General features: G+C 67.9%; 51 protein-coding genes (2 of these 51 running past the window's edge). 9 read left to right on the top strand and 42 right to left on the bottom strand.

Annotated elements, in window-relative coordinates; all coding sequences use genetic code 11:
* The 3 genes in view from ACH34W_RS32865 to ACH34W_RS32875 are tightly spaced (at most 42 nt apart) and all read left to right on the top strand, a layout consistent with a single transcriptional unit that may run on beyond the window.
* On the top strand, positions 1–662 hold the 3' portion of the coding sequence (locus ACH34W_RS32865) for an ABC transporter ATP-binding protein (protein ID WP_395965033.1). It extends 133 nt beyond the left edge of the window; the window shows 662 of its 795 coding nt (coding positions 134–795); its start codon lies beyond the left edge, outside the window; it ends in the stop codon at positions 660–662.
* Positions 659–1483, top strand: coding sequence for an ABC transporter permease (locus ACH34W_RS32870; protein WP_395965034.1), 825 nt, complete (start codon positions 659–661; stop codon positions 1481–1483). Before ACH34W_RS32865 ends, ACH34W_RS32870 begins: the two co-directional genes overlap by 4 nt.
* A 42-nt stretch (positions 1484–1525) precedes the next feature.
* On the top strand, positions 1526–2455 hold the full coding sequence (locus ACH34W_RS32875; RefSeq protein WP_395965035.1) for a TauD/TfdA dioxygenase family protein: 930 nt from the start codon (positions 1526–1528) through the stop codon (positions 2453–2455).
* 133 nt (positions 2456–2588) lie between these two features.
* Here the strand turns inward: ACH34W_RS32875 and ACH34W_RS32880 are convergent, their stop codons facing one another.
* The 15 genes from ACH34W_RS32880 to ACH34W_RS32950 all read right to left on the bottom strand — a co-directional run bounded on the left by ACH34W_RS32880 (position 2589) and on the right by ACH34W_RS32950 (position 19905).
* Positions 2589–3107, bottom strand: a complete 519-nt coding sequence (locus tag ACH34W_RS32880; RefSeq protein WP_395965036.1) for an ATP-binding cassette domain-containing protein — start codon at positions 3105–3107, stop codon at positions 2589–2591.
* 153 nt (positions 3108–3260) lie between these two features.
* Positions 3261–3692 (bottom strand): SHOCT-like domain-containing protein, encoded by a 432-nt coding sequence (locus ACH34W_RS32885; RefSeq protein WP_395965037.1) that lies wholly within the window; start codon positions 3690–3692, stop codon positions 3261–3263.
* Between the two features lie 19 nt (positions 3693–3711).
* Positions 3712–3972 (bottom strand): hypothetical protein, encoded by a 261-nt coding sequence (locus tag ACH34W_RS32890; protein WP_395965038.1) that lies wholly within the window; start codon positions 3970–3972, stop codon positions 3712–3714.
* The gene (locus tag ACH34W_RS32895) at positions 3969–4331 is read right to left on the bottom strand and encodes a DUF2089 domain-containing protein (RefSeq protein WP_395965039.1); all 363 of its coding nucleotides are present in this window, start codon (positions 4329–4331) and stop codon (positions 3969–3971) included. Before ACH34W_RS32895 ends, ACH34W_RS32890 begins: the two co-directional genes overlap by 4 nt.
* A 288-nt stretch (positions 4332–4619) precedes the next feature.
* Complete coding sequence (locus ACH34W_RS32900) at positions 4620–5297, bottom strand: response regulator (RefSeq protein ID WP_395965040.1); 678 nt, start codon at positions 5295–5297, stop codon at positions 4620–4622.
* Positions 5294–8113 (bottom strand): ATP-binding protein, encoded by a 2820-nt coding sequence (locus ACH34W_RS32905; RefSeq protein ID WP_395965041.1) that lies wholly within the window; start codon positions 8111–8113, stop codon positions 5294–5296. The genes ACH34W_RS32900 and ACH34W_RS32905 overlap by 4 nt, the downstream gene beginning before the upstream one ends.
* Before the next feature lie 54 nt (positions 8114–8167).
* Positions 8168–9085 carry a potassium-transporting ATPase subunit C gene (locus ACH34W_RS32910; protein ID WP_395965042.1) on the bottom strand — a complete coding sequence of 306 codons (918 nt, stop codon included), beginning with the start codon at positions 9083–9085 and terminating at the stop codon, positions 8168–8170.
* 78 nt (positions 9086–9163) lie between these two features.
* The gene (kdpB, locus tag ACH34W_RS32915; protein WP_395965043.1) at positions 9164–11338 is read right to left on the bottom strand and encodes a potassium-transporting ATPase subunit KdpB; all 2175 of its coding nucleotides are present in this window, start codon (positions 11336–11338) and stop codon (positions 9164–9166) included.
* Positions 11338–13005: a potassium-transporting ATPase subunit KdpA gene (gene kdpA, locus ACH34W_RS32920; RefSeq protein WP_395965044.1), complete on the bottom strand. Its 1668-nt coding sequence runs from the start codon at positions 13003–13005 to the stop codon at positions 11338–11340. The genes kdpB and kdpA overlap by 1 nt, the downstream gene beginning before the upstream one ends.
* Complete coding sequence (gene kdpF, locus ACH34W_RS32925; RefSeq protein WP_208262011.1) at positions 13006–13095, bottom strand: K(+)-transporting ATPase subunit F; 90 nt, start codon at positions 13093–13095, stop codon at positions 13006–13008. It abuts the gene before it with no gap.
* Between the two features lie 249 nt (positions 13096–13344).
* The gene (locus tag ACH34W_RS32930) at positions 13345–13668 is read right to left on the bottom strand and encodes a thiamine pyrophosphate-dependent enzyme (protein ID WP_395965045.1); all 324 of its coding nucleotides are present in this window, start codon (positions 13666–13668) and stop codon (positions 13345–13347) included.
* The gene (locus tag ACH34W_RS32935; protein WP_395965046.1) at positions 13632–15029 is read right to left on the bottom strand and encodes a hypothetical protein; all 1398 of its coding nucleotides are present in this window, start codon (positions 15027–15029) and stop codon (positions 13632–13634) included. The genes ACH34W_RS32930 and ACH34W_RS32935 overlap by 37 nt, the downstream gene beginning before the upstream one ends.
* An 11-nt stretch (positions 15030–15040) precedes the next feature.
* On the bottom strand, positions 15041–17974 hold the full coding sequence (locus tag ACH34W_RS32940) for a peroxidase family protein (RefSeq protein WP_395965047.1): 2934 nt from the start codon (positions 17972–17974) through the stop codon (positions 15041–15043).
* A gap of 144 nt (positions 17975–18118) precedes the next feature.
* Complete coding sequence (locus ACH34W_RS32945; protein WP_395965048.1) at positions 18119–19162, bottom strand: lipase family protein; 1044 nt, start codon at positions 19160–19162, stop codon at positions 18119–18121.
* Between the two features lie 278 nt (positions 19163–19440).
* Positions 19441–19905, bottom strand: a complete 465-nt coding sequence (locus tag ACH34W_RS32950) for an Lrp/AsnC family transcriptional regulator (protein ID WP_395965049.1) — start codon at positions 19903–19905, stop codon at positions 19441–19443.
* Positions 19906–20010: 105 nt separating this feature from the next.
* Here ACH34W_RS32950 and ACH34W_RS32955 point away from each other — a divergent pair, with 105 nt between their 5' ends.
* Complete coding sequence (locus ACH34W_RS32955) at positions 20011–20577, top strand: RBBP9/YdeN family alpha/beta hydrolase (protein WP_395965050.1); 567 nt, start codon at positions 20011–20013, stop codon at positions 20575–20577.
* Positions 20578–20621: 44 nt separating this feature from the next.
* Here ACH34W_RS32955 and ACH34W_RS32960 read toward each other — a convergent pair whose 3' ends face one another.
* The 11 genes from ACH34W_RS32960 to ACH34W_RS33010 all read right to left on the bottom strand — a co-directional run bounded on the left by ACH34W_RS32960 (position 20622) and on the right by ACH34W_RS33010 (position 31263).
* Positions 20622–21419 (bottom strand): endonuclease/exonuclease/phosphatase family protein, encoded by a 798-nt coding sequence (locus ACH34W_RS32960; RefSeq protein WP_395965051.1) that lies wholly within the window; start codon positions 21417–21419, stop codon positions 20622–20624.
* 153 nt (positions 21420–21572) lie between these two features.
* Complete coding sequence (locus ACH34W_RS32965) at positions 21573–22610, bottom strand: NlpC/P60 family protein (RefSeq protein ID WP_395965052.1); 1038 nt, start codon at positions 22608–22610, stop codon at positions 21573–21575.
* 148 nt (positions 22611–22758) lie between these two features.
* Complete coding sequence (locus ACH34W_RS32970) at positions 22759–23697, bottom strand: M56 family metallopeptidase (protein WP_395965053.1); 939 nt, start codon at positions 23695–23697, stop codon at positions 22759–22761.
* A gap of 4 nt (positions 23698–23701) precedes the next feature.
* A complete protein-coding gene (locus ACH34W_RS32975) occupies positions 23702–24082 on the bottom strand; it encodes a BlaI/MecI/CopY family transcriptional regulator (RefSeq protein WP_395965054.1) in 381 nt (126 codons plus the stop codon).
* A 77-nt stretch (positions 24083–24159) separates the two neighbouring features.
* Positions 24160–25614, bottom strand: coding sequence for an NADH-quinone oxidoreductase subunit N (locus tag ACH34W_RS32980; protein WP_395965055.1), 1455 nt, complete (start codon positions 25612–25614; stop codon positions 24160–24162).
* Entirely contained in the window at positions 25611–27089 is a 1479-nt protein-coding gene (locus tag ACH34W_RS32985) for a NuoM family protein (RefSeq protein WP_395965056.1), read from the bottom strand. Before ACH34W_RS32985 ends, ACH34W_RS32980 begins: the two co-directional genes overlap by 4 nt.
* 7 nt (positions 27090–27096) lie before the next feature.
* The gene (locus tag ACH34W_RS32990; RefSeq protein ID WP_395965057.1) at positions 27097–28959 is read right to left on the bottom strand and encodes an NADH-quinone oxidoreductase subunit L; all 1863 of its coding nucleotides are present in this window, start codon (positions 28957–28959) and stop codon (positions 27097–27099) included.
* The gene (nuoK, locus tag ACH34W_RS32995; RefSeq protein WP_151562878.1) at positions 28956–29261 is read right to left on the bottom strand and encodes an NADH-quinone oxidoreductase subunit NuoK; all 306 of its coding nucleotides are present in this window, start codon (positions 29259–29261) and stop codon (positions 28956–28958) included. The genes ACH34W_RS32990 and nuoK overlap by 4 nt, the downstream gene beginning before the upstream one ends.
* A complete protein-coding gene (locus ACH34W_RS33000) occupies positions 29258–29815 on the bottom strand; it encodes an NADH-quinone oxidoreductase subunit J (RefSeq protein ID WP_395965058.1) in 558 nt (185 codons plus the stop codon). The genes nuoK and ACH34W_RS33000 overlap by 4 nt, the downstream gene beginning before the upstream one ends.
* Position 29816: 1 nt before the next feature.
* Entirely contained in the window at positions 29817–30749 is a 933-nt protein-coding gene (locus ACH34W_RS33005) for an NADH-quinone oxidoreductase subunit H (protein ID WP_395965059.1), read from the bottom strand.
* A complete protein-coding gene (locus ACH34W_RS33010; protein ID WP_395965060.1) occupies positions 30742–31263 on the bottom strand; it encodes a hypothetical protein in 522 nt (173 codons plus the stop codon). Before ACH34W_RS33010 ends, ACH34W_RS33005 begins: the two co-directional genes overlap by 8 nt.
* Before the next feature lie 27 nt (positions 31264–31290).
* On the opposite strand from ACH34W_RS33010, the gene ACH34W_RS33015 reads away from it, so the two are divergent.
* The gene (locus ACH34W_RS33015; RefSeq protein ID WP_395965061.1) at positions 31291–32031 is read left to right on the top strand and encodes a hypothetical protein; all 741 of its coding nucleotides are present in this window, start codon (positions 31291–31293) and stop codon (positions 32029–32031) included.
* Here ACH34W_RS33015 and ACH34W_RS33020 read toward each other — a convergent pair.
* The 7 genes from ACH34W_RS33020 to ACH34W_RS33050 all read right to left on the bottom strand — a co-directional run bounded on the left by ACH34W_RS33020 (position 31995) and on the right by ACH34W_RS33050 (position 39297).
* Positions 31995–32345 (bottom strand): NADH-quinone oxidoreductase subunit A, encoded by a 351-nt coding sequence (locus ACH34W_RS33020; RefSeq protein ID WP_395965062.1) that lies wholly within the window; start codon positions 32343–32345, stop codon positions 31995–31997. The two genes, ACH34W_RS33015 and ACH34W_RS33020, sit on opposite strands and share 37 nt — an antisense overlap.
* Before the next feature lie 88 nt (positions 32346–32433).
* Positions 32434–32901: a hypothetical protein gene (locus ACH34W_RS33025; protein WP_395965063.1), complete on the bottom strand. Its 468-nt coding sequence runs from the start codon at positions 32899–32901 to the stop codon at positions 32434–32436.
* A gap of 212 nt (positions 32902–33113) precedes the next feature.
* The gene (locus ACH34W_RS33030; protein WP_395965064.1) at positions 33114–33617 is read right to left on the bottom strand and encodes a YbaK/EbsC family protein; all 504 of its coding nucleotides are present in this window, start codon (positions 33615–33617) and stop codon (positions 33114–33116) included.
* Entirely contained in the window at positions 33607–33909 is a 303-nt protein-coding gene (locus ACH34W_RS33035) for an ArsR/SmtB family transcription factor (RefSeq protein ID WP_395965065.1), read from the bottom strand. Before ACH34W_RS33035 ends, ACH34W_RS33030 begins: the two co-directional genes overlap by 11 nt.
* 232 nt (positions 33910–34141) lie before the next feature.
* On the bottom strand, positions 34142–34642 hold the full coding sequence (locus ACH34W_RS33040; protein WP_395965066.1) for a peptidoglycan-binding protein: 501 nt from the start codon (positions 34640–34642) through the stop codon (positions 34142–34144).
* Positions 34643–35228: 586 nt separating this feature from the next.
* Complete coding sequence (locus ACH34W_RS33045) at positions 35229–36968, bottom strand: PA domain-containing protein (RefSeq protein ID WP_395965067.1); 1740 nt, start codon at positions 36966–36968, stop codon at positions 35229–35231.
* Between the two features lie 1081 nt (positions 36969–38049).
* Positions 38050–39297, bottom strand: a complete 1248-nt coding sequence (locus ACH34W_RS33050) for an MFS transporter (protein WP_395965068.1) — start codon at positions 39295–39297, stop codon at positions 38050–38052.
* Between the two features lie 64 nt (positions 39298–39361).
* Here ACH34W_RS33050 and ACH34W_RS33055 point away from each other — a divergent pair, with 64 nt between their 5' ends.
* Positions 39362–39925 carry a CGNR zinc finger domain-containing protein gene (locus tag ACH34W_RS33055; protein ID WP_395965069.1) on the top strand — a complete coding sequence of 188 codons (564 nt, stop codon included), beginning with the start codon at positions 39362–39364 and terminating at the stop codon, positions 39923–39925.
* Positions 39926–40081: 156 nt separating this feature from the next.
* Here the strand turns inward: ACH34W_RS33055 and ACH34W_RS33060 are convergent, their stop codons facing one another.
* Positions 40082–40621: a TetR/AcrR family transcriptional regulator gene (locus ACH34W_RS33060; protein ID WP_395965182.1), complete on the bottom strand. Its 540-nt coding sequence runs from the start codon at positions 40619–40621 to the stop codon at positions 40082–40084.
* Between the two features lie 32 nt (positions 40622–40653).
* Between ACH34W_RS33060 and ACH34W_RS33065 the strand changes: the two genes are divergently transcribed.
* Complete coding sequence (locus ACH34W_RS33065; protein ID WP_395965070.1) at positions 40654–40818, top strand: hypothetical protein; 165 nt, start codon at positions 40654–40656, stop codon at positions 40816–40818.
* Positions 40815–41348: a hypothetical protein gene (locus ACH34W_RS33070; protein ID WP_395965071.1), complete on the top strand. Its 534-nt coding sequence runs from the start codon at positions 40815–40817 to the stop codon at positions 41346–41348. The genes ACH34W_RS33065 and ACH34W_RS33070 overlap by 4 nt, the downstream gene beginning before the upstream one ends.
* A 20-nt stretch (positions 41349–41368) precedes the next feature.
* On the opposite strand, the gene ACH34W_RS33075 is transcribed toward ACH34W_RS33070, so the two are convergent.
* Complete coding sequence (locus ACH34W_RS33075) at positions 41369–42940, bottom strand: MFS transporter (RefSeq protein WP_395965072.1); 1572 nt, start codon at positions 42938–42940, stop codon at positions 41369–41371.
* 102 nt (positions 42941–43042) lie between these two features.
* On the opposite strand from ACH34W_RS33075, the gene ACH34W_RS33080 reads away from it, so the two are divergent.
* Positions 43043–43672: a TetR/AcrR family transcriptional regulator gene (locus ACH34W_RS33080; RefSeq protein ID WP_395965073.1), complete on the top strand. Its 630-nt coding sequence runs from the start codon at positions 43043–43045 to the stop codon at positions 43670–43672.
* Here the strand turns inward: ACH34W_RS33080 and ACH34W_RS33085 are convergent.
* The 7 genes in view from ACH34W_RS33085 to ACH34W_RS33115 are tightly spaced (at most 16 nt apart) and all read right to left on the bottom strand, a layout consistent with a single transcriptional unit that may run on beyond the window.
* Positions 43628–45127 carry an amidase gene (locus ACH34W_RS33085; protein WP_395965074.1) on the bottom strand — a complete coding sequence of 500 codons (1500 nt, stop codon included), beginning with the start codon at positions 45125–45127 and terminating at the stop codon, positions 43628–43630. The genes ACH34W_RS33080 and ACH34W_RS33085 overlap by 45 nt on opposite strands.
* The gene (locus tag ACH34W_RS33090; RefSeq protein ID WP_395965075.1) at positions 45102–48926 is read right to left on the bottom strand and encodes a type I polyketide synthase; all 3825 of its coding nucleotides are present in this window, start codon (positions 48924–48926) and stop codon (positions 45102–45104) included. Before ACH34W_RS33090 ends, ACH34W_RS33085 begins: the two co-directional genes overlap by 26 nt.
* Entirely contained in the window at positions 48923–52873 is a 3951-nt protein-coding gene (locus tag ACH34W_RS33095; RefSeq protein ID WP_395965076.1) for an SDR family NAD(P)-dependent oxidoreductase, read from the bottom strand. The genes ACH34W_RS33090 and ACH34W_RS33095 overlap by 4 nt, the downstream gene beginning before the upstream one ends.
* Positions 52863–53705, bottom strand: coding sequence for an LLM class F420-dependent oxidoreductase (locus ACH34W_RS33100; protein WP_395965077.1), 843 nt, complete (start codon positions 53703–53705; stop codon positions 52863–52865). Before ACH34W_RS33100 ends, ACH34W_RS33095 begins: the two co-directional genes overlap by 11 nt.
* Positions 53706–53721: 16 nt before the next feature.
* Positions 53722–55278: a type I polyketide synthase gene (locus tag ACH34W_RS33105; protein WP_395965078.1), complete on the bottom strand. Its 1557-nt coding sequence runs from the start codon at positions 55276–55278 to the stop codon at positions 53722–53724.
* A gap of 8 nt (positions 55279–55286) precedes the next feature.
* The gene (locus tag ACH34W_RS33110; RefSeq protein ID WP_395965079.1) at positions 55287–56987 is read right to left on the bottom strand and encodes a fatty acyl-AMP ligase; all 1701 of its coding nucleotides are present in this window, start codon (positions 56985–56987) and stop codon (positions 55287–55289) included.
* Positions 56984–57228, bottom strand: partial view of a class I SAM-dependent methyltransferase gene (locus tag ACH34W_RS33115; RefSeq protein WP_395965080.1) — the end only. 415 nt of this gene lie beyond the right edge of the window; only the last 245 of its 660 coding nucleotides appear in the window; the start codon falls outside the window, past its right edge — the gene reads right to left on this strand; its stop codon occupies positions 56984–56986. The genes ACH34W_RS33110 and ACH34W_RS33115 overlap by 4 nt, the downstream gene beginning before the upstream one ends.

Genomic DNA, 57228 nt, shown 5'->3' on the forward strand with positions numbered 1-57228 from the left:
AGCCGGGCGAGTTCCTCTGCCTGCTCGGGCCGTCGGGCTGCGGCAAATCCACGCTGCTCAATATTCTCGCCGGGTTCACCACCGCCGATTCCGGCGAGGTACTGGTCGGCGGGCGTCCGGTCACCGAGCCCGGCCACGAGCGCGGCGTGCTGTTCCAGACCCCGAACCTGTTCCCGTGGCTGACCACCTGGCAGAACGTCCTGTACGGGCCGAAGGCGCGAGGCACCCTCACACCCGAGGTCCGGGACGAGGCCGCCGAGCTGCTGGAGACCGTCGGGCTCGCCGACGCACGCGACGTCTATCCGCACGAGCTGTCCGGCGGCATGCGGCACCGGGCCGCGTTCGCCCGCGTGCTGATCAACCATCCCGGTGTCCTGCTCATGGACGAGCCGTTCGGCGCGCTCGACGCCATCACCCGGGCCGGCATGCAGCGCTTCCTGCTGGAACTGTGGCAGCGGCGGCGCACGACCATCGTGTTCGTCACCCACGACGTCGAGGAGGCGGCGCTGCTCGGCGACCGGGTGTGCGTGCTGTCCGCCCCGCCCGGCGGAACCAAGGACATCCTCGACATCGATCTGCCGCGCCCCCGCTCCTACGACGACACCGAGACGCTCGCGTTCGTGCAGGCCAAGCGCCGGATCAGGGAGGTGCTGGAAAGATGACAGCGACCCAGGCTCCGCTTGCAGGCTTCTCCCCCGCCGTGCCCCGCCGTCGCCGCTCGTACCGCAGGCTCTGGACGGGAGCAGGCGCGCTCACTTTCGCCCTGGTGGTGTGGCAGATCGCGGCACTGGTCATCGGCGACACGGTCACGCTGCCGACCGTCACCGAGACCGCCCGCACCTTCATCGAGTACATCACCAAGCCGTACCCGGAGGTGCAGGGCAAGACGCTGCTGGAGGACGCGCTGATCAGCACCGGCCGCATCCTGGCCGGCTTCCTGCTCGGCACCAGCGCGGGCCTGCTGCTCGGCGCGGCGATGGCCGGCGTCCGGGTGATCCGCGAGCTCGCCGACCCGATCATCGGCGTCATGCGGCCGCTGCCCCCGATCGCGTTCATCCCGCTGCTCGTCGTCTGGTTCGGCATCGGCGAGACCTCGAAGATCGCACTGATCTTCTTCGGGGTGCTGCCGATCGTGACCGTCGCGACGCTGGGGGCACTGGACGCCGTCCCCGCCGATCTGCTCAACGCGAGCCGGAGCCTCGGCGCCTCTTCCGTGCACACGATGCTGCACGTCCGGCTGCGCGCCGCCGTGCCCGCCGTCATCACCGGCATGCGCATCGCGATGGGCGGTGCCTGGACCGCCATCATCGCCGCCGAGATGATCGCCGCCACCGGCGGCGTCGGCTACCTGATCCTGCAGGCCGGCAACTACCTCCAGACCCCACTGATCTTCAGCGGGATCGCCGAGATCGCCGTCCTCGGGTTCGCCTTCGACGGCCTGCTGCGGCTCCTGCTGCGGCTCGCCGACCCGACCGCGCGCTAGCGGCCGCTCCATCCGCAAACCCGCCTCAGAAAGGGAGAAACCATGTCCGAGATCCGCCCGATCGGCGGCCGCTTCGGCGCCGAGTACACCGGCACCGACCCGAACGCCCTGCCTCTCGACGAGGTCAACGTCGCACTGCTGAAGTACCGGGTACTGGTGTTCCGGGACGCCGGCCTGTCCGACGAGGGCCAGCTCCGCTTCGCCTCCCGGTTCGGTCCGCTGACCCGGGCCCATCCCACCGTCCCGTCCGTCGACGGCCAGCCCGACATCCTCCCGGTCGACGGCGAGGAGGGCATCCGCTCCAACACCTGGCACACCGACGTCACCTTCGTCCGCACCCCGCCGAAGCTGAGCACACTGCGCGCCCTGATCGTCCCCCCGCACGGCGGGAACACCTTGATCGCCGACTCCGCCGCCGCCTACCGCGACCTCCCCGACGTGCTGCGCGACTTCGCCGATCGGCTCTGGGCCGTCCACACCAACGACTACGACTACGCGCTGCCCCGCACCAACCGTGGCAAGGCCGCCGAGTACCGCCAGGTGTTCACGTCCCGTCGCTACCAGACCGCCCACCCGGTCGTGCGCGTCCACCCGGAGACCGGCGAGCGCGGCCTGTTCATCGGCGGGTTCGCACAGAAGATCATCGGCCTCTCCGGAACGGAGTCGCGCGACATCCTGCGCCTGCTCCAGGCCTATGTGACCCGCCCGGAGAACATCCTGCGCGTCCAGTGGAACCCGGGGGACCTGGTCCTGTTCGACAACCGCATCACCCAGCACTACGCCCCAGATGATTACGGCGACCAGCCCCGGCGCCTCCACCGCGTCACCGTCGCCGGCGACGTCCCCGTGGGCGTCACCGGCGACGCCAGCTACATCATCGAGGGCGATGAGGCGGCCCACTACACCGAGCTCCCACCGCAGGACGCCACCCTGGAATCCAAGTCCCTGACGCCAGGCGCCCTCGCCGGCTGACCGGCATGGAGACCGCCACAGACGCCCCGCCGCATCCCTCGGTTGCCACCACGACGAACGCGTCCTCAGGAATGTCGGTGGTCAGGTGCTGAAGGCCTTCTTGTAGAGGCGGGTGGACACGTCTTGTGCCCGGTCATGGTGAGATAGACGTCGTCCAGGGTGGGGCGCCGCAACCCGGCGTCTCGCACCTTGACCCCTGCCTCAGCCAGCCGGCCAGGTCGATACGGCGGCCCATGCCGCCGGAGTAGCCCTTGACCGGACGGTCGGCGGCGCCGGTGAGGTCGAAGCGTTCCAGCAGCTCGCGGGCGCGGGCTTTGCTGCGTTTGGCGCCCAGATGGTAAAGCCGCCCGACCATCTCCAGGTTTTCAGCACCGGTGAGATGTTCATCGACGGCGGCGTACTGGCCCGACAGCCCGATGCAGGACCGCAGCCGCCGGGCGTCGCGGACGACGTCGCATCCGGCGACGGTGGCGCGGCCGCCGTCGGGGCGCAACAGCGTGGTCAGCACCCGCACCGTCGTGGTCTTGCCGGCGCCGTTCGGCCCGAGCAGGGCCAGCACCGTCCCTTGCGGGACCGAGAAGCTCAGCTCGTCAAGGGCGGTCACCTCGCCGTATCTCTTGATCAGTCCTTCGGCCGTGATCGCATCGCTCATGGGGGCTCCTTGCCGGTGTTCGGGGGGCAGGACCGGTGGACGTCGATGTCGCCGTAGTCGGTGTGCGGCCACGCTCTCGGCGATGCCGACCTTCAGATCACCGCATGCGGTCCCGCGCACAACCGCGGATTCTCCGGCCCCGCGGTAGCGGTTTCACTCGCAGAAGACCTGCACCTTGGTGTCAGGGTCATCGACATCGATGGTGAGCTCGTCGAGCTGCTCGATGAGCTCCTCGATGTGCTGCGGCTTGAGCTCAGTGAGATCGATCGGTACCCCGGACTTGTCCAGCTCTGCGTTGACCTTGGCGAGCGCCGTCGGTGGGACGAGGCTGGCGAGCCGGACCCCGGCGCGCAGCAGTTGCAGCGGGACCCGGACGTTGATCCGGCCTGACCCGTCGCCGCCGGACTCGTCCGCCCAGCTCACCACCACGCGCAGGTACTTGGGCCGGGGTTTCGGGCCGGACGCGGCTCCCGGCGGCGGCTCGGGCTGTGCTCGTTCGAGGGCGTCGATCAGCCGCTCGGCCTCCTCCGCAGTGATCTTGCCCTCGGCCAGCATCTGCAGGATCTGGCGGCGCTGCTCGTTCATCGCTGCTCTTTCCTCTGACTCATCTGACGCTTACCAGCACGGCCGTCCGGCCCTGGTCGATCTCGATCCGGGTACCGGGCAGCGCCCACAGCACCCGCCCCGTGCCGCGCAGCGCACCCACGGGGTCGACCCGGGTGGCCAGGCATGCGACCAGTCCGGCCAGCACGGCCAGCAGCAGCAACGGCGACAGCACCAGCCCCACCGGCACGACAGGGACATACAGCCGCAGCCAGCGGCCATCGGCCCGGCGATAACCCACGGTCACCAGCTGCGGGATCATCGGGACCGCTCCAGCTCGGCCAGCGCCTCCTGGGCGCTGATCTCTCCCCGCCGCAGGCGGTCGACGACGTCGGCGCCGGTGGGCGCCGGGTCGATGTCGACGAAGTCGAGGTGCTCGGCGATCCGGTTCAGCCGGGCCTTGACCGTCGGGTAGCTCACCCCGAAGATCCGCTCCATCTCCTTGATCGAGCCGTGGGAGCGTACGAACGCGGCAACGAACACCTGGTCGTTGACGCTGAGCTGAGCCAGCTGCGGCGGCTCGAACCGACCCTCGATCGCGACACCGCTGCCGGCGAGGCGGACCCGCTCGACCACGAACGGCTGTCCGTTCGTCAGGTCCGTCAGTTCCTGCCAGTCCACCCTTGGCCCCCTTGCCCTCCGTGACGCACTATGTTCATTTGTATCTTGATTTTTCTGAGATCTCAACGCGCATATCTTAATTTTCCTGATTATCGTCACTAGCGGCGGTCTGGAGGGGCAGCGCGGCTTCTTCAGCCATGACAAGGCCGGCGCGATCGTCGGAGCCGACCTCACGGCCGGTTCTTCAGCCGGGTTCCGACGGCCTCGTCATGAAGGTGGCGCTGCCCTGCGATCAACTGTCGCTGCGTGACTGCGGCGCCTACGGGCGGCGGGATGCCTGCCGGGCGGTCACGGCTCGAATCGGTAGCCCATGCCGGGCTCGGTGATGAGGTGACGAGGCCTGGACGGGTCGTCCTCCAGCTTGCGGCGCAGCGAGGCCAGGTAGACGCGCAGGTAGTTCGTCTCTTTGACGTGGTTGGGGCCCCACACCTCCGCCAGCAGCTGACGCTGGGAGATGAGCTTGCCGGGGTTGCGGAGCAGCAGGTCGAGGATGCCCCACTCGGTCGGGGTGAGGTGCACGTTCTCGCCCTCGCGGCTGGAGACGGTCTTGCTGGCGAAATCCACGACGTGGTGGCCCACCTGAACGGCCGGCGGCGAGTCGTCCACCGGCGCCCGCCGCGTGATCGCCCGGATCCGGGCCAGCAGCTCGTCCACCCCGAACGGCTTGGTGACGTAGTCGTCGGCGCCGGCGTCCAGGGCGTCGACCTTGTCCTTGCTGCCCGTTCTGCCGGACAGAACGATGATCGGGACCTGGCTCCAGCCGCGCAGTCCGCGGATGACGTCCACGCCGTCCAGGTCGGGCAGCCCGAGGTCGAGGATCACCAGGTCGGGATGCCAGTCGGCGGCGCGGGTGAGGGCCTGCCCGCCGTCGGGGGTGACCTGGACGTCATAGCCGCGGGCACGAAGGTTGAGGCGGAGGGCGACCAGGATCTGTGGTGAGTCGTCCACCACCAGCACACGCGTCATGATCGGTCCTCCGGCCGGCGGTGGGTGTCATGGCCGATCTGGTCGCGCCAGGCTGCGACCCGAGCGAGCATCACCGGGTCGGCGCCCTCCTCCCCGGCTTTGCCCTCCCCTGTAGCGCCTGCCCGAGCTTTGCCCTCCGCTGCGCCGCCCTGGCCTGCGTTTTCCTCGAACGTGCCGTCCGGGGACAGCCGCTCACCGTGCCCGCCGGCGGCACCGGCCGGAGTCTCTTCCCGGCCAGGGACGGGTTCGAGATGCTTGGTGGGCATGTCGAGCACCATGGTCAGGCCGCCGCCGGGGGTCTCCTCGATGGTGATGGAGCCGCCCATTGCCTCCGCGAGGCCGCGGGAGAGTGCGAGCCCGAGACCGACACCGGTGTGGTTGTCGCGGTCACCGAGACGCTGGAACGGTTCGAAGACGCGGTCGCGGTCCTCGGCGGGGATGCCCGGCCCGCGGTCGATCACGCGCAGTTCGAGTCTGTCGGCGTGTTCGCTCGCGGTGACGAGAACGGGCTTGACCGGCGGGTTGTGGCGGACGGCGTTGGTGATCAGGTTGACCAGGATCCGTTCCAGAAGGGCCGGGTCGGCGACCATCTCGGGTAGTCCCTGGGGAATCTGGATGTCGACGTCGACATCACCTATGTCGTCAAGTGCTCGTGGCACGGCGTCCTCGGCGGCGACCTTCTGCGGCGACATGCCGAGCGAACCGGCCTGCAGCCGGCTCATGTCGAGGAGGTTGGCGACGAGGCGGTCGAGGCGGTCGAGGGATTCGGCGGCGGTCGCGATCAGCTCGTCCTGGTCCTCCTCGCTCCAGCTCACATCGAGGCTGCCCAGGCTCTCGACGGCGGCCTTGGCCGAGGCGAGCGGGGTGCGCAGGTCGTGGCTGACCGCGTTCAACAGGGCGGTGCGCATCTTGTCGGCGGCGGCAAGGGGAGGGACCTGTTCGGCGGTCTCGGCCAGCCGCTGATGTCTCAGCGCGACGGCCGCCTGGGCGGCGAACGCCTCCAGCACGCGGCGGTCGGAGGCGGGCAGGGCCCGGCCGCGCAACACCAGCGCCAGAGTGTCGTCGTCGATGAGGATGTCGGACTCCCCCGCATCCGGGCTGGTGCAGGGCTCACCACCGGTCGTGCCGACGATGATCCACGCACTGGGGTCTCGCTGGGTCGCGGGGGTGGACGGTGAGTCGGGGTCACGTTCCAGAAGCGTCACGGAGGTGAGCCCGTAGGTTTCCCGCAGCCGCTCCAAAATGCCTGTCAACGCACTGTGGCCCCTGCGTCCCTCGGACGACACCCTGTCCTCATCGCCACGCAGGATGTCCCCTGCCAGTGTGGAGAGCACCTGAGCGTCGGCTCTGGCCTGGGCGGCGTCCCGGCCCTTGCGGGCGGTGATGTCGACGACCGTGCTGACCGTCACCCCCACCACCACGAACACCACGAGCTGAAAGATCACCTCGGGGTCGTGGATGAGGAACGTGCGGAGCGGCTCGGTGAAGTAGAAGTTCAGGAGCGCCGTGCCGACGATGGCGGCGAAGATCGCCGGATAGAGCCCGCCGATCAGCGCGACCCCGACGACCGCCGCTTGGAAGACCAGGATGTTGGTCGTGAGGGAGACCGACTCGCGCAGCTGGTCGAGGATCATCGTGAGCAGCGGCAGCCCGATGGCCGCGGCCGCGAAGCCGGTGTTCCGCCGCTTGGCGGGCACACCCCAGGAAGCGCGGAGGGCCTTCCACCGGCGTCCCTGGTTCACTTCCTCATGGGTGACGAGGTGGACGTCGATCGGGCCGGACCGGGCGGTGGTCGTGACGCCGACGCCGCGTGAGAACAGCTGGGCGAAGTGGCCGCGCCGGGAGGCACCGAGAACGAGCTGGGTGGCGTTGACACCGCGGGCGAAGTCGAGGACCGCGTCCGGCACGTTCGTCCCGACGACCTGGTGGTACGTGCCGCCGAGGCTCTCGACGAGGGCGCGTTGGCGGGTGAGGTTGGCGGGGTTGGCGTCGGTGAGGCCGTCGCTGCGGGTGACGTGGACGGCGAGGAGGTCGGCGCCCTTGGTGCGGTCGGCGATGCGGGCGGCGCGGCGGATCAGGGTGTCGCCCTCGGATCCGCCGGTGAGGGCGACGACGACGCGTTCGCGGGCTTCCCACGTTCCCCGGATGTCATGGTCGGCGCGGTAGCGGTCGAGCTGGTCGTCGACCTTGTCGGCGAGCCAGAGGAGGGCGAGCTCGCGCAGGGCGGTGAGGTTGCCGATGCGGAAGTAGTTGCCGAGGGCGGCGTCGATCTTTTCGGGGGCGTAGATGTTGCCGTGCGCCATCCGCCGCCGCAGTGCCTCCGGTGTCATGTCGACGAGCTCGACCTGGTCGGCGCGGCGCACCATCTCATCGGGGACGGTCTCGCGTTGCGGTACGCCGGTGATCTGCTCGACGACGTCGTTGAGTGATTCCAGGTGCTGGATGTTGACGGTGGAGATGACGTCGATGCCCGCGCCGAGGATCTCCTCGATGTCCTGCCAGCGTTTGTCGTTCCGGCTGCCCGGCACGTTGGTGTGCGCCAGCTCGTCCACCAGCGCCACCCGCGGACGGCGTGCGATGACCGCGTCCACGTCGAGCTCGGTGAACGTCGTCCCCCGGTAGGCCATGGTCTTGCGGGGGACGACCTCCAGCCCGTCGAGAAGCGCGGCGGTCCTGGGGCGGTTGTGGGTCTCCACATATCCGACCACCACGTCGGTGCCGCGTTCCTGCCGCCGTACTCCCTCGGCGAGCATGGCGTAGGTCTTGCCGACCCCCGGCGCGGCCCCGAGGTAGACGCGCAAGCGCCCCCGCCCCATCACACCTCCCGATTGGATCTGTGGATCTGAGTCATCACCGGTCACCTGACACTGCTAGCGACGCGCAGGGAACTGCTTGTCGAGGGCGAGGTTGAGCTTGAGGACGTTGACCGCCGGCTCGCCCATGAACCCGAGTGCCCGGCCGGTCTGTTCAACTTTGATCAGTTTTTCGACCTGGGTGGGCGTGATGCCGCGCGCCTGGGCGACGCGCTTGACCTGGATGGCCGCGTACTCGGGTGAGATGTGCGGGTCCAGGCCGCTGCCGCTCGCGGTGACCGCGTCGGCCGGAACAGCCGGCGTGGTGGGCGCGTTGCCCTTGATCGGCACGACCAGGCCCCTGGCGTATTCCTCACCGAACTTGGCCAGCTCGACCTTAACGCCGTTGTAGGTCGTGATGAAGGGGGCCTTCACCACGCCTTCCTGCTCGTTCAGGCTGACGACGCGGGTGGGATGCGGGACCTTCCCGTCGGCCGTGCGGTCACCGAACACCGCGAGCACCGCGCCCACGCCGCCGCTGGTGCAGAACGGGCGGGAGCCGTCCACGCCGTCGAGCTCGCCGGCGGCCTTGCTCCGCTGGCAGACCTGGGTGAGCAGGCTCTGCTTGGCGTTCTCATCCTCCTTGCCCGCCGCGACCAGCGCGGGATCGGGCAAGGAGTCGACGATGTCCTCGGGTCCCAGGTTGCTCGCCGCGGTGGCGGTCGGGTCGTAGCCGTCGCCGGCGTTGGACGGGCGGCTCTGGAAGTACTGCTTGAGCGGGTTGCCGTCCTTGTCGGTGAACGACTGGCCGATGCTCGCCGAGCCGACGGCCTTTCCGTTCACCGTGATGATGGAGCCGCCGGCCTTGTCCTTCAGGCCGGGGATCTGGGCGACCGCGAAGACCGACAGCGGGTAGATGACGCCGAGCAGCACGGTGAAGACGAGCAGCGCGCGGAGCGCGGCCATGTGCTGCCGGATCCAAGTGGGCAGACGCATGTCAGTACCTTTCTGGGGGACGACCCCCAGACCCCCGAGGGTCATGACGGACGATCCTCGCTTCGCTGCGGTCATCCGTCATGACATCCCCGGAAGGAATTGGACGATGAGGTCGATGATCTTGATGCCGATGAACGGGGCGATGATCCCGCCCAGGCCGTAGACGTAGAGGTTGCGGCTCAGCAGCTTGGACGCGCTGCTGGGGCGGTAGCTCACACCGCGCAGGGCGAGCGGGATCAGCGCGATGATGACCAGCGCGTTGAAGATGACGGCCGACAGGATCGCCGACTGCGGGCTGTGCAGACGCATGATGTTGAGGGCGTCCAGCCCTGGGAACACCGCCACGAACAGCGCGGGAATGATCGCGAAGTACTTGGCGATGTCGTTGGCGATCGAGAAGGTCGTCAGCGCGCCGCGCGTGATGAGCAGCTGCTTGCCGATCTCCACGATCTCGATGAGCTTGGTCGGGTCTGAGTCCAGGTCCACCATGTTCCCGGCCTCCTTGGCGGCCGAGGTTCCGGTGTTCATCGCCACCCCGACGTCGGCCTGCGCCAGCGCGGGGGCGTCGTTGGTGCCGTCACCGGTCATGGCGACCAGGCGGCCGCCGTCCTGCTCGGCCTTGATGAGGGCGAGCTTGTCCTCGGGCTTGGCCTCGGCGAGGAAGTCGTCAACGCCGGCCTCGTCGGCGATGGCCTTGGCGGTCAGCGGGTTGTCGCCGGTGATCATCACGGTCCGGATGCCCATCCTGCGCATCTCGTCGAACCGTTCCCGCATGCCCGCCTTCACCACGTCCTTGAGATGGATGACGCCCAGGACCCGTACGGTCCCGTTCGTCTTCTCACCGACCACCAGCGGCGTGCCGCCCGAGGCGGAGACACCGTCGACGATCTCGCCCAGCTGCGGCGGCACCGTGCCGCCCTGCTCGCGCACCCAGTCGGCCACCGCCCCCGCCGCGCCCTTGCGCAGCCAGCGGTCGGGCTTGCCGTCGCCGAGCTCGTCCAGGTCGACGCCCGACATACGGGTCTGCGCGGTGAACGGCACCCAGTGGGCGTGCGTCAGCTCGCCCGCACTACGTTCCCGCAGGCCATACCGCTGCTTGGCCAACACCACGACGGACCGGCCCTCAGGGGTCTCGTCGGCGAGGCTCGACAGCTGAGCCGCGTCGGCCAGTTCCCCTTCCGTGGATCCGTCCACGGGGAGGAACTCGGCCGCCTGCCGGTTGCCCAGGGTGATGGTGCCGGTCTTGTCCAGCAGCAGGGTGTTGACGTCGCCCGCCGCCTCGACCGCGCGTCCGCTCATGGCGAGCACGTTGCGCTGCACGAGCCGGTCCATGCCGGCGATGCCGATCGCCGACAGCAGCGCTCCGATCGTCGTGGGGATCAGGCAAACCAGCAGCGAGACCAGCACAACGCCGGTGATGCCGTGGCCGTCCAGCGCGAGCGTGTCAGCGACGCCCGGGTTGGTCGCCTTGGCGTAGATCGCCATCGGCTGCAGCGTCGCCACCGCCAGCAGGAAGATGACCGTCAGCGCCGAGAGCAGGATGTTGAGTGCGATCTCGTTCGGCGTCTTCTGCCGGCTCGATCCCTCCACCAGCGCGATCATCCGGTCGATGAACGACTCGCCCGGGCGCTGCGTGATCTTCACGATGATGCGGTCCGACAACACCTTGGTGCCGCCGGTGACCGCCGAACGGTCACCGCCGGACTCCCGGATGACGGGGGCCGACTCGCCGGTGATCGCCGACTCGTCGACGCTGGCGATGCCCTCGACGACGTCACCGTCCCCGGGGATGATCTCCCCGGCCTCGACGATCACGTGGTCGCCCTGCTTCAGCTCGGGTGCGGCCACCTGCTCCTCGGTCACGCCCGTCCGGCCCGGGGCCCAGTCGGCCAGCCGCCGGGCCATCGCGTCGGTCTTGGCCTTGCGCAGCGAGTCGGCCTGCGCCTTGCCACGGCCCTCGGCCACGGCCTCGGCCAGGTTGGCGAAGATCACCGTCAGCCAGAGCCACACCACGATCAGCCAGGCGAACACGCTCGGCCGGGCCACGGCCAGGACGGTGGTCCACAGCGCGCCGATCTCCACGATCAGCATGACCGGGTTGCGCCAGAGGCTGCGCGGGTCGAGCTTGCGGACGGCGTCCGGCAGCGACCGCACCAGCTGTTTTGGATCAAGCAGCCCGCCGGAGATCTTGCCGCCGCCCTTCGGGGCGGGCGTCTTGGACGACGCGGGCGCGGGACTCGTCTGTGTTGCCATCAGTGCATTCCTTCAGCCAGCGGCCCGAGCGCGAGCGCCGGGAGGAAGGTGAGCGCGACCAGGATGAACGCCACCCCGACGACGAGCCCGACGAACTGCGGCTTGTGCGTGGGCAGCGTGCCCTCCGACGCGGGGGTCTGCCCCTGCCGGGCCAGCGAACCCGCCAGTGCGAGCACGAAGATGATCGGCAGAAAGCGCCCGAACACCATGCACAGCCCGAGCGCGGTGTCGTACCAGACGGTGTTGACCGTGACGCCCGCGAACGCCGACCCGTTGTTGTTCGACGCCGAGGTGAACGCGTACAGCACCTCGCTGAAGCCGTGCGCGCCGCTGTTGAGCATGGCCGCCCGGCCGCTCTCGGTCGCCATCGCGACAGCGGTACCCGCCAGCACGAGGATCGGGGTGATGAGGAAGTACATCGCGGCGAACTTGATCTCGCGGCTGCTGATCTTCTTCCCCAGGTACTCCGGGGTCCGCCCGACCATCAGGCCGGCGACGAACACCGTGATCACCGCGAGCACGAGCATGCCGTAGAGCCCGGCGCCCACGCCGCCCGGAGCGACCTCGCCGAGCATCATGTTGAACATGAGGATCATGCCGCCGAGGCTGGTGTAGGAGTCGTGGAACGAGTTCACGGCGCCGGTCGAGGTGAGCGTCGTCGCCCCGGCGAACGTGGCGGAGTCACGCACCCCGAACCGGGTCTCCACCCCCTCCATCGACGCGCCGGCCGCCGTGGGCACCGTGCCGTGGTGCATCAACTGGAAGACGTTCACCAGCACGATGCTGGTGATGGCGATCGTGGCCATCACGGCGGCGATGGCGTAGCCCTGCCGGTTCTGCCCGACCATCCGGCCGAACGTGCGGCACAGCGCGAACGGGATCACCAGGATCAGGAAGATCTCAAACCAGTTGGTCCAGGACGTGCCGTTCTCGAACGGGTGCGCTGAGTTGGCGTTGTAGAAGCCGCCGCCGTTCGTGCCCAGTTCCTTGATGGCCTCCTGGCTGGCCACCGGGCCACCGGTGATCGCCTGATGCCCGCCCGCCACGGTGTTGACCACGTGGTCCTGGGCGTTCCAGAAGTTCTGCACCAGCCCACCGCTGATCAGCACGATGGCGGCGACGAACGCGATCGGCAGCAGGATCCGGACCGATCCACGGGTCAGGTCGACCCAGAAGTTGCCCAGCTGCTCGGTCTTCTTCCTGGCGAAACCCCGCACCAGCGCGATCGCCACACAGATGCCGACTGCCGCCGACACGAAGTTCTGCACCGCGAGGCCGGCCATCTGCACCAGATGCCCCATCGTCGACTCGCCGGAGTAGGACTGCCAGTTGGTGTTGGTCACGAAGCTGACAGCGGTGTTCCAAGCCTGATCCGGCTTGACCGGCGTGAACCCCAGCGACAACAGCAGCCGGTCCTGCACCCGCTGGAACACGTACAAGAACAGGATGCCGACCACCGAGAACGCCAGCACACCGCGCGCGTACACGCCCCAGGTCTGCTCGGCCTCCGGCTCGACGCCGATGACCTTGTAGATCCCGCGCTCAAGGCGCGAGTGCTTCGTACCGCTGTAGACGCGGTACATGTAGTCGCCCAGCGGCTTGTAAGCCACCGCCAGCGCGACCACTAGGGATCCGAGGAAGAGGACCCCCGCGACGGTCGTACTCATCTAGAAGCGCTCCGGGTACAAGAGGGCGGCGATCAGAAAGACGATCAGCCCGGCCGCCAGGATCAGGCCGACCAGGTTCTCGGCGGTCACAGCCTCTCCACGCCCTTCACCAGCAGGCCGAGCAGGACGAATATCGCCACTGTCAGCAGGACGAACGCCACGTCATGCATCGTTGTCGGTTTCCTTTGTCGTCACGGAACGGTGTGATTACCCCGGCGGAGACGGCTCGCCTCCCCGGCCTCGCTTCCAAGGCCCAAACGGAGTAAACCCCCCAAGGGAGCAGGTTTTGGGTCACCTTGACGGGGTCTTAACGCCGACCGGCTGATCTTTGACGGCTCCCTAACAGACAGGCCATGGCCGGCCACGTGGGCGGCCGGGCGAGGGGCTGTAATGAGGGGCGGCCCATCGGGTGATACTGGCGTCGATGATGGTGGGACGCCCCGAGGCCAGAGCGGTGCGGAACGCGTCCTCGAACTCCTCCAGCGTCTCCACGCGGTGGCCATCCGCGCCGCAGGCACGCGCGTACGCGGCGAGGACTGGGTAGGAGTCCGACATCGCGACGGCCAGCCCGGAGAACAGGTTGAACGCCCCAGGCCCGGCCGTGGCGAAGCAGAGCCGGGGTAGCTTTACACCGGGGCCTTGTGGTCGGGTGTGGCGTGCCATTGCGTGGAATGGCGCTCGTGCGTTTCGGTCGTACCGTTCACAAAGAACCGCTCGTAGTAATCCAGCTCGACATGGTGCGTCTGGAGCCATATGCCAGGCACGTGAATGGCGTCGGCGTGTGCGGGGAACCGCCCGTGCGTCGCGTGGATGTAGGCGCAGATGTCCCGCGTGCAGTCGATCACCCGCTGGTCGTACTCGCTCGCGTCGGCCAGATAGCGCTGCCCGTAGTCGCCCTTGTAGATACGGGCGAAGGTCTCCCGATCGGTGTAGATGCCGTCCGGTCCGAACTTCGCCTGAACGACGGCATCGACGGCCTTCTCCATCGACGGGTGGTTGGGCGGGCAGGAGGCCTTGATGAGCTGCTCTCCGTTGGCCCGGAGCCCGACCGGGTGGGAACGCAGATTGGTGTACTTCGGCAGCGGCACGTGCCAGCGCAGGATGTCGGCGGGACGGAAGCGCGGTGTGACGAAGTCGAAGCCGAGCATCCGGCCGTACGCGCCGGAGAACTTCGGGTCGCCCAACATGATCAGCGGGTGCATCGTGGCGTGGATCCAGGAGCCGAGTCCCATGCCGTCCGCGACCAGCATCATGTTCTGCAGAAGCAGGTCGGCCTCAACCTGGGTGCGCATCGGTCCCAGCGCACCGAGCGGCAGCTTGATGTCCTTGTTCAAAAACCCGTTCCTCACCCACTTCCGCACGCCCGCCGGGCGATAGAAGTTGCGGTCGTCGACGATCGTCGGCCTGGCCCCCTCCGGCTGGGTGAGCAGATACATCAGCGCGTTGATGTACTGGTGGGAGATGTCGACGACGGGCAGGAAGACCGTCGTGCCGGGCAGGTTGGACAGGAAACGGTTGGAGTCCAGGTAGGCGGGGAAGTCTCGCATCCCTTCGGGAACGTCGAGACGGTGGTCCAGGACCTGCACCTTGGCCTGGCGTGCCCGTTCGACCAGCGTGTCGGCGTCGAAGGGCAGGTCCGGGGCGGGCGGCAGCTTCCTCAGGAAGTAGGTGCCGCTGTCGTTGATCATGAAGAAGTGGGTGCCCTGCGCGTTGTCGGGGCTGCCCGCCGTCCGCCCGGCCATGTTGACGTTCGGCTTGGCCATGATGGGCTTCCCGTTGCGCGGGTCCTCGAACGGGCGGTCCGGCATGGTCAGGCCGGAGCAGCCGGTGAGCGCGATGAGCACCGCCTCCTCCACCTCCTCCAGCGGCATCGGCCGGTGCGGGGACTCGTAGCTCATCGAACGGGCCGGAACGGAGGCGCCGCGGCTGACCCGGTGGGTACGCCGTCTCCAGATGGTCTCCAGCAATGGCCGGGAGAGAAGATCGTTCAGTCCCTCCTGCCTGACCTTCTGATTCGCGGTCATGCCGGCCTCCCTTAGCCGCGCCGCTTGCCGGACGCGTGTTGGTCGGGTTCGTCGGGCATGGCGGGCCGCCACGGGGCGAACGCGCTGGCGGTCCTCGGCAGGAAGCCGGCCAATTCGGGGCAATGCCGCAGGATGACGCTCTTCATGTCGTTGCGCTCGATCCAGTCCAGCCCCAGCGCGGTGTAGATCTCGGCCCTGAAGTCGACCGTGAGGAAGCGGTCGCTCTGCAGCCGGCGGCTGGCCATGAGGATGAAGATGCGGAAGGCCGTGTCGCTGAAGCCGAATCCCTTGGGCGGATTCTCCGCGTAGAGCCCGACCATCGTGTCGATGTCGTCGACCGTGCGGTAGACGTCCTTGAGCCGCGCCACCGTCTCCGGGTCGGAGGTGAGGTCCTCGAAGCGCCGCAGGCGCGGCTTGTGCAGACCGGCGCGGAAGTCGTTGTAGCGCGGGACACCGCGGCGGCGGGTGCGCATGATGTCGACCACGGACAGGTCGATGATCTCTCCGTCCCGTTCGAACGCCTGGAGCGCGCGCGGGAAGTTGTGGAGGGTGATCGCGCCCGGGTGGGCGATGCCGAGCGAGTAGAGCGAGTTCGGCAGGCCGATCTTGCGGATGAGGGCCTCCGTCGCGGTGCCCTGCACGTCGTTGAAGCCCAGGGTGTCGAGCGTCCGGCCAGACCGGTGGTCGGCGATCTCGTAGTCGTCGGGGATCAGCGGGTGCATCCGGTAGACGGTGACGAAGTCCTCGGTGAGCGAGTAGGGCGCGGAGTGGTGGTCGGGCAGGGTCTTGGGGATGCCGGTCAGCGCGTGCGCGTCGGCCAGCCACAGGCCCAGTTGGGTCAGCCAGTTCTTCGGCGGCCCCGACCAGTTGGCCCGCAGACCGATGTCGATCACATCGGTGGCGAGGATCGCGGGGGTCCACTCCACCGTGTGGATCTTGGCGATGAGGGCGGAGACGACGAGCCTCGCCGTGTGGTGGACGCTGTCCTCGTCCATGCGCGGGTATTCGCTCCGCAGGGCCTCGCACACCGCGTTGTGTTCACGGGCGAAGAGGGTGTGCATCGTGCTGAGACCCAGCCACCAGTTGTCGCGGAAGCCGGTGATCGGAAAGCCGTTCGGGCCGGACGGCAGGTGTCCCTCTTCGAGATGCAGGGCGGCGCCGCCGTCCGGCTCGCGTAGGGATTTCGCGACGGTCTCGTCGCCGCCGTACACCTCCGAGCCGTCCCACCAATGGGAGGCGTTGTTGGCGAACAGGATCGGCGGCTCTGTGCCAGGGCGGGGGTACATGCCCTCGTCGTCGGCGAAGCGCATCACCTTCTCCGGCTTTCCACTCGGGGTGTTGCTCCAGGTCATGCCGGGCGGCAGCGGCACCTCGACACTCTTGGCCCCGGTCGGGTAGCGCTTGTGGCTGACCCAGTCGTGTACCTGGAACTGGATCCACGCGGCGGCGATGATGTTCAGCGAAGGCGCCGGGATGAAGGTGTCGCGGTGGAGCAGTTCCCTGCTGACGACCACGGGATTGGGCACGTTGTGCAGTTCGGGCTGGTAGACGGGTGGGAGATTGCGGCCGAAGGGCGAGCCGAGGGCGCCCATCGCCGGCGCGGACAGGTCGTTGTAGGTGCCGTCGTAACTGCGCCTGACCCGCAGGTGCTCGTCGATCGGCGGGGGCACCGGATGCGCTTTCGGCGCCGCCTCGCGGATCTCGGGGTCGATGAGGTTGCGACGGCGCAGCGCATGCCGGAAGGCCTGGACGTTGAGGAGTCCGGCGTACGTCGGCAGCCTGTGCCAGGGGACGAACCGGTTGACGGCGCGGAATCCCTTCTCCAGCGCTCCTCCGACCACGATGTTGCGCTTCGGCGTCGGTGTGATGAAGCGGTATCCCCGGCGGTGGGCGCTGGATGCCTCGTAGGCGACCTTGCGGGCACGGTTCAGGTTGCCGAGGGGCCGGAACTCCTCCGTGGTGTTCCACGGGTCGAAGGCGAGCTGGTCGACGCGCGACGCGACGGCGCGGGCGTCCGCGGTATCGAGGTTCTGCCTCGGGATCGTCAGCGTCGCCACCGGGACGGCGGGCGCGTCCTCCTCACTCCAGTCGGCCGCGCCGTTCTCGATGGGTGTGCGCCTGAAGTCGGTGAAGCGCTGTACGCACAGTTCGAAGACGATGTCCGACTTGGCCAGCCGCGCGGAGAGCTCATGCCCCAGGTAGTCGGGATCACGCTGTGACGGAGGAGGCGCCGAGGGCGCGGCCGCGGTGGGGCGGAGCCGGTAACGCACCGGCCCGGTGTGCCCCCACAGGATCGCGCCGCGGCTCCAGTACGTCTCGAGCGCGAGGCTGCGCACCTGGTGCCTGGTCCCCGCGGTCACGTTCCGCCGCATGCGCGCGGCGTTGGACCAGCCTACTGACAGGGGAAGCTTGACCAGCAGCGCGATCCCCTTGCGCAGGGTCGAGTCCGCACCGGCCATGGCCTGCGCGAACGCGACGAACTCACGCGCGTTCCGTGCGTGGGAGACCGGATGGTTCGTCATGAGGAGGTCATGGGCCTGATCGGGCCCTACCTGGATCCGCAGTGCCGCACCCCGCAGGTCAGGTGCGAAGTCCGGCTGGCGGACCCCGCTGGCGTTGGACAGCCGGACGACGACCGGGTATTCGGCGCCGGGCTGGGCGAAACCGGCTCGCAGTTCGCCCGGAAGGTCCGGGCGGAACCTCAGCCTGGCGTTCTCGACGCCGAGGATGCCCTTCGCGTGGAAGGTCCGCTCGACACCGGCGGCCCCGGTGCGCTTCTTGATCTTCAACTGGACCCGCATGAGGTCGCGGGCGAGCCGCTCGAAGATCGCCCGTTCGGCCTCGGGAGTACCGCCGGCATAACGCTCGTACCGCTCGGCCTCAGACACTTCGGCTGCCGGCCGGGTCTTCCCGACAATCTGCTCGTGCTGCTTGGCCTCGCGCATGTGGCTCTCCCCTTGTCGGCCGGTTCACTTCGTCGGCATTCCCGTCACACCGTCCCGGTCATCCAGCAGTCGAGAACAAGACAGACAAAGTCTGCACAAGCGAACGAAAATCATCTGCCGACGCGGTGATCATTACCGAGATCGTCAGTCGCCGAACTCGTTCTGCCCGCCGCCTGCGGCAAGGGAAGAGATGTAACGCCGGGGGAAGTGATCCTCGATGGAATATGCGGCGGGCAGTGAGCGGATCAGCTGCAATTTGTCGGCAGCGAACGCCAGACCGGCCAACAGTATCGCTGGCGCGCCCGGAGTCTGGGATGTGGGCCGCGTACTTTCCTCCCACTTTTGCGCGGACGACCGGAAGGAGCGGCCACGTTGTCCCAGCAGACCTGCCAGGGGGTTGCCAAAGCGCGGAGCCCGATACAAAAATTCGCGCCCGAAATGCCGGAACGCCCCCGACGCCGCTGGTGGTAGATGCGGGACCATATCGTTGCCATAAATGTACCGGATGACATTCTCGTGGAGGAATTCATCCCGCTGGCAGGCTTCCGCGAAATCAGGATTGCCGATCATCGGCTGACCGAAGGTGTAGACCGCCCTGAGCCGATGCGCGAACGCCTCCCGGTACTTGCGTTCATGCCTCACCATGACGGCCATGAGCCCTGCCATCGCGCCGCCCAAGCTGTGCCCGGTGATGTAGAGCGCCTCCAGGTCATTACCGTGACCGCCATCGGAAGGCACAACCGACCGGCCTTCGCAGCCGCGCTTCAGCGTGTCCATGACCTCAAAACGCGTCGCCCGCGTGTTGCGGTAGAAGCCGCCGTGCACCGTAGGACGGCGGGCGTCGACCTGGTAGCTGATCCGCTCCGGCTCAAGGTCGAGGTTGACCATCCAGTTGATGAGGCTCAGCGGCTCCGTGCCCCGGTAGCACAGGATGGCGACTCTCCCGCTCTTGCTCTGAACCACGAATGCCGTCGACCGGAGAAGCAGCGGGTCGACGGACAACTGGATCATCCGGCAATGATTGTCCTCAAGCCCCAGCCTCGCCATGATCATGGACACGGTTTCCGGGCCCGAGTAGGCATAGGCAGAACACGTCGCCATGACATGCGCGATTTCGTGATCCGGATGCGTTCTGGCGTGTAGTAACCGCTCCTCCAGATCCTTGTAGACGGGGAATCCCGAAGTCACACGAGCACCGAAGGGACGAAGTTCCTCGTAGGCCGGAGCCCTCGCCTCCCGTGTCCAGAGGTCCCCCGGAACCCTTAATGGCCGCTCTCCCGAAACGATTCGGATGGCCCTCGCAGCGTCCACCCCATACCCCTTCCGGTCATGTGCGGAGATGGCGCCACCAGGGCGGCGTGAAATCCCTGGATCTGCCCGCTTAGTTCAATGTCCTTGGCAGCCTGGGAAGAAACACCTGTGGTCGCAAAGCTCATATCAAGTGCAGAGGAACCGAACCGCCCGACCTAGGTGTTGCGGGTCATGACGTTGTCGGCGTCGGTCAGTGGCTTCTGGGGGTAGGCGCGGAGCACAAGGGATGTGGTGACAGGGCCGTAACGGGCAAGTGCGTCGACAACTTCTTCGAGTCGTCCAGCCTGCGGGCAATAGACGTCGAAGATGAGGCAGTCTTCCCCGGTGACTCTGAGGGTGGAGGCGATTTCGGGGGTCCGGGAGGCGAAGTCCAAGGCGCGTGAGAGCTGGGCGTGCGTGGCGCGGAGCCGGATGACCGCGTGAATGTTCAGCCCGAGGGCTGCCGGGTCGACCACGGCTCGGTAGCCGGTGATGACGCCGTTCTTCTCCAGCCGTTGGATGCGCGCGCTGGCCGCGGGCTGCGAGAGTCCGACGCGGCGCCCTACCTCCGCGCCGGTCAGCCGACCGTCGGCCTGGAGCAGAGCGAGGATGTCTCGGTCTATCCGGTCGAATGATTCCATCGTTGTCCGCACTTCTTTCCTTGAGATCACTTGTGCCACCACCGCTGCCCTGATGCATCCAACAGAATCTGCGCCAGGCGCTCCCAGGATCGCAGGGAGCGACGAGTGAAACGGTGGTGGGCAGTGGTCGCGTACGTCGTCATCCCGGGTATCGACGGCTCGGACGGGCGGCACTGGCAGACCTTGTGGGAGCGGCAGTGGGGCACCTCAGCGGTGAGGATCTCCCCTGCCTCGTGGTCCGCCCCCGATCTGGATGACTGGGTCGACGCTGTCCAGGAGGCGTACGACGACGCTTCCCGGCAGGACAGCCGCGTTGTGTTGGTAGCTCACAGCCTGGGCTGCTGGGCTGCGTCCATCTGGCTGAACAAGAACCCCTCCAGCCCGACAGGCGGCGCATTCCTGGTCGCGCCGCCCGACCCGCACGGGCCGGCCTTCCCACGCCAGGCGGCCGCGACGTTCATGGAGGTGTCGGCACAACCGTTGCCGTGCCCGGCCCTGGTGGTGGGCAGCGGCGACGACCCGTACTGCACCTCCGAGGCGGCCGCCGGCTTCGCGTCGCGGTGGGAGGCGCGATGGCACCTGGCGGGCGCGTACGGACACATCAACTCCGCAAGCGGCCTGGGCTCGTGGCAGCACGGCCGTGAACTCCTGGACTCGCTGACCCAGCAATGATCAACCACTGCACGGGACGGATGGCCACGGCCACAGGACAGGCTCTAGAGGTCGAGTAGCAAGGCGCAGTGGTCGGATACCTCCGGTTCGGTGACGATCTCGAACCGTCGGACAGCGGTGGGCTCGGAGACCAGCAGATAACTGGCATGCCGGAGCGGTTTGGGATAGCGGGAGGTCCGGGTGTCGGCGTCCCGGACCAGATCGACCAGCCCCAGCCCCGCGAGGACCTGGAACGTCTCGCTGTCGGGCAGCAGGTTGAAGTCGCCGCACACCACCGTCAGGTCACCGTCTTCGCGCACGCCGGTGATAAGGTCCGCGAGCCGCTTGGCCTGCGCCCGCCGAGCCGGGGTATCGCCCTTCCCACGTGGGTCTCGCAGGCCGTGGATGTGGACGACGGTGACGAACCGCCGGGCTTGACGGTCGAAAACACGCACGGCCTGAGCGGCGCGGGGGCGGCCATCGGTTGGCCATTGACCTTGGTGTTCGACGTAGTCGCCGTGCACGAACGCCGATCGCATGCCGACGACGGCAAGTGTCTCGGCGACGAAGGCCGCCAGTCCGAAATCCTGCTGATGCCAACTGCCCTCGTGGTCGAGGACCGGGCCGGCGTCGCTGGCGGTGAAGAGCCCGTGGTGACGGGGCAGCAGCGAGCGAATGTCGGCCAGGAGGTCTGCTCGCTGCGGCAGCGACCGCTCAGCGTCGTCGAAGCGTGTCCACCCGCCGACAGCCGCGGTGTGAGTGACCTCCTGGAGACACAGGATGTCGGCGCCGCATGTGCCGAGCCAGCGGGCGAGTTCGTCGAACATCGCGCCGCCCCAGGCGTTGAGAGAGATGATCCGCACGGGTATGAACCTAGGGCGTGTCCCGTAGCGGTGGGCCTCACCGCCGAGCAGGCGGGTGTCCGCAGGTCCGCCAGCAGGCGCGCCACTGGCGGACCCGGTCCGGACATTCCAAAGAACGCGTGCAAGGAGCTCGGGTGGCCGGATGTGGGTGGGTCAGGCTACGCGGACGCCGCCTGCGAAGGGGCGGCCGGAGATGGAGCTGACCTTGACGACATCACAGGTCTGCGGGGCGTGGACCATCTTGCCGCCTCCGATGTACAGACCCATGTGGTGCAGGTCGCTGTAGAAGAAGACCAAATCGCCCGGCTGCAGCTGGCTCTGTGAAACGCGGGTGCCCGCAGTGAACTGGCTGCCGGTGTAGTGCGGCAAGCCGATCCCTACCTGGGCATAGGCGTACAGGGTCAGCCCCGAGCAGTCAAAGCCCTTGATGTTGCGGCCCTGCGCCGTGCCATAGCTCGGCCCGGACGCACTGCCCCCACCCCATGAGTACGGAACGCCGAGCTGGCTGAGGGCGGCGCGCACAGCTCCCATCGCCTTGGTCGAAGCCTTGCCGGGGGCCACGTTCGGGGCCTGCCCTGGCTTGGACGGCGTGATCTTTCCCAGCGCCTTCTGGACCTTTTTGAGCCGGGTCTGCAGCTCGCGCCGTTTGCGTTCGGCCGCGGCGGTGAGGTCGCGTACCTCCTTGGCGCGCACCTCGGCCGACTTGCGGGCGCGTTCGGACGACTGCACGGCTTGAAGCAGAGCCCCGACTTGTGTGCCGTGCTGCTGAGCGAAGAAGTTCAGCGTGGCGGAGCGGTCCAAGATCGCCTGAGGGTCGCCCGAGGAGGCCATGGCCGCCGCCGGGTCGACCGCGCCGTTCTTGTAGGCGTCCGCAGCCACCCGCGCGACCTGGGCACGGACCTTGACCAGGGTCTCGTTCTGCCGCCGCGCGTTGTCCTGGGCGATCTTGGCGGCGCGCTGGGCCTGCTGCAACCGCACCCGCAGCCCGTTGTACTGCTCACTGAGCTGCTCAGCCTGATCGGCCAGCTTCTTCTCCTGAGCGGTCAACTCCCGGCGCGAGGGCTTGGGCTCGGCCACGGCCAGCTCCGCGGGCAGAAGACCCAACGTCGCGGTGATGGCGGCCGTTCCAGCCACGGCGACGGTGAAGCGAGTGAGCCCATGGCTCTTGCCCGTGGCGCCTCGTCGCTGCATCTATGCATCTCTCCTGTCGGTCGCCGACCCAGCGCGTCACCGCACCGCACTCCTACAGGGCATAGGAGCCATGCTCTGACAGAGCGTAGGAGGTTGTGACCACATACGCCACCGAAGTGGGCAAATTGCCTCATTTGCCGCAGGTGTGTCAGCAGACTCCGGCCAGCGAGGAGAGTGTGGCGGCGGCAGTGATCACCGGTATCGCCGCCGTGCCGGCAGCCACCGCCCAAATGAGGGCTCGTCGCGCGTGGTTCGGCGTACCGGTGGACGCGGGGGTCTCAAGCCGGGTGAGGCGCCTCGACAGCATGCCTTCTCCGCCGCCGGCCGCGGCCAGCGCTCCGGCGAGCCCAGGCGTGGATGCGACCTGGCGCAGAGCATCGGCGAGAGTGCGCCGTCCCCATCTGCGCGCCGCCGCGTCGTCGGCAGACATCTCCAGGAGCATCGGCAGAGTTGCCTTGGCGAGCCGGACGGTGGGCAGCCAGGGCAGCAAGGTGTGGGCCAGGTCCAAGAAGAGCAGCAGGGCGTGGTGGCGCTGACGCAGATGGGCCCGCTCATGTGCAAGGACGGCCTGGAGCTGGAGACCGGTGAGCCGGGTCTGCGCGCCTGTGCTCACCACGATCGGACGCCATCGGGACGGGAGGCAGTACGCGACGGGCAAGGGATGATCCAGAAGGAGGACGTCGGTGTTCCGGCGATCCTCTCGCGCGACGAGATGCAGCATCGAGCGGTGTTCACGCCGGCGGCGGACGGCGCGCCGGAGCCGAGGCAACCCCTGTGCCAGCCGGGTGCCGCAGGCGACCATGAGCACGAGGCTGGTCAGGCCGCCCAGGATGAAGGCCACCGGCGAGTGGTGCGGCAGGCAGTTGTGCATCCACTCCAGGAGCCCGTGCCCCGGGGTCGGGGGCACGAGCAGCGCTATCGCGGTCAGGGCGGCCGTCACCGTGACCGTGCCCAGCAGCAGGCCCGCCCAGCAGGCGACAAGAGCACCCGGATGCTCCGCGAGCCGACGCAGCCGAACCAGAAAAGGCCCTGCCAGATAACCCAGCAGGACTGTGGCGGCGACCAGGCCGATCAGCAGCGCGGACATGCGCTCAAGTTACTTGCTTGCCGCTGGTGCGCCGGTGTAGCGCCTCCAGCAGCTGTTGGGCGTCTTCGGGGGCGACGCTCTCGGCGAACCGCGCGAGGATCGCGCCGTGATCGTCGTTTTCGGTCAGCGCTCCCAACATCAGATCGACGGCATAGTCCTCACGCGCCCGCTTCGGCGCATACCTGAACGCCAGGCCGTCAGGAGCGCGCTCGGCCATCCCCTTACCTACAAGGCGTTCCGCCACAGTCTGGACCGTGTTGTAAGCGAGGGATTTGCGCGACCCGTCGTTCAGGGTCTCCAACAGTTCACGGACCCGCAGCGGCCTTGGCGCCGACCACAGCACATCCATCACCGCGCGCTCAAGGGAGCCGCCCAATTCAGCCACAGCGCCACCTCCATTCCCCATTGTGCCGTCGAAAGCCTTCGTGCGGCCCGGGCTTCACGGGGTCGCCCGGTTCCTGATCATCGAACGAGCATTCCGCTCAAGCCGTCAAGCGCTGGTCCGGCAACGATTCCGAGTACGACGGCGGCCACGGCGCAGCCGTAGGCAACGCTTCTGCTCCACGAACCAGCGCGCTCCAGATTGGTCTCCTGGCTGGAAGTCCCCTGGCTGGAAGTCCCCTGGCTGGGAGCCGGGACCTCCCGGGCGAACAGAGGCACCACCCACCGCAGGTAGTAGAAGAGGCTGACGACCGTGTTGATCGCCGCGACGACCATCAGCCAGGCGAAACCCGCGTCGGTGGCTGCCGTGAACACGCTCACTTTGCCGACGAACACCGCCGTCGGCGGCGTTCCCACCAAGCCGAGCAGGCAGACGATCAGGGACAGGGCAAGGCCCCGATTGCGGTGGAAAAGCCCTGTATAGGCGGAGAGCGTCGTGGCCTTTGGGAACTCGGCGACGACGGCGAAGGCACCGAGGTTGGTGATGGCGTACCCGGCGAGGTAGAAGAGCAGCGCCGCAAGCCCGAACGCGTCGTCGCGTCCTGCGGCGACCACCGCGAGAAGCACGTAGCCGACCTGGCTGATGGTCGAGTAGCCGAGCAGGCGGCGCGGGTGGTCCTGGAAGAACGCGGCGAGGTTGCCCAACGTCATGCTGGCCGTGGCGAGCAACGCGATGAGCAGTCTCCAGCGGACATCGGCGGGCTCCAGCGCCTGGTCGAAGAGCCGGTAGACCGCGACCATCCCGCCGATCTTGGGGACGGTGGTGACGAACGCCGCGACCGGGGCGGACGCGCCTTCGGCGACGTCGGGGACCCAGAAGTGCCCGGGAACCGCCCCGATCTTGAACGCGAGCCCGGCGAGCAGGACGACGATGCCCACGGCGACGGCGCCGAAGGGCGCTCCCCCGACCGCCTCCCGGAGCGAGCCATAGCCGGTGGCCCCGGTCGCGCCGTACAGGATGGTGACGCCCGCGAGCATCGCGACGCCCAGGAAGGCTCCCATCAGGTAGTACTTCAGCGCCGCCTCGGTGCCGGGGGCGTCCTTGCCGAAGCCGGTGAGCGCGTACGCGGGGATGCTGGCCAGCAAGTACGCGGCGACCAGCACGAGCAAGTCGCTTACCCCGCCCAGCAGCACCGTGCCCAGCGCGGCGAGCAGCAGAAGCGTCACGAACTCGGTCTCGCGGGGGTGGCCGCGGATCGTGTCACGGGATATCCCGAGCACCAGCAACATCGCGGCCATCACCGTGATCCGCGTGGCGTGCGTTCCGATGTCGATGGCATAGGTGTCGAAGGCCATCTCATCGGGCCCGGTGGCCGCCGCGATGGCGGCGGTGATCCCGGCCACGAGGGCGATGGCGGCGATGACCGAGACCACCCACTGCCGCGCTCGCGGCAGGAACAGGCCCGTGAGCAGGCCGAGGACCGCTCCCCCGAGCAGAATCAGCTCGGGCAGCAACGCGACCGGGTTCTCGTTCACCGTGCGACCAGCTCCACGACCGTGCGCGAGGCGGGTTCGATCACGTCCAGCAGGAATCTCGGGAAGATCCCGATGATCAGCGCCGCGACGAGCAACGGTGCGATCGCGGCCACCTCGGCCACGGTGAGATCAGCGAACGCCGTGTCACCGGGGCCCAGGAAGATCCGCTGGTAGGCGCGCAGGAAAAGGCCAGCCGTGATGAGGATTCCCAGCACGGCGAGCGCGGTCGCGACCGTGGCGGTGGCCAGCCCGCCCGTGAAGATCTGGAATTCGGCGATGAATCCGGAGAAGCCCGGGAGCCCCAGCGAGGCGAACGCGGCCACGGCGGTCAGTCCGCTGAGCCTGGGCGCCTGCCCGGCGAGCCCGCCGTACTCGCCCATCTCGTAGGTGCGGCGCCGGTCGTAGAGGACGCCCGCGATCAGGAAGAGCCCGCCGGTGATGAGCCCGTGGCTGACCATCTGCGTCACCGCGCCGGTGACCGCAAGCTCCCGCGCCTGCGCGTCACCGCGTGCGACTACACCGGCCGCTCCGACGGCGAGCACGATGTAGCCCATGTGGTTGACGGAGGTGTAGGCCACCATCCGTTTGAAGTTCTCCTGGGCCAGTGCCACCAGCGCCCCGTACAGAACGCTGACAAGCCCGACGATGACGATGACCCAGGCGTAACGGCGCCAGGTGTCGGGCAGCATCGGCATGGCGATGCGGACGAAACCGTACGTACCCATCTTCAGCAGCACCCCGGCGAGGATCGCCGAGCCTGCGGCGGGCGCGTCGGTGTGTGCAGGTGGCAGCCACGTGTGGAACGGGACGGTCGGTGTCTTGACGGCCAGTCCGATGCCAAGCGCGAGCAACACCAGTCCGGCGGTCGTTCCTCCCCTGGCCAGCGGGTTCTGCCGGGACAGCTCGACCATGTCGAAGGTGTGCGGGTCGGCGGCGAGGAAGAGCCCGATGAACGCCACGAGCAGGGCGAGCGAGCCGAGGAAGGTGTAAAGGAAGAACTTCAGCGCCGCCCGCCCCCGCTCACCATGCCCCCACACGGCGATCACGAAGTACATGCCGACGATCGACAGGTCGAAGAAGACGAAGAACAGGATCAGGTCCAGCGCCGCGAAAAGCCCAAGGGAGACTGACTCCAGGAAGAGGAAGAGCGCGGCGTACGCGCGGAACCGGCCGCCCTCAGGCGCCGGATAGACGGCGCAGGCCAGGAAGAGCACCGCCGTGAGTGCCAAGAGCGGAAGTGAGAGGCCATCGACGCCCACGTGGTAACCCGAGTCCACCGACGGGATCCATTGCAGGTCGGTCTCGTAACCGATGCCGCCGCCCGCGTCGTAGCCGACCCACAACCAGACCACCAGAACGAGGTCGACCACGGAGACCGTGACCCACGCGATCCGGACTGCTCTGTCGGTCATGCGTGGCACCGCGCCCAGCATCAACGCGGCGGCCAGCGGCAAGAAGATCACCAAGCTGAGCACGGTCACCTCACCTCACCAGCACCAGGATCAACGCGAGGGCGGCGAACAGCGCTGCCGCCTGCGCGTAGTAGGCGTGCAGTTGTCCGGTCTGCGGCCGCCGGGCCAAGCGGCCCAGCCAACGGAAGCCACCGGCGACGCCGCTCACGACCGCGTCGATCGGGTGTTCCAGTCGCAGGTCCGCCAGCCGTGCCACCTTGTGGACGGCCTCGGCGGCGACGTCCACTCCCCTGTCCACGACCCGGTCGTCGAAGCGGGCGAGCGCGTGTGCGAGCGCGAAGGTCGGGCGAACGAGCAGCACATGGGCCGCGCGTTCCAATCCCAGCCAGCCCGCCAACGCGGCCTGGACCGGGATTGGCAACCGCGCACCACGACGGACGACGGCGATCGTGCCGCATACCGCTGCCAACGCGAGCACGGCCGACAGAACCAACTGCCAGCCGGCAGGCTCGGTCGCCGGAGAACCGATCAGTTCGGCGAACTCGTCGGCGACCGCCGGGATCGCATAGACGCCTAGCACGGCGGAGATCACGGCCAGCACCGGGATTGGGCCGGCTCGCCATCCACCCACCGCGTCCGGAGTCTCCTCGGAGTCGCGCGAGATCTCCCCACCATCGCGCGGGCGCTGCCAGATGATCGCGATCGCCTTGGCCGAGTAGAGCGCGCCCAGCAGCGCAGCCACGAGCGCTACCACGTACAAAGCGGAGCTTTCCGCCCAGGCCGCCGTCAGCACGGCATCCTTGGTCGCCCACAGGGAAAGCGGCGCCAACCCGGCGAGCGTCAGCCCTCCTGCGGTGAAGGCGGCACCTACGCGGGGCAGGCGGTGGCCGGCTCCCCGCAGCCTTTCCAGATCCTTGGTCCCGAGTGTGGCGAGCCAGACGCCGGCGACCAGGAACAGCAGGCTCTTGGTGGCGGCGTGGCCGACGAGGTGCGCGACGCCTCCGCCGACCCCGGCCGCCCCTGCGGCGAGGACCATGAACCCGATCTGGGCGCAGGTCGAAGCCGCCAGCAGCTGCTTGAGATCGGGTTGCGCGATGGCGACCGCGCCCAGCACCAGGGCGGTCACGGCCCCGGCCCAGGCGACGAGCGGGCCTGCCCAGTCAGTGGCGGCGAGCAACGGCTGAAGCCGCAGGAGGAGGTACGCGCCCGCCGCGACCATGGTCGCCGAGTGCAGCAATGCCGATACCGGGCTGGGACCCTCCATCGCCCGCGACAACCAGAAGGAGAACGGGAGCTGGGCCGACTTGCCGAGAGCGGCGACGACGACACCGGCGGCGATCACCTGTCGCCAGCCGCTGCTCGCCTGGGGAAGCTGGTCGAGCACCAGGGTGCCGGCACCGGCGAGCGCGGCTCCGGCGGCAATGTAGAGCCCCAGGTCGCCGGCGCGAGTGGTGAGGAACGCGGTGGTGGCGGCGTCCACCCGTCGTGGTTCCCGCCACCAGAAGCCGATGAGCGCGTACGAGGTGGCGCCCATGACCTCCCAGGCCATCAGCAGCAGCGGCAAGGTCGTGGCCGTGACGGTCACCAGCATCGAACCGGCGAACAGCAACATCAGCCCGAAAAAGCGCGCCCGCGCCTCGTCCGGCCCGAACTCTCCGACGGAGTAGACCAGCACCGCGAACGTCACCGCCGTGACCGTCACCACCATGACCGCCGAGAGACCGTCGACGGCCAGTCCGCCCGGGGCGCCCGCGATGAACGGAACCATCGCGGATGGCCGTACGAACGCTGCGGCGATCGCAAGGCCCAGCGACAGCGCGGCCGCGCTCACGCCGGCGGCCGGAGCGGCCCGGTCGCCGCGCCGTCCGGCCGACACCAGGACGGCGCCCGTGACCAGCGGCACGGCGGGCAACAGCCAGACCAGGGCACTCATCCCTTGAGGTCCTCGGCGTCATCGGTGACGTCGACGTCACGGGCCCGGAAGATGGCGGTCGTGGCGGCGAAGCCCATCGCCATCTCCAGCGCCATGACGGTGACCGCGACGAGGACGACCAGCTGCCCGTCAGCGGTGGCCGGGGCGACGAAGTACCAGAACGCGCCGCCCGCCACGAGCACCCCGTTCACCATCAGCTCCAGGCCCATCATGATCATGACGATGGACTGCTGGGTCAGCGCCCCGTAGAGGCCGACCGCGAAGAGCGCCGCGGCGAGGATCAGAAAGGCGTCGAGTGTCACCGGCGGCCTCCCGGGATCGGGTCGTCGGGCCGCCGTCGCTCGAGGCGGTCGCCGTACCGGTCGTACCGCCCCCGGTCGGTCGCCAGCACCACGCTGGCGATCATCGTGGCCAGGATGGCGACCCCGATCACGATCATCAGCAACATCTGCGGACCCATGATCGCCTCACCGACCTGCATGGTCGGGTCCATCGGCCGCGCGCCCCTTCGTTCCGGCCACGGGGTGAGGAGAATCCCGGCGACGAGCGCGGCAAAGGTCACCACCGCGATCACCGCCGCCGCCCGCTGGTTGTGGACCATCGTCATCGGCATGAGCCCGGCCGGATTCATCATGTACATGACCATGAAGACCGCCATGACGACCATCTCCATGGTCATCATCAGCACGATCACCATGCCGAGATAGCCCAGCCCCAGCAACAGCAGCTCGCCCGCCGCGAAGAGGAAGGACGCCAGCAGCAGGAACGTCGCCCGCGCCATCGAGTCGACGCGGAAAACCCCGATGCCGGTCACCACCGCGCCCACGGCCAAGATCCAGAACCCCACGTCGCTCATGTCAACTCCGCACCACCACGACGATGCCGACGACGAGAGCCTGCAGCAGGATCGCGGGGATCAGCACCATCCAGGCGACCTCCATGAACCGATCCATCCGTACGGTGGGCAGCCGCCAGCGCACCCACACCAGCACGCCGATCACGGCCGAGGTCTTGAGCAGCATCCACAGCCAGCCCGGCAGCAGAGGCCCCGCTCCCCCGCCCAGGAACAGCGGCACCGCGAACGCCGCCGTGACCGCGAGCAGCGCGTACCTGCCCGCGAGGAAGACCAGCCGGTCGACACCCGCCAGCTCGCTCACCGCACCGCCCGCCACGTCGTCATCGACAGGCTGCCCGAGCGGCCCCCAGAACGCCATGGCGAGCACCGACAGCAAGTAGATGGCGAACGCCACGGGCATCCACACCACGAACCACAACTCTGACTGGGCCGCAACGATGTCCCCGACACGCAACGACCCGGCACCCAAGGCCGCCGTGATGAGCGCGAACATGTGCGGCAGCTCGTACGCCAAGCCCTGCGCGATGATGCGGTAGCCGCCGACCAGCCCGAAGGTCGCGTTGGAGCCCCAGCCGATGAGCCACAGGGCCGCCCAGACCAGGACCTCCATCGCGTTGAACCAGACCACGCCGATGTCGAGATCCGCGAGAGGTCGCACATCGACCGGGACCACGAGGGCCGCGAGCACGGCGGCCAGAACGATCCCGCCCGTGCCGATCAGCCGCAGAACGGAGTCCGAGGCCGGCACGACGCTGCGCTGCTGGACCAGGAGCCGGGCGGTCTCGCGAACGGGATCGAACATCGCGGCCACCGGACGTGCGTGGCCCATCGCGGCAGCGCCCATGACCGAGTCCAGCATGGCGGTGGCGAGCGCCAGCACGCCCACCGCCACCAAAAGCCCCGCGACAGCCCAGAATCCGATGTCCTCACCCACGAGCGGTCTCCTGGGCGGTGGCTCTCTTGGAGAGCGCGTCGAGATCGGGGTCCAGGCTCGCCACCATGAGCCGTGCCCCGGCCAGCTCCGCACCGTTCACCAGCGAGGGCAACACTGACAGCAGGCCCTCGCTCGGTGCCTTTCCCCCGTCCACGAGACCGCGCGGTCCTTCCGCTGCGTCCGCGGGCGTGCCCGGCTCGCCGGACTCCAGGTCGGCGAGCGCCTCAGCGGTCTCCGCCAGCCAGATCTGCCAGCGCGCCGTGACATCGCCCCCTGCCGTGGCATCGTCCCGTGAGGTGGCCGCGCGCAACGCCGGGCCGGTGATGCCGTGCGCCGTGGCGGCCTCAGCGTCGATCACACCCAGTCCGTCGGTCATCGCCCGCAACAACCGCGAACGGCCCGTCCGGCGAGCGAACCTCGCGAACCTCGGACCGATCACCGCGCGCTCGGCCCCGGCCAGCAGATCGTCTCGCAGGACACGAGAGGACCAAGCGGCGCCCTCCCACCCGGCCACGCCCAGCAACCGACCGAGGCTGTCGAGATGAGCCGCGGCTCTGTGCCGGGCAAGTTCTCCGCGGGTGACCCGTTCGCCTTCTCGAACGCGCTGCCACGGCTCATCCCAGAAAGCGGTGGCACCGGCATGTCGCGTGTAGAACTCGGCCTGCACGTCTTGGATGACATCGCCCTGCAAGGCAACCCGGAGGACCAGGCCCGCCGGCCAGTCGCCGAGCACCGGTCCCAACGCGACGTTCAGGCGGTCCAGCTTGAGCCCGTCGCGGTCCGGAGCACGATCGGCCATCGCCAGGCCACCGGGCATCGCCATCTCCCCGTGATGGTGATGGTCGTGCCCGCCGCTGCTCTGGGACTCCTCGTGGCCATGCCGAGCTTCGGCTTCCGGTGTGGGCTGCGCCAGTCGGCGGGCAGTGGCCTGGGCACGCTGGTCATCGCGATGGGCGAGCGATTCCGCCGCTTCCTCCAAAAGCCCCGCCATCTCGTCCCGAAGACGCACGTCGATGCGTACTCGCGGCGCGGGGATCTGCTCCCACACGCGCCGCGTAGCCGCCTCAAGCTCCTCAACCGGCTCTCCGCAGACAACAAGGAGATTCGCCTGGGCTGGAGTGAGGGCAGGCCGCCAGCCGCGCCGCCGGATCTCCCGTTCCCCGGCCAAGCGCACAGCGGTGTGTCCGGGCACCGGCACGACCAGCGGCCACGGCCGCTGGGCCGCCAGCCGGAACAACGCCTCGCTCAGACCCACCGGAAGGCCCCCTCCCGCCAGGCGTAGACCACGCCCACGAGCAGGAGCCCGAGGAAGATGAACATCTCCACCACAGCCGTGGCCCCCATGTCCGCGACGACCAGCGTCCACGGGTACATGAAGATCATTTCCATGTCGAAGGCCAGGAAGACCATGGTGATCGTGTACCAGCGCACGTGGAACCGGCTGACCGCGTGCTCGGCCGGCGGCTCCCCGCTCAGGAACGGGCCGCCCTCCAGCGGGGATCTCGCCACCGCGGCCAGCGCGCCCAGCGCGTAGACCGCCGCGACCAGCGCCACGACGAGCAGCGCCACGACGAGAGCGGCCTGATAGCCGTTCATGGTCCGGCACCACCCGGATGGATCTCCGACACGCTGTAGGTACTACCCGGATTCGGTGAGGTGATCCACACCTGTTTCGGATCCCTGTTCAGAGCACTTGGACCTTGATGAATCCGGCAAGCAGCACGGTGAAGCCGCCGATCTCGCCCAGGATCAGCGCGCCCATGAAGATGCCGGTGCCGCGGACGGGGTGGCGCAGCTGATTGTCGGTGTCCTGTCGGTGACCGTGGTAGACGTACGTGGCGATCGCGGCCACGAAGAACACGATCACTACGGCTGCCGCGGCCATGTCTACCAGCATCGGCCATGCGCTGAGCTGGACGAAGACCGCGACCAGAAGTGTTGCGAACGAGTAGAGCAGCGCCGCGCGATGTGCCGTGTCGACGTAGGGATGGGCCGTGTGCCCTGGCGAGGTCATCATCTGCCGGTACTTCCACACGCCCAACACCAACGCCACCAGGAAGATCAGCCCGGCCATCAGAAGTACGACTGTGGTGTCCATGGGCACACTGTCGTTGTTCCAGCCGGTCTCGGCGCCCACGACGAGCTCACCCACAAGGTCTCTCTTTCTCGCCGCACCGGCAGCGCGCAGCCTGCTTCGGCTGAGTGGCCACTGCCCGCTGTCGAATGGTTGCACATCAAGTCGAACAGTGCCGTTCGACTTATGAAGTCAACCATACCTTCGGGTGCCGTTAACGCACACGGCAGGCACCACGTAGTTCAGTTGCGCGGTGAGTCCAGGCTGCAGGGAGGCGTTCACAGTGCTCTTCAGTGGATGGCCGTCGGGGTGGGCGAGGTAATGGACGCGACGCGCGGGCCCGCAATGCGGATGTAGTCGTCGGTGGCCAGGGCGATCGAACGGTCCAGCCGGGCGGCGTTGAAGAACAGCTCGGGAACCTTCAGCAGCGCAGGATCGGCGATGACCTCCAAGCTGGGGTGGTAGCTGAAGGGCAGCACGGTGCCACTGAGGCTGCCGGCCAGCTCCTCGGCCCTCTCCCTGCCCGCGAAGGAGGCGTAGGTGCCCTCCAGCAGCGCCTTGACCGCCTGCAGGTCCAGCCGGGCGTCGCCGGGCACCACCGCCAGCACATACCGGGTCACCTTCTTGCCGATCTTGACCATCACGACCAGGCACTTGGCCGCGTGCGCGACATCATGCCCGCGCAGCGCGCTGACCAGCTCGGTACGCCCCTCCGGGGAATGATCGATCAACCGGTAACGCGCCCCGGCCGCGTCCAGATCTTTGATCAGACGCTCGTACAGCTCACCACTCACCGCTCAACAGCTCCTTGACCTCGGCGATCCGGCTCTCATCGCGCTGGTAGAACACCCACTGCTTGATCTTCTTGCCGCGTACCAGCCCGGCCCGGCTCAGCACCTTCAGATGCTCACCACAGGTCGGCTGGCTCACCCCCAGCTTCTGGGCGATGAACAGCGAGCAGACCCCGTCGCGGACCAGGTCACCGTCACGCTGCGGCGCGAAGTGCCGCTCGGGATCGCGCAGCCACTCCAGGATCAGCAGCCGCTTGTCGCTGGCCAGCGCCTTCACCAGCTCTACCTCAAGCATGTAGGCATTATGGCAATTAGCTAATTGCCTGTCTAGCCATCGTGCGGCCGGTACACCGGGCCGCCATCGCGGGCGGGGCTGCCGACTAGCACATACACCCAGCTCAGAGGCACCGGCACGACCATCCGCGCTACGCCGACCCACCAACGCGATCTTTCACGGCTGCTCCGGGCGCGGGGCAGACCGAGGCCCGCCACCGTCGGGTGGCGGGCCTCTTGGTCGGGCACCTTTCTCAGCCGGGAGGCAAGCAGCCGATGAAGGTATTGCCGTTGTATCTCGCCCAGGAGAGCACGGCGCGTGTTTGGGGCCCATAGATGCCGTCGGCCGTGATGCCGTTGGCAGCTTGAATCCAGAGGATGACATCACGAGTCACCGACCCGTAGTCACCGTCGACCACGACCTGCCTGGCGTTGTTGCAGTGGTAGAGCCATTGCTGCAACGCGACGACACCCCAGTTGTTGTAGTCCCCGAGTTGGAGCTTGCAGTCGATCGTGCCGGACGCGCCAACTGAGGGGAACCTGACGGATCCCCCCGCCGGTGACCTGAAGTGAGTACAGGTCGGCAGGTCCGCGGCCCTGAGGTTGTTGCCCTTGGAACCCATCGAGTCCAGCATCTTCTTGCGGTCGTCAGCCGGGCCGGTGTTCGCGGACGCCGGGGCCGGAAGCGCCGCCGTGACAGTGGCGGCAGCGGCGATGGCCATGACGGTCTGCGCGACGCGCATCGTTCTGCGCATGAGCCTTCCTCCTGATCTTGCATGGCACTGGCGGCTGACCGGAGGGATTCCGGGTGCGCCAGGACGCACCTCCTTCTTGCCAGCAAAGAGTGGCACCGTCTTGAACAAATGCGCAGTAACCAGGAATCAGCCAAGATGAAGACCTCACCTGGCCACCGCGGCGAACACACTCCGCAGATCTTCTGGTCGATGTAGGCGTATCAGCCGAGGGCCGTCCCCTGCTTGTAGGTGACCGTGGCGCCGTTCGCCGCCTTGTCGATGTGCTCGCGGGCGACCTCGTAACGGGTGCCGAGGTAGCGGAACGTGGCCGGGTCGAGCACGATGCTCTGGCGCCCCCGCGTGGACGACGATCTCCCTGGTTGGTGCAGGTGAGCTTGGGTTCGGGCTGGTAGACCGTGTGGAATGGTGAAGCTGCTGATCTTTTGCTTGATCCCCAGCGACCGAGCCTGCTCGGTGCTCACCTGACCAGAGCCACTCGGATGGTGAGCCTGCGGGCACCGTCAGCAACTACATACTATTTAAGGTAGTAGATAAGGCGGAGTCCCGTGCCACGCCGGAGGGCGCGGCACGGGACTCGGTCGATGGATCAGCGGCCTGGCCGGAAGATGTAGAGGCCGAAGTCCCGGTCGCTGGCCAGGACGTACTGCTTGCCTCGGATGTTGTGGACCTCCACGCCCCAGAAGTTGTTGCCGCCCTTGTCGATGAAGGCGCCGACTTCCTTGAGGCCCTTGTCGCCGTACTTCAGGATCCGGAAGCCGCCCGCGTAGTAGCTGACGTACACCAGCCTGCGGTCCGGGTTCGGATCGACGGCGACCTCGTGCACGGACAGGTCGCCGAAGCCGGTCGCGTACTTCGGATCTTGGGACTCGGGGATGGCGAAGGTATCGGTCTGCTCGATGGAGCCGGGCGGCGCACCGGCGTCACCACGGATCTTGGTCTTGAAGAGCCGGATGTAGCCCCATCCGTCGAAGATCGCCTCGATGGTGGCCGAGGCCGACGCCGCGCCTGCGGCCGGTGTCGCGGTGTCGCAGGAGTTCTCGGCGGTCACTCCCGGTACCTGAAGGAGCCTGAGCCCGGTGAGACGGTCGACGAAGACGAACGGAAGGTCACCTTCGACCAGCATGTTGACCAGGCCCTGGCAGCTGGGCACGGCTGGCTGGGAGTTGAACACGATCCCCGCCGAGTAGCCGGCGGCCTTGATGGTGTCGAATTTCACCTGGAAGTTGCACCCGCCGCGTTCGATCAGGGCCACGCCGCTGCCGGCGGGAAGCGCCGCGCAGGCGGTGCCGACGAACGCCGGGGTACCGGTGATGCTGGTGTCAGCGTCGACCGGCGGGGTGTCGGAGGCCGACACCGCGGTGAAGCCGGTCCCCTGGTACGGACCGGAGGTGATCGTCGCCGTCACGCGGTAGGGGTTGAAGTCCTCGTCGGTACCGATCAGGAATGTGTTGTCAGGCGACAGCTCCGACTGGTGGCCGTTGCCCTCCGGCGAGATCTTGTGCCCGCGCAGGAGCCGCTGCTCGTCCAGCTGCGCGTAGTCCGACTCAGCGATCAGCTTGACGTTGTCGGGCCGCGGGTCGGTCACGTCCAGCAGCACGTAGCCGCCGTCCCAGTAGTTGACGTTCATCACGTATCGCTCGCCGATCCGCTTCACCACCATGTCGTGGGAGAAGCTGGAGGTGAGGTTCGGCGGCGAGTCCTGGGACACGTTGAACGGCGCGGCGTTGAGGTCGAGCGTGTCATTGACCAGGACCGGGTTCGCCGGGTCGGTGATGTCCAGGATGTCAAGGTCGGTGGTCTCCTCGTCATCCACCAGCACCACGTAGGTACGCCCGTCGAACGTGTTGGTCCAGGCGAACGCGCTGTGGGTCTGGTTGGCCTGGTCGTCGTCTGCGCCCTCGGGGTCGGTGTAGTCGCCCGCGTGCTTGACCAGGAGTTCAGGCTTGGTGGCGTCGCTGACGTCCCAGATGTTGATGCCGCCCCGCGTCCTCGGCTCGGTCGGGGCGGGCGCGCCGGGGCAGGTCTCGTTCTGGTGGATGAACAGGACCCCGTCGAAGTTCTTGTTCTTCACCCGGAGTGTCTGGGAGCCCTCGCCCGCGTAGTTGTTCGGGGTGGTCTCCATGAACGCACTGGTCACCTCGTACGGCTTGGAGGGATTGGCGATGTTCATGACATGCGCCCCTGCGCGTTCGCACGTGGGTTCCCGGAACGCGGTCAGGAAGGCATGGTCGCCGTAGGCCGACACGTCTGCGACCCGGCCCTGGTTCCCGGTACCGGCCGGGTTGGTGACCTTGGCCTTGCCGATGAGATCGACCCCGCGGCTCACCGGCGGCAGGTGTCCGCCCGTACCGCCGTGCTGATCACCGTGGACGACCCCCTCCCCCGGGAAGAGCTCCCGATTGGCGCCTCCATGGTCGGGATGGGCACTGGCGACGGGTCCAATCCAAAACGTCGCCGATATCGCAGCGAGTGACAAAAGGGCACGTTTGACCATCCAGGCCTCCAGGTTTGAAATGCCCCGATTGTGAGCTAGAGACTGGCCCCTTGGACATGAATTGTCCAGATCTTGCCCCGCCCTCCATCCTTACTGACCAGCCTTGGCCATACAGGAGACCGGGACATGGACGCGGTACCGACAACGCAAGAGATGCTTTTCCGTTGTGTTACATCGGAAAAGCCGAAGTATCATGATATGGCCAGGTCAACGATGCCACAAGACGCTGAACAGCACAGGTCCAACGGAACCGACGATGGGCAAAGACATCCCTTGGCGCGCAGTTCTCCACGCGAGCTGAGATTCATCATCAGGCGTCAGCTGAAGCCTGTTCACGCAGTCGAAGCGCGCGCTTTTATACCTCCCAACTCACCCAGGCGAATAAGACGTCCGTGCACGGCCAAGGCCTTGAATTGGTAGTCCGCCAACAGCAGAAGCTCGTTGACTTAGAGGGCCAGCGTCATTCCTGCGGCGGAGACCCGGGTCCTGCTGGGCCACGGCGGGCCTCAACGCGGCTCAGCCTCGTGGCACCTCCTGAGTCTGGGGATTCAGGTGGTGCCGGGTCCGGGCCTTCAGCGGCCTCCCGTGGTCGTTGGTCACCCTGAAGACGTCCAAACCCCGGTTGCCTGCGGCGCCGCGGCGATTCAGGCCACCCGCAGCCAGCAGGCGCACACCCCGTCGCATGGGCCTCCCCTCGTCCTTGGCTGCAGCCCTCTCCCTCAGGGCGAACGATCCTCCGACGTTATGTCGGAGACACCGCGCTGTCGATAGACGCCAGTTGTCCATTCCGGCACCAGAGAGGGAAGACCCCGCCAGAGCGTCCACCCGTACTGCAGGCCGCTACACATCCTGGAAGCCGCTGTCCAAGGCGCGGACGGGGCGTAACCGCGACAACCCTGGGCGGTAGGAGACCTCAATGGGTCGGCTCGCGTTCCTCTGTGGCCGTGGACATCGGCGAGGAACTCGTCGTGGGTGGGTGTGGTCGCAAGGCCGCAGCCAGGACCGCAGCGAGTAGGGCGGATGCGGCTGCGGCGGCGAAGGCCGGGGTTCCATCGGCGCCTGGTTTGGTGAGCTGGCCTGCGACGGCGGTGCCCAGGCTGTAGCCGGTCCACATGAACGTGTTGAGCCAGGCGAACACCTCGGTGCGGTACGACGCGGGGGCGTGCTCGGCGAGCAGGACAGGGTGCATGGCGTCGCGGGCCCCGGTCACCAGGCCCGTCACCACGATCAGTCCGGCCAGCAGCAGGAAGCCTGGGGCGAATGCACCGGCGAGCAGGCTGGCTGCGTCGGCGACCGACAGCGTGATCAGCCAAAGTCTGACGTTGCGCGCGCGGCTGTGTGCTCCGAAGGCCAGCGTTCCGGCGAGTGCGCCGACTGAGAGCAGGCCCATCAGTACGCCTGCCGACGCCGCAGCGCCGAACGCCTCGGATGAGGCGACCGTGCCGATGCGCAGGCAGCCGAAGGAGAAGGTGCCCAAGCTCGCGAGTGTCAGAAGGAGAAGCGTCGGGCGGTGAGTGAGCGGTCCGGCGATGCGCTTGAAGCGTGATTCGACTGGCACCTGCGAGCTGGAAGGGGGCGGTGCACGGCGTATCGGCTTGAAGGCCAGCAGCAACGCCGCACCGAGCAGGAGTGCTGCCCCGGACACCGCCACAACGCCGAAGGCAGGCAGCACCAGCAGCAGAAGTGGCACCAGCAGCGGGCCGGCGATGAACATCAGCTCGTTGACGGCGTTGTCCACCGCGTACGCGGCCGGCAGGGAGTTTGCGGGCACAATCTGTGGCCAGGCGCCCCTGATGATGGCGGAGACAGGTGGCGTGGTGGCACCGAGAAGCACCGCTGCGCCGACCACCACCGTCGGCGGAGCCTGCTGGACGGAGAGGAGCAGGGCGTAGGCGATGGCGTGACCTGGCAGGTACCACGCCAGCGCCCGCCTGCCGCCGAGCCGGTCGGCCATCCGCCCGCCGAGCGGCGCGCACACCGCGAGCGCCAAGGCGTGGCCGGTGAGTACGAGACCAGCGGTGGCGTACGAGCCGAACCGGTCCAGGACCGCCAGGAGGAGCGCGAGACTCAGAGCCGGAGTGCTCAGCTTCGCCACCGTCCCGGCGACGAGCAAAGAGGGGACACCGCGATGGTGCACCAAGCGGCGATAGGTCCGGAACACCTCACCTCCGTTACCCTCTAAAACGATTACGCCTATAACACACACGCGAGGTGTTACTAGTCAAGTGGAGATAGCCTGTAACGTGACCCGCCAGGCGCCGCTCATCGCCCGGCTGGTGAACCTGGCCACCGCCAAATGGCAAGGCGGGGCAAGAACCGGCCCGCTCGACGGCGAGGCCCTGACGTCGGCCTACGCCGAGAACCTCAGCGAAAGCCACAGCGCCGCCCTGCTGGACACTCCGGACGCCGGGCGGGGCCTGGCCGTCCTGGCCGCCGAACTACGGGAGGCGCTACTGGCCGACAACCCAGCGGCCAAGGCCCTGCACATCAACACCCTGATCCGCAAATACAGCGCACAGCCGTATCTCGTTGAGGACGTCGGCCAGCCCTTCCACCTGCACTTCCACGGCCAAGGCGGAACCGAGATCGACGCCCTCGGCGGCGAGTTCGCCGCCGCCCTCGCCCTGATCATGGACGGCTACGGCCCGGAACGCTTCGGCGAATGCCAAGCGCACCAATGCGAGGCCGTCTACATCGACCTGACCCGCAACGGCTCACGCCGCTACTGCAGCGCCGCCTGCACCGCCCGCGCCAAGACCGCCGCCTACCGCAGCCGCCGACAACGATGACCCAGGCCTCCGGCCACAGGGGGCAGAGCGCACCGTTTTCCAGGCGACGCTGCCGCCCCTCGCCCAGGGCACGAGCACGGCGCCAAGATCCCCCTTGCGACACGCACAAGACAAACTGCCTGCACGCCGTCACCAAGACCGCCTTCGCGCATGGTGTCAGGACTGGGATGCGGGGCGCATTGCGGTGATGGTGAGAGCAACGAGCCGCTGGACGGCAGCCTTGGACTTCGAGTTGCCTGCGGCTTGCAGAGCGTGGAGGCAGTACGTGGCCAGTTCGTCGGCGGCTATGTCGTCTCGCAAGTGGCCCGCTTGGGCAGCCTTGGTGATGAGGTCTCGGACCATGCTTTGGAGCTGAAGCTGAGCCTTGGCCGAATGTTCCGGCTCGTCACGGTGGAGCAGCGCGACAAGCTCGGGGCCGTAGTGCTCATGACTTCGGGCACGTTCCTGATGGATGTGGGCGTAGACCTCAAGGACCACCTGAAGTCGCTGTGCGGGGTCTCCGGCCTTGTCACGCGCTTGCGCGAGCTGGTCGAGGTGCATGCCCATCTGGCGCCCGTGCCAGGCGAGCAGGATCGACTCGACGTCGGGGAAGTACTTGTACAGCGTCGCCCGGCCGATGCCGGACTCCTTGGCGACCTGCGACATCGTCACCCCGAGCAACCCATGCTGGGCCACCAATGCGGCCGTGGCGTCCAGGCGAACGGTTGGCCGCGGGTGTGCCGCGGTGGTTGAAGGTCTCGCTGATCATCATTGCCGTGCTGGTAGTGGTGATCGTGGCCGCCATGCTCCTCGCCGGCGGCGAGCACGGGCCGGGCCGACACGGCTCTGACCAGAAACAGGAACTGCAGGACGGCCAAGGTGGTCACGAGGTTCCTGCCGGCACCCACGGATGAGCACCATGTCGCCGGGGCTGCGCAGGCTCGCGCTCACCACTCACGTCACAGCATCGGTCGGGTGGCTCGGTGCGGTCGTGGTCGCGCTGAGCCTGTCTGTTGTCACGATGACCAGCCAGGACATCGGGCTGGCACGGGCCGCCGCCCGGTCTTTGGAGATGGTCGGCTGGGCAGCCCTGATCCCCTTCAGCGTCGCGTCCTTGATCACCGGGCTGGTGCAGTCCCTGGGCAGCAGGTGGGGCCTGTTCCGGCACTACTGGGTGCTGGTCAAGCTGGTGATGAACGTCTTCGCCACGACCGTCTTGCTCCTCTACATGCAGACGTTGTCCCACCTTTCGGAAGTGGCGGCGCGACCGACGCTGACCAGCGACGACCTCGCCATCCTTCAGAGCCCGTCCCCTGCGGTGCACGGCACCGGCGCGCTCGTGTTGTTGCTCCTTGCCGTGGTGGTGTCGGTGTACAAGCCACCCGGAATGACGCCCTACGGCGCCCGCAAGCACCTGGAGCGGCGCAGCACCGCCCGACGCTGAGGTCCGGCCCCCACGTTGGTTCAGGCACGGGTATCGGTCTTCTGGGGCTGCCGAGTCTCAGGAGATGCCTGGCTGGGCAGCGCCAGGACTGCGATGACTCCGCCGACGATGACCACGGCGACTCCGACCAGCATGGCGTTGTTCATCCCGGTGCTGAACGCCGCCTTGGCGACGTCGGCCAGCGCGGCTCCCTCCCCGCCTCCGAGCTGCTTGGCGATCTGGAGGGCGGCGGTGAGCGAGTCGCGCGCCGCCTCGCCGATGTCGGGCGGCAGCTTCGCGGTCGCGTCGCCGACGTCGCCGCGGTAAGTGGAGTTGAAGACGCTGCCGAGGATCGCGATACCGAGGACCGCACCGAGTTCGCGGGTGATGTCGTTCAAGGCTGAGGCGACACCTTGCTTGGCCGCGGGCAGAGCCGCGACGATCGCGTCGGTCGCGGGTGTGGCGGCGTAGGCGACGCCGGCGCCGATCAGCAGGCCTCCTGCCAGTACGGGCCAGGAAGCCGATCCCTGGTCGAGCAGAGACAGCAGGGCCAGACCGCCCGCCATCGCGGCCATGCCCAGGCCGATGACGAGGCGGAACCCGAAACGCTGGGCCAGCATCGGCGCCGTGGGCGAGAAGACGATGGCGCCGATGGCGAGGGGCAGCAGGGCCAGCCCGGCCTCGAACGGCGAATAGCCCTTGATCTCCTGGAGGAACTGCAACAGCAGGAACAGCACACCGAAGGCACCCAGCGACTCGGTCATGATGGCCACAGAGCCTCCGGAGACACCGCGGATCCGGAAGACACGCAGGTCCAGCATGGGTGTCCGGCTGCGAAGCTCCCAGTAGGCGAAAGCGGCCAGGGTGACGACCGCCACCGCGAACCCGCCCACGATCAGCCCGTCAGACCAGCCGCGCTCCGGGCCCTCGACGATGGAGAAGACAAGCGAGGCGATCCCGACGACGGAGAAGATGGTCCCGGGTATGTCGAGCGGGGTGGCGTAGGGGTCGCGCGACTTGGGGGTCACCGCCGCGGCGGCCAGCAGGGCGACCAGGCCCAGGAGGGCGTTGAAGACGAACACCGAACGCCAGGAGAAGCCCTCGAGCAGCGCGCCCGCGACCATGACGCCCAGGAGCCCGCCGCCCGCGAAGACACCGGACCAGATGCCCACGGCCCGGCCGCGTTCCCCGGGCGGGAAGACGCTGGTGATGACCGACAACGTCATCGGCATGACCAGCGCCGCACCGGCTCCGGCCACGGCGCGAAGGGCGATAACCGTACCGACGTCGTCGGCCCACAGGACCGCGCCTGAAGCCCCAATGAAGATCACCAGTCCGGCCAGCAGCACCCCCTTGCGTCCGTAGCGATCCCCCAGTGCCCCACCGGGCAGCAGGAGACCGGCGAAGACGATGCCGTACGCATTCATCACCCACTGCAGCTCCGCTTCGCTGGCGCGCAGGTCCTGGGCGATGCCAGGGAGCGCGATGACTAGCGAGACGAGCATGCCGACCACCGCGCCGAGCGCCACGCACATGACCGTGAGGATCAGCTGGCGCCGGCCGGGGCTCACCTCGACCTGGGCTGCCTGGGTGTCGTGTTCTGCGATCGTCATGAGAAACCAGCTCGATTCAGTCGATCGTTTTAAACGACTGTTTGAGCGTACCCACGCTCGGCGATAATATTCAAGCGCTCGTTTTAAACTAGGATTGGGCTCATGGGATCCTCACGGGGCACGAAAGAGCGGATCCTCGACGCGGCCGAGCGACTGTTCGGCGAACGAGGCTTCGCCGGGACGTCGCTTCGCGCGGTGACCGAGGCGGCGGCGGTCAATGTGGCGGCGGTGAACTACCACTTCCGCTCCAAGGAAGGATTGCTGCGCGCGGTGGTCCGGCGCGCGATGGCGGCGGTCAACGAAGATCGCGAACGGCGTCTGGACGAGTTGCAGAGCCGGGGCGCCAAGCCCGCCGCGGAGGATCTCGTCCGGGCGTTCATCGAGCCCGCCGTGAGCCTGGAGGAGCGGCATGGCGAGCGCGCCGGCAGCGTCGCCCGCTTCGTGAGCCAGGTGATGTTCGAGCCGGAACCCGAGATCCGGCAACTGTTCGCCGCCGAGGTCGGCCCCGCTGAAGGTCGCTACCTGGATGCCCTCATCGAGGCCCTCCCCCAGTTGCCCGCCGGCGAGGTCGCCTTCCGCTACCGGGCCATGGTCGGATTGCTGGCCCTCCACCAGATCGGAACGCTCTCGGATTTGCAGCCTTTCGACCGCCGGCCGAAGGACCGAGCTGCCGATGAGGCACAGCGGCTAATCAATCTGATCATCGGAGCCGTCACCGCCCCCGCGAGCTGACTCGTAGGCATGGGCGACGCGGTAGAGCGTGGACTCCGCATGTCTTCGGGCGATGAACTGCATGCCCACCGGGAGCCCGTCGCGCACGCCGCACGGCACGCTGAGGGCCGGATGACCTGAGGCGTTGCTTGGAACGACATTGAGCACCATCTCGAAGGCCCGCCGGACATCCTCCTCCGGTGAATCTTGGGGTGACGGCAGTTCCGTGGCCTTCATCGGCGTGGTCGGCATCACCAGCACGTCGTAGTTCGCCAGCGCATCGTCGTATGCGTCAGCCAGAGCATGAGCGAGCCGCTGCGCTTTCTTATGGGTCACGCCGCCGTGCCTTCTACGGAAGACGTTCCCCATGACCATGGCCACCTTGACGGGACGAGGAAACTCCGCCGTGTTGGACCGCCAGCCACGCAAGGCTTGAGCCAGGCCGGTCGCGGAGTCCTCTCCCCCGAGAGCGGCCGCGAGCAACTGGTCGACGTGGCCCTCCAGGGCGATGGCATCCCAGACGGCGACGCCGAGCTGGTGGGCAGGGACGACGACGTCCTCAACATGAGCACCCAGAATCCGCATGACGTCACATGACCCACGGACGGTGTCCGCGACATCGGCGTCCAGATCGGGCAGCTCGAAGCCCTCTTTGACGACGCCGACGCGCATGCCCGCGCACTCACCGGTCAACGCGGCCGAGTACGAGTGCTCGGGCTTGGTGCTCGCGCCCACCAGGACGTCCAAAAGCAGGGCGTTGTCCGCTACCGTCGCGGTGATCGGGCCGACATCGTCAAGGCTCGATTCCAGCGGCAGGATCCCGGCGTAGGGGATCAGCCCGTGCGTCGGTTTCAGCCCGACCATCCCGGACCAGGCGGCCGGTATCCGCACCGAGCCACTGGCGTCCGTGCCCACCGCCAGGTCAGCGGCGCCAGACGCGACGAGAGCCGCCGCGCCTGAAGCAGCGCCGCCGGATGAGTGTGTCGGCCGTCGAGGATTGCGCACTGGTCCGGCGGCGTTGGTGTGCGATCCGTTGGGGATGCCGAGGTACTCGCAATGCGCCTTGCCTGTGATCGTCGCGCCCGAGTCGAGCAGCCGGTTGACGATGGTGGCGTCGCGATCGGGCCGGAACCCGCGCAGGAACGAGGTTCCGATGGCCATCGGAACCTCGGCCAGGCAGATGTTGTCGCTCAGCGCGACAGACCGGCCTGTGAGCGGACCCTGGGCCTCGGCCCGGATCTCGGTGCGTGCTTGCCAGGCCCCGTGTTCGTTCTCGTCAGGCTCAGGTTGCCACCACCCACGGTGGGGAACGCGCAGAGCGGGCTTGGGTTCACCGGCGGTCTCGATGAACTCGTACGCCTCCAGGTCGGGCCCCATGAACGACCGGTAGAAGTCGCAATCGGCCGCTGTCAGATCGAAGCCGAGCTCTGCGGCAGCGGCCAGGATCTCGTCATCGGTCGGTTGACGCGGGGACATCGGCACTCCTTGAGCCGTCGTCGGACGGGACGAGCAGACTCAGCGCCTGCACGGTGTGATCGCGCATCCGGGTCACGGCTGCTTCGGGCACACGACCACCGTCGAACCACCAGTCGATGTGGAGCCGCCGACGCTTGCGATAGCAGCGCACGTCGACGGCGTGCCCGAAGGCCAACGGCGGCCCACCGACCGGGGCGTCGGCGGATGGTCTCTCTGTCAAGGGGCCATCCGTCAGGTCGGCTCCGATGGAGATGGCTCCGCAGTCGCTGAAGACGATGTCGGGCACTGGAAGTTCGCGCATCACTTCCGTCGTAGGGCCGTGCATGTACCTGAGCACTCCATAGCCAAGCCCCTGGCCGGGCACAGCCCCCAGAATCTCCTCGGCCAGACCGAGAACGGTGGCCGGTTTCCCCTGTGCTGGGATGGCGACGGGAAAGACGGTCGTGAGGTTCCCGAGGGTTCTGCTGAGGTCGATGCTGCCCGGAGTCTCCTTGCGGATGTTCGCCGCGACGTCGAGCAATGCGTTCGGTCGATCAGTGACTCTGGCTTGAGCCATCGCGAGCGCACTCAGCACGATGCCCCGTACGGTCTGCTGGCTGGATCGCGCTGCGGCGCGGACGGCGGCGGTGACTGCTTGATCGGAGACGTGCGAGAGACAGCGGATGTCATCCCCGCGACGATGACCGTTGGATCCGGTCGGCGAGCCCGGCTGGAACGGGCCGGTGTTCGCGTCGGCGAGAAGGGCTGTCCAGTGCTCACGCTCGCGCATCACCTCCGGGTCATGAGCAAGGGATGCGACGTGTCCGGCCCAGGCGGACCACGGCATGCCCACTGACGGCAGGTCCACGTCCTGCTCTGTGAGCAGTTGCCGACAAGCCGTGGACAGATCTTCGGCGAGCAGCCGCCGCGCCGCGGGATCGACGACCGCCGGATGCGGTATGACGGCGAGCTGCCGCCCCTGGCCGCCGGGCTGTTCCAGGACCGCTGCGGGCAGCGAGGGCCGCCGGTCTTCGCGGCGACGGGACAGTTGCGTGAGCTCGTCCAGTGTCATCACCGGCGGTTCGTGTTCGTCGGCAACGCGCTGTTCCCAAACACCCCCGTGCTTCTCGAAGTCCATCGTGAGCGCCTCGTGGTGTCGGCGCACGTGCGCCAGGGCCCGCCCCAGGAGTGCAGGGTCGATCTCGCTTCCGAGATCGAAGACCATCGCTTCTCCGTGTGCGGCATCAGCTCCGATCACCTGAAGTTGGGTCGGCGTCAACGGCACCCATTCCTTAGGTTCTGTCGAGGTGACCGAGTCGTGCCGTCGCTTGGCCGAGCCGCCGAATGCCGACGTCCGCTCCACCACCTGAGCCAGCTTCGCCACCGTGGGGTTCCGTTGAATGTCTTTGGGAGCCAGGTGGATTCCAAGCGACCGGGCTCGCGCCACGATCTGCGCCGCCATGACGGAGTCGCCGCCCGACTCGAAGAAGTTGTCGTCCACGCCGATGCGCTCCACACGCAAGGCCCGTGACAACAACGCGACCAGAAGGTCTTCGGTCGACTCAGCGGAAGGTGTCGACTCAGCGGAAGGTACTGCCTCCGCTGCCTGAGGAGTGGGCGTTTTCGTGGCATACGCGGAATCCACCCAGTAGCGGTTCCGCCTGAAGGGATAGCCAGGCAGCGGCGTCCGCCTAACGGTCGTTTCTTCATCGGCGAAGCCCCATTGAATGGACGCTCCGGCGCTCCAGAGTCTTCCGAGGATGCTGAGAAAGCCACAGGGCTCGGCGACGCCAGGCGCGACCGCCACCACAAGGCGTTCTCCCTCTGCGCCATCCGGGTCGATGTCCTCCGCCGGAAGCATGGGGATCCTTCCAGACGCGGCCTCCAGGTCGGCTGTTTCGAGACCCACGTCGATCATCCTCACGGCACTGGCGAGATCGATCGTCTCGGTGAAGCACGCCGCGGCGATCAGGCCCGCGCCTGTACCCGCGACCGCCGATGCCTGCAGGCCGTACGACTCCAGTGCCCTGCCCATCGCGTACTCGATGGCGAAGGACGCCGCGTCGGCGAAGGTGCCCTCGGCCTCGTTCCCGCCTGCCGGCATCGAACGCAGATCCACGGCCAAGTGCTCACGCACCGCTTCCGCACAGCGATCGAACGGCTCGGCGAACGCCGGCTCGGCCCGATACAGATCCGCGGCCACGTGCATGCGGGTGCCCGCTGCGCCGGGGAAGAGCAGCACGATCTCCTTCGACGCCTCGAAGGGATCGTGATCGGCCAGCGCTTCGGCGGCACCCTCGGCGGTGGAGGCCACGACCGTCGTACGCGTGGAGAAGTGGCGCCTGCCCTCGGCAAGCGTGAACGCCACGTCCGCAAGATCGGTATCCGGCCGGCCACGGAGATGCCCGGCGAGGTCTTCGCAGACCTCGGACAGTTCCGCGGGAGTGCGTCCGCTGACCAGAAGCACCTGATCCCTGGACGGCGCGCTCCCGGCCGGCTTCGGCTCGGCCTCCTCCAGAACGACGTGCACACTCGTCCCGCCGACCCCGAGCGAGCTCAGACCGGCACGGCGTGGGGCTTCGCTCTCCCATTCCGCGAGCCGATCCTGAACGTGGAACGGCGTGTCCGCCAGGTGCAGCTCGGGATTCGGCTCGGTGAAGTGCACGGTGGGTACGAGCGTGCGGTGTTCCAGCGAGAGCACGGCCTTGAGGAGCCCAGCGATGCCGGCTGCCACTTCGCAGTGTCCGATGTTGCCCTTCACCGATCCGATGGCGCAATGGGCGTCCGCTGCGCGCTCACCGAATCCGCTGTTCAGGGCCGCGACTTCCACAGGGTCCCCCAGCGCCGTACCGGTCCCATGAGCCTCCACGTACCCCACGGTGGCGGAATCGACGTCCGCCACTGCGAGTGCCTCGGCGATGACGGCGGCCTGCATCTCCACGCTGGGAGCGGCGTAGCCCATCTTCAGTGAGCCGTCATTGTTGACCGCCGAACCCCGGATGACGGCACGGATGTGGTCGCCGTCTGCGATCGCGTCGGCCAGCCGCTTGAGGACGACGACACCGCCTCCACTGGTGAAGACCGTCCCGTTCCCTTGCACATCGAACGGCCGGCAATGACCATCTGGCGAGATGGTGGTTTCCGCGTCGGCCGTATAGCCGGCCCGGGCCGGTATCCGGACGGTCATGGCGCCGGCCAGCGCCATGTCCGCCTCCCCGCACAACAGACTCTGGCAAGCCAGGTGGACGGCGACGAGACCGCTTGAACAGGCCGTCTGCACGGTGATCGCTGGACCATGCAGATCCAGCGCGTGAGCCACCTGGGTGGCGAAGAAATTAGGATCGCTGAAGGTCAGCCCCTGCATGAGCTCAGCGGAGGTACCTGCTCCGATCAGCTCGTGCAGATCGTGATGGGACAGCACGTTGTAGGGGTAATAGGTCCCGAACGAGCCGGTGCCGAACACGCCGATGGAACCGTCGCAGCGCTGCGGGTCGTACGCGGCGTCCTCCAGCGCATGCCAGCAGCTCTGGAGGAAGAGCCGTTGCTGCGGATCCATCAGCTCGGCGACCCGCTCGGAGAAGCCAAAGAAGTCCGCGTCGAACTCGTCGTAGCCCTGCAGTGGACCGGCACGTCGCACGTAGGCGGGATTGTGCAGGACCGATTCCGGTACGCCTTCCTCGCGCAGTACGGCGTCGTCGAGAGTTTCCAGGCAGTCTCGTCCATCACAGAGATTGCGCCAGTACTCGTCGATGTCCCGGGCCCCCGGAAACCGTCCAGAGAGCCCGATGACCGCAACGCCGTCCACTGTCTCGACGCTCATTGCCGTTTCCTCCTTCGGGTTCGCTGCGTGGCAAGGCGCTGCGCTCGCACCTCCGCTCGTTGAGCCGCCTGGCCAGTTGCCATCTCGCCCGTCGTCGCCTCGCCCCTCATCGGCTGGTCCTCCCGAACACCAGGCGCGGGACCCAACTGGGCGAGGAGCTCATTGCGCAGATCGTTCACGCTCGCCCCTTGGAGCAGCCGCGACACAGGGATGTCGGTGCCGAAGCCGACGTGCAGCGCTCCCTTGATCCTTGTCGCCGCCATGGAATCCAGGCCCACCTCGACGAGCGGCCGGTCAGTGGCGAGTTCCGCATCGTCGAACCCCATGACCTGGCAGACGCTGCGATGAATCTGCTCACCAACGACTCGGTGACGGTCTTCGGCTTCGAGTCCTTCCAGATCAGCCCGGTTGATGGCCGCCGGCGACGCGGTGGCCGCAAGGCGGGCCAGGTAGGTCGACCGCCTCGCGTGCGGAAAGGCGTCGGCGAAGTCCGCGCCCAGTCTGGCGACCGCCGCCACGGGCACATCCCTGGTGATCAGTTCCGAGAGAGCCGCGAGCCCTTCGCGCGGATGCAGTCCGCCGACCCCGTTCAGCGTGACGTCGCGTACTCGGCCCACTTCAGACCACGGCCCCCACGCCACCGCCTGTGCGGGAAGCCCGCAGGAACGGCGCCACATCACAAGGGAGTCGAGAAAGCTGTTGGCGGCGGCATAGTTGGCCTGGCCGGGAGATCCGGTGAGGCCGGCGAGCGAGGAGCAGCAGACCCACCAGTCCAGTTCGCGCTCGGCGGTGGCGAGATGGAGCTGCCATGCGCCTGCCGCCTTCGGCGACCACGCACGGTGGAGCCGGACAGCGTCGAGTTCGATCATTGCCACGTCGTCCAGGACCATCGCGGCGTGTACCGCGCCCCGGAGCGTGACGCCGTCGCCCTCGGCAGCGCGCACCATTTCGTCGGCGACACCGGGCTGCGTGATGTCTCCCCGGACGACCGCCACCTGGGTACCCCGTGCCTCGATCTCCGCGATCACCCTGCACGCCTGTTCGTCAGGCGTCGAGCGGCCGTTGAGCACCAGCCGTCCGGCGCCGTGTCCCGCCAGCCAGCGGGCTGTGGCCAGGCCGAGCCCGCCAAGCCCACCCGTGATCAGGTACGACGCCCCTGGATGCACCAACGGCCGGACCGGCGGCGCCAGCCGGTCGGGCTCGATGCGCGTCAACCGGGCCAGTCGCCGGGAACCGTCGTGCCAGGACAGCTCGTCACCTGGCGCCCCCGACCTGAGTTCCTCAGCCAGCAGTGAGGCATGCTCGTCTGGATCGACCTTGATGAGCGTCGCCAGGAGCTCCGGATGTTCAGCCCGCATGGTCCGTAGCAGGCCGCCCATGCCAGCCTGGCTGAGCTCGTTTCCACGCGAGACCACGAACACGCGCGGGAGATCATCGGCTTTACCGCGGCGGAGGAGCGGGGCCACCATCATCACCATCGCCAGGACACGTTGCTCGGCATCGCATACGGACTTGTCTCCGTTCCCGAGCACGACGATTCCGCCATAGTGGCGGTCGAGATTCTCCGGAAGGCCAGGTCCAGGTCTCAGATCAGCTGACAGCTCGGACGCCAGTTCCGTTGCGAACTCGTCGCCCCCATGAGCGCCGCAGACCAGCCATTCCTTGGTCGTCTGCCCGCGCCCGCTCTCTGCACGAGGCACCGGCTCCTCTTCAACGACGTAGAGGAGGTCCTGCAGTGGCACAGGGAGTTCCTCCTCGTCGATGCACCGGATCTCCACGCCGTTCAGCGCCGCGATCTGCCGACCCGACTTGTCGAAGACATTCACATCCGCCTTGCCGTCTTCCATGTGCGCGCTGCAGACGACCTCGCCCGTCGGCTCGCCGAACAGTCGCAACCGGCCGATGCCGGTGGGCAGGTGGACGCCTTCGGCACCCTCGGGAAGCAACGCCATGACGCCGTGGAGACAGGCATCGAGCAGGGCCGGATGGAAGGAGAACCGCCGATCGGCTTGCAGCGCCTCAGGGCGCCTTATCCGGTACAACGCGCTGCCGTCGGCTGCACTCACAGACTCAAGGCCCGTGAACGCGGGACCATAGGAGATCCCCATCTCATTGAGCCTGGTGTACGTCGCCGAGGCATCACTCTGCTGAGGCTGACGGCGAGCAAGCTCATCGAGCGATGCGACGGCGGGCTTGTTCTCCCGCTGGACGCTCAGCCCGGCCGTCGCGTGGACGACAGGCGTTCCGCCCTGGTCGGTCACGATCTCGAGGTCGGCCCGGCCCTCGTGCTCAGCGATCAGGTTCGTCGTGACGGTGACCGGCCGGTCGATCGGCAACACCCGCCGGTAGGCGAGCTCGGTGACCGTGATGTCCGGCGTACCGACCTTGAAGACCTCGGCGGCAGCTGCGACTGCCATCTCCGCGTAAGCCGTACCGGGCATCACCACCGTGCCGCCCACGTTGTGGTCGTTGAGCCAGCCGAGAGTCTCCGGATCGATGTGCGCCTGCCAGACATGACGTACGGACTGCCCAGGAAGCCTCATGTACGAGCCGAGAAGCGGATGTTCATCCGGTGAGCGTGTCCGCACGTTGCCATTCGTTTCGTACGGAGGGAAATGCTGGTGCTGCCAGGCGTTGACCGGCAGGTCCTGCAGTCGACCGTCGGGGTACTGGCGGCTCCAGTCCACCGGCACACCCTGAGCGCTCAACTCGGCGAAGGCACTCGGCAGCGACCGTGTCGAGGATTCGCCCCGGCGCATGGTGCCGACGACGACGGCGTTCTCAACGCCGCTGTCCCAGAGCGTCTCGCCGATCGCCCGGGTGAGGAGCGGATGCGGGGACAGCTCGACGAAGACTCTCAGGCCGTCTTCGGCAGCCGCCTTCACGCTCTGAGTCATGCGCACCGGTTCGCGCAGGTTGGCAGCCCAGTAGCGGGCGTCGAACGGAGGCCGCGAGCGTGGATCCGCCGATGTTCGTGGATCCGCCGATGTTGTCGGATACCAGGTGACGACCGGCTCCCGCGGTTTCACATCCGCGAGTTCGTCGACGACGAGAGGAAGCACCGGGTCCACGAACCGGCTATGAGCAGCCAGCCGGACACCTTCTACGGGATACGCGCCGCGGCCCTGTTCCTCGCACTCCGTGACGAGAGCGTCGACCTCGTCGCGGCTGCCTGCGACGACTGTCGCCCGCGTCGAGGTGTAGACCGCGATCTCCAGACCACGGCTCGCGGCTACGCGGCGCTCCACATCGTCGGCCGGCAGTTCCACCAACGCAGTGGCGCCCTGGCCGACGAGCTCTTCCTCCATGAGTTCGGAGCGGCGGCAGATGACTTCGGCGGCGTCCGTGAGTGACAGGCCGCCGCAGACGGCCGCGGCCGCGACCTCTCCCATCGACTGCCCGATCACGGCGGCGGGGCGTACGCCGTACGCCTGCCACACAGCAGCAAGCCCGACCTGAACCGCAAAGATCGCGGGTTGGAGGAGCCCGGGGCCCGCGCCGTCGAGGTCGTCCGAGGTCAGCAGCTCTCGTAGCGATCGGCCGCGCTCAGCGCTGAACACCGGTTCGAGTTCCTCGACGACGGCCGCGAAGGCCGGCTCGTTGTCCAGGAGCTCGGCCCCCATGCCGGTCCAGTGCGAACCTTGCCCGGAGAACACGAAGACCACGCCGTGGCCGGCGGCATCGAGAACCTCGCCGCAGAAGGCGTCGTCCGGAGTGCGGCCGGAGGCGATCTCCGTGAGCCGCTCGGCCAGTTCCGAACGTTCGTCCGCGTGGACAACGCATCGCGTACGCATTTGTGATCTACGTCTGGCCAGCGTGTAGCCGACGTCGTGCAGGTCGGCGGTGTCGCCGGGACCGCGCAGCCACTCGGCCAGCCGCCCGGCGTTGGCCCGCAGGCCGTCCGGCGATCGACCCGACACCGGGAAGAACAACGATTCAGGGAACACTCTTGATCACGTCCACATACCAGTCGAGCAGGTCGAGGGTCTCCACCCGGTCCAGCGAGGGCAGCACGAACAGGCAACGGCTGACCCCGATCTCGGTGTAGTAGGTGATCTCTTCCTCGTCGGCCCCGGCGCCGACCAGCGTGACGGGGACCGGACCGCGCCCCGCTTCCGCGGCGCGCTCGTTCAGCTCCTCGATGCGGTCGGCCAGACCGTCCCCCTCCCGGGCCAGCCACGGCATCCACTCGGCTTCCAGGTCGAGCACCCGGTCGATCGCGCTGGGCCCGTCGACACCCAGCAGGATCGGTGGATGCGGCTTCCGCACGGGCTTGGGGAGGGAGATGATCGGGTCGAACTTGACGTACTCGCCGGAGTACGACGCCTCGTGCTCGGTCCAGATCTGCTTCATGGCGCCCAGATAGTCGCTCAGCCGCCCCATCCGGGTGCGGGGATCGATCCCATGGTTGAGCATCTCTTCCCGCATCCAGCCGGCCCCCGCACCGAAGAGGAATCGCCCGCCCGACACAACGTCCAGGCTGGCCACGGTCTTGGCCAGAATGATCGGGTCGCGTAGCGGCACCTCGCAGATGCCGGTGCCCAGCAGGAGCCGCGACGTGCCGGCGGCCATGGCCGCCAGCATCACGAACTGGTCCAGCCCCTGCATTGCCTCAGGGACCACCTTCATCCCGGTGGGGAAGGGAGTCTGGATGTCGACGGGCACGTGGGTGTGCTCCGGAACGAAGATCGAGTCGAATCCTCGTTCCTCAAGCGCCCGGCCGAGCTCTGCCACTTCGGCCGGCGCGCCGCCGCCAAGCGTCAGTACGCCGAATTTCATGTGTCATGCCTCGCCTTCAGCGGAAGTTCTCGAGTACGGCGTGGGCGTTGGTGCCGCCGAATCCGAAGGAACTGACCCCGGCCAGGCGTGGACGCCCGTTGACGGGCCATTCGGTCACTTCGGTGGGCACCCGGAGGCCGAGATCCGGCAGGCTGATCCGGGGATTCGGCTCGGCGTGGTGGATGGTCGCCGGGATCCGGCCGTGGTGCAGTGCCAGGACCACCTTGATCAGACCGGCGATGCCCGCCGCCGCCTCAAGATGCCCGAGGTTGGACTTGATCGACCCGATCAGCAGCGGATCCTCCGCCGGACGGCGCCCGCCGAGCACCGTTCCCAGGGCCGACGCCTCGATCGGGTCGCCGAGCGGTGTGCCGGTTCCGTGTGCCTCGACATAGCCGATATCCATCGCATCGGCTTTCGCCGCGGCGTAGGCGCGTCGCAGCAGGTCCTGCTGCGCGCCGGGGCTGGGGGCCATCAGGCCGTTCGATCTGCCGTCCTGGTTGACCGCCGATCCACGGATCACGGCGAGCACCCGGTCACCGTCACGAGCTGCGTCGGCGAGCCGCTTGGCCACGATGACCCCGCAGCCCTCACTGCGGACATAACCGTCCGCGTTGACGTCGAAGGGTTTGCAGCGACCGTCGGCCGCCATCGCGCCAGACTGGTCAAAGCCTGCCGTCGGACCTGGTGACAACAGCAGATTGACGCCGCCGACGATCGCCAGGTCGCAGTCCCCCGACATCAGGTTCTGCCTGGCTGTGTGCAGCGCCACCAGCGATGAAGAACACGCCGTGTCGATGGTCAAGCTCGGTCCGCGCAGATCGAGCAGATAGGACAGGCGATTGGCGATGACGCCCGGTGCCGATCCGGTAAGGGTCCAACCAGTGACGTCCGGCACCTCCTCCAAGCGCCGCCGCCCGAAGTCGTCGCTGCATGCGCCCACGAAGACGCCGCTCCGGTCGCCGGCGAGAAGCTCGGGCGCGATACCCGCGTGCTCCAGTGCCTCCCACGCCACTTCGAGGAAGATGCGTTGCTGGGGATCCATCTCCGCGGCCTCGGCCGGAGCGATCCCGAAGAAGCGCGCGTCGAAGCCGGTGACGTCGTCGAGGTAGCCGCCGAAGGGCGTGGTGCTGTCCACGACCGCCGCTGCCGCCGCCGATCGGCTCCGGTAGCCTGCCCAGCGCTCCGCCGGAACCTCGCTGATCGCATCTCTGCCCGCACACAGGAAGCTCCACAGATCAGCCGGAGAGCCGATCCCGCCCGGCAACCGGCAGCCGATGCCGATGACCGCGATGGCCGCCCGGTCGCCTGCGGACCCGGGCCCCGCCGTCGAGCCCGATGGGGCCGCTTCCTCGCCCTGAAGATGGGCGGACAGCAGCCGTATCGTGGGGTGCTCCCAGAGCATCGTGTCGGGAATGTCGCGGCCGAGATGATCCGCCAGCTCGCCCGAGATCGCGACGGCGTCTCGGGAGCGCAGGCCGTACTCATCGAATGGCCGGTCCACATCTATCTCGGCGGGAGTGGTCGCGGCATACGCGGCGACTCGTTCCACCATCCAGGTGCGCAGATCCATCGTTCCCCTCACACCCGGCGGGATGCCAGCCGGCCCGTCCGGTACATCTCGCGGCAGGTGCCGCGCCGGAGCTTGCCGCTGGAGGTCTTGGGAAGGGTGCCGCGTCTGACGAAGACGACATCGTGAACATCGACGTCATGCCGGGACACCACCGCCCGGCGAAGCCGGGTGTGCTGCGCGTCCAGCTCCGCGGTCGTGTCCGGCCGCACCTCCGCGACGATGACCACCTGCTCTTCGGCGCCGGTGTCGATGCCGAACGCCACGACATGGCCGCTGCGGACCGCCTGGCTGTGGTCCTCGACGGTCGACTCGATGTCGACCGGGTGGTGGTTGCGGCCATCGACGATGATGAGGTCCTTGAGCCGCCCGGTGACGAACAGCGACCCGCCGTAGAAGAACCCGAGGTCCCCGGTGCGCAGCCAGCCGGGTTCACCATCGAGGCAGGCGCCGAACACCTCATCGGTGCGTTCACGATCGTTCCAATAACCGTCGCAGACGTTGCTTCCCCGAGCCCAGATCTCACCGACGCGTTCTGGTGCCAGGGTCTGGCCGGTCGAGGGGTCCACGATCCATACGTCCTGATTGGCGGCCGTCCCGCAGCCCACCATGGTGTGCCCGTCAGGACCGTCCGCCGGAGTGCGGCGCACGATGCCGGCACCCAGCTCTGCGCGGTCGAACGTCGCAACCGGCGGTTCGCGGCCGGGCGGATTGCCGGTGACCATCAAGGTGGCCTCGGCCAGGCCGTAGGCGGGCGTGTGCGCTGCGGCCCGGAAGCCGTACGGCGTGTACGCCTCGGTGAAGCGCTCCAGCGAGCGGGCCCGAACAGGTTCTGAGCCGTTGGTCAGGCAGCGCAGCCGGGAGAGGTCGAGCCCGGCCCGCCGGTCCGGGGGGATCCGGTCGACGCACAGGTCGAGCCCGAAGTTGGGGCTGACCGTGTGCGTCGCGCCATGCCGGCTGATCAGATCCAGCCAGCGCCTCGGCTGCTGTACGAAGGCGAACGGAGTCATGTGCACGGCCGGTATGCCGATCGCCAGCGGCAACGTCATGGCGTAGACGAGTCCCATGTCGTGGAAGAACGGCAGCCAGCTGACGAGCGATGAGTCCGGGGTGAAGTCGAACCGGCTCACCAGCTGGTCGACCGCCACCTCCATGTTGCGATGGGTCACCCGTACGCCGGCCGGATGGCGGGTCGAACCCGAGGTGTACTGCAGGTAGGCCGTCGTGTCGCGGGGTGGCACCGGTTTCCACGGAGCGGCAGCATCAAGCTCGAACTCGTCCGCGTGGATCAACCGGAGCGAGTCGTCGAGACCCAGCTCCTCGGGCGTACGGCCCGCCGATTCGACGGTGATGGCCGCCTCGCATTGGGCGTCGGCGATGGCAAGTGCGAGACGGTCACCGTGCCGGAAGGCCTCGGGCATGAAGAGGGGCACCGCGATCACACCGGAGTACAGGCAGGCCAGGAAGCTCGCTACGTACTCCGGGCCGGTCGGGCACAGGATCGTCACACGGCTGCCCGGCGCCACGGTCTCACTCAGCGCGTTGCCGAGCGTGCGGACCCTGGCGTCCAGGTCGCCATAGGTCAGCGGCTCCAGACGGCCATCACCGCCACCGGAATAGTCGGCGAAGGACATGGCGATCTGGTCCGGCCCGGCAAGGGCTCTGTCGTGCACGGTTCCTGCGAGGCCGCCGTCCCAGACAATCTTGTTCATGACTTGGCCCCCTTCGCCTCTCGCAGAGTGGCCACGCCGCCGAAATAAGGGGAACTGGCTGGTGGCCGAGGCCAGGGACGAACCTGGTAGTGCGAAATGCAGAGCTCGAAGCCGAGGCTGCGCATCCGCTCCAACGTCCGCCGGTTGGGGTGGCAACCGAACAACAACCGCCGCATCACCGGGGTGAGCAGGTCCTGGATCGAGCCGCGCACTCCCTCGTCGCGCACATGCTCGAAGAACA

This window comes from Actinomadura sp. 6N118, assembly GCF_044326415.1.
GTDB lineage: Bacteria > Actinomycetota > Actinomycetes > Streptosporangiales > Streptosporangiaceae > Spirillospora.

What these genes read in the sequence shown, in the direction of transcription:
- ACH34W_RS32870 (WP_395965034.1), top strand. Translation starts at nt 659, where the DNA reads ATGACAGCGACCCAGGCTCCGCTTGCAGGCTTCTCCCCCGCCGTGCCC.
- ACH34W_RS32875 (WP_395965035.1), top strand. Translation starts at nt 1,526, where the DNA reads ATGTCCGAGATCCGCCCGATCGGCGGCCGCTTCGGCGCCGAGTACACC.
- ACH34W_RS32880 (WP_395965036.1), bottom strand. Translation starts at nt 3,107, where the DNA reads ATGAGCGATGCGATCACGGCCGAAGGACTGATCAAGAGATACGGCGAG.
- ACH34W_RS32885 (WP_395965037.1), bottom strand. Translation starts at nt 3,692, where the DNA reads ATGAACGAGCAGCGCCGCCAGATCCTGCAGATGCTGGCCGAGGGCAAG.
- ACH34W_RS32890 (WP_395965038.1), bottom strand. Translation starts at nt 3,972, where the DNA reads ATGATCCCGCAGCTGGTGACCGTGGGTTATCGCCGGGCCGATGGCCGC.
- ACH34W_RS32900 (WP_395965040.1), bottom strand. Translation starts at nt 5,297, where the DNA reads ATGACGCGTGTGCTGGTGGTGGACGACTCACCACAGATCCTGGTCGCC.
- ACH34W_RS32905 (WP_395965041.1), bottom strand. Translation starts at nt 8,113, where the DNA reads ATGGGGCGGGGGCGCTTGCGCGTCTACCTCGGGGCCGCGCCGGGGGTC.
- ACH34W_RS32910 (WP_395965042.1), bottom strand. Translation starts at nt 9,085, where the DNA reads ATGCGTCTGCCCACTTGGATCCGGCAGCACATGGCCGCGCTCCGCGCG.
- kdpB (WP_395965043.1), bottom strand. Translation starts at nt 11,338, where the DNA reads ATGGCAACACAGACGAGTCCCGCGCCCGCGTCGTCCAAGACGCCCGCC.
- kdpA (WP_395965044.1), bottom strand. Translation starts at nt 13,005, where the DNA reads ATGAGTACGACCGTCGCGGGGGTCCTCTTCCTCGGATCCCTAGTGGTC.
- ACH34W_RS32930 (WP_395965045.1), bottom strand. Translation starts at nt 13,668, where the DNA reads ATGGCACGCCACACCCGACCACAAGGCCCCGGTGTAAAGCTACCCCGG.
- ACH34W_RS32935 (WP_395965046.1), bottom strand. Translation starts at nt 15,029, where the DNA reads ATGACCGCGAATCAGAAGGTCAGGCAGGAGGGACTGAACGATCTTCTC.
- ACH34W_RS32940 (WP_395965047.1), bottom strand. Translation starts at nt 17,974, where the DNA reads ATGCGCGAGGCCAAGCAGCACGAGCAGATTGTCGGGAAGACCCGGCCG.
- ACH34W_RS32950 (WP_395965049.1), bottom strand. Translation starts at nt 19,905, where the DNA reads ATGGAATCATTCGACCGGATAGACCGAGACATCCTCGCTCTGCTCCAG.
- ACH34W_RS32965 (WP_395965052.1), bottom strand. Translation starts at nt 22,610, where the DNA reads ATGCAGCGACGAGGCGCCACGGGCAAGAGCCATGGGCTCACTCGCTTC.
- ACH34W_RS32970 (WP_395965053.1), bottom strand. Translation starts at nt 23,697, where the DNA reads ATGTCCGCGCTGCTGATCGGCCTGGTCGCCGCCACAGTCCTGCTGGGT.
- ACH34W_RS32990 (WP_395965057.1), bottom strand. Translation starts at nt 28,959, where the DNA reads ATGAGTGCCCTGGTCTGGCTGTTGCCCGCCGTGCCGCTGGTCACGGGC.
- ACH34W_RS33000 (WP_395965058.1), bottom strand. Translation starts at nt 29,815, where the DNA reads ATGAGCGACGTGGGGTTCTGGATCTTGGCCGTGGGCGCGGTGGTGACC.
- ACH34W_RS33015 (WP_395965061.1), top strand. Translation starts at nt 31,291, where the DNA reads ATGAGCCGCGGCTCTGTGCCGGGCAAGTTCTCCGCGGGTGACCCGTTC.
- ACH34W_RS33020 (WP_395965062.1), bottom strand. Translation starts at nt 32,345, where the DNA reads ATGAACGGCTATCAGGCCGCTCTCGTCGTGGCGCTGCTCGTCGTGGCG.
- ACH34W_RS33035 (WP_395965065.1), bottom strand. Translation starts at nt 33,909, where the DNA reads ATGCTTGAGGTAGAGCTGGTGAAGGCGCTGGCCAGCGACAAGCGGCTG.
- ACH34W_RS33040 (WP_395965066.1), bottom strand. Translation starts at nt 34,642, where the DNA reads ATGCGCAGAACGATGCGCGTCGCGCAGACCGTCATGGCCATCGCCGCT.
- ACH34W_RS33070 (WP_395965071.1), top strand. Translation starts at nt 40,815, where the DNA reads ATGAGCACCATGTCGCCGGGGCTGCGCAGGCTCGCGCTCACCACTCAC.
- ACH34W_RS33075 (WP_395965072.1), bottom strand. Translation starts at nt 42,940, where the DNA reads ATGACGATCGCAGAACACGACACCCAGGCAGCCCAGGTCGAGGTGAGC.
- ACH34W_RS33080 (WP_395965073.1), top strand. Translation starts at nt 43,043, where the DNA reads ATGGGATCCTCACGGGGCACGAAAGAGCGGATCCTCGACGCGGCCGAG.
- ACH34W_RS33085 (WP_395965074.1), bottom strand. Translation starts at nt 45,127, where the DNA reads ATGTCCCCGCGTCAACCGACCGATGACGAGATCCTGGCCGCTGCCGCA.
- ACH34W_RS33090 (WP_395965075.1), bottom strand. Translation starts at nt 48,926, where the DNA reads ATGAGCGTCGAGACAGTGGACGGCGTTGCGGTCATCGGGCTCTCTGGA.
- ACH34W_RS33100 (WP_395965077.1), bottom strand. Translation starts at nt 53,705, where the DNA reads ATGAAATTCGGCGTACTGACGCTTGGCGGCGGCGCGCCGGCCGAAGTG.
- ACH34W_RS33105 (WP_395965078.1), bottom strand. Translation starts at nt 55,278, where the DNA reads ATGGATCTGCGCACCTGGATGGTGGAACGAGTCGCCGCGTATGCCGCG.
- ACH34W_RS33110 (WP_395965079.1), bottom strand. Translation starts at nt 56,987, where the DNA reads ATGAACAAGATTGTCTGGGACGGCGGCCTCGCAGGAACCGTGCACGAC.